This window comes from Marinobacter nauticus ATCC 49840 (assembly GCF_000284615.1).
GTDB classification, from domain to species: Bacteria; Pseudomonadota; Gammaproteobacteria; order Pseudomonadales; family Oleiphilaceae; genus Marinobacter; species Marinobacter nauticus.
The window spans coordinates 3,558,905-3,616,290 of sequence record NC_017067.1; the positions used below are offsets into that span (position 1 = coordinate 3,558,905).

The window sequence follows — 57,386 nt, forward strand, 5'->3', positions numbered from 1 at the left end:
TACGATGGACAAATCCACGCTACAGGCGCGCAAGGCCCAACTGCTCGACGAACTGGCCCGGGACTACGCCAACCTGGCCGGGCAATATGAAGAGCCCGGGCCTTTCGGCCCGCCGCCGGTGCGGCTGAATAATGCACAGCTGGCACTGTTCCGCCAGTACAATCAGCATGTTCCCGCCTTCCGACAGATGCTGAAAGAGCTGAACTACCGCTTCAGCGAGTTTTACCGGGCTGTCGAGGAGCTTTCCAGACAGCCGGCGGACAGTCGCACTGCACAGCTGGAATTACTGTCAAAGCGGTTTGTAGAACACCTTTGAATTACGCTGGGTGTTGTATGAGGCCAGCTTTGGACCCGGCAGATCCTGCACGGCGGTGGGTACGAAACCGCGTTCCCGGAACCAGTGTTCGGTTTGGGTAGTCAGCACAAACAGTTTGTGGACACCCTGGCCCCGGGCCAGCTTTTCAACCATGGCGAGAATCTCGTCACCACGGCCGGCACGGCGGTAGGAGGGGTCGACCGCAAAACAGGACAACTCTCCGGCGCCCTCCTCCGGATAATGGTACAGGGCGGCGCAGCCGACAATGGTGCCGTCCCGCTCCGCCACCACAAACCGGTCAATTTCGGTTTCCAGCATTTCCCGTGAACGACGAACCAGCACGCCCTGCTCTTCCAGGGGCTGAATCAGCTCCAGAATACCCCCGATGTCTTCTACCCGTGCCTGGCGAATCTGTTCGTAGTTATCACCGCTGACCAGGGTGCCGGACCCATCGCGGGTAAACAGCTCCTCCAGCAGAGCGCCGTCTTCTACGTAACTGATGATGTGGGCACGCCGAACGCCTTTGACACAGGCATCGCAGGCGGCCTTGAGCAAGGCCGCATCGTGGCCGGTGACGGCATTGTCGTTCAGGCGTTCGGACGCCTGACGGGCGGACAACTCACGTATCAGGCTGCCATCTTCTTCGAGCAGGCCTTCGTCGTCGATGAAGACAATCAGCTTCTCCGCCTGCAGCGCCGCGGCCACCTGGCTACCAACGTCCTCATAGGAAAGGTTGAAGGCATCACCGGTGGGCGAATAGCCCATTGGCGGCAGCAAAACAATATGCCCCAGCTCCAGCAACTGCTCGATGCCACGGGTATCAACACGGCGGACGCGGCCGGTATAGCCAAAATCAATGCCATCCAGCACGCCAACGGGTTTGGCGGTGACGTAGTTGCCGCTGCTGACCCGAATCCGGGCGTTGTGCATGGGTGAATTCACCAACCCCATGGAAAGCTGGCTTTCCAGGTAGGCCCTGAGCCCGCCAATGGCTTCCATAACCATCGGCAGATGGTTATCGGGGGTGATGCGCAAGCCCCGTGCGAAGGAGGATTCCAGGCCGGCATCATCCAGTCGCGACTGGATCTGGGGGCGGCCACCGAACGCCACCACCAACTTGACGCCAAGGCTGCCGAGCAAAGCGATGTCGTGGATGATGTTGATAAAATTGCGGTGCTCGATGGCATCCCCGGGCATGGTCAGGACGACGGTTCGGCCGCGATGGGCGTTGATGTACGGAGAGGAATGGCGGAATCCGTGCAGCCAGTCGTTTGATTTCAAACCTTTATTCCTTATACCCTGATAATGCTTGCCAAGAATGGAGAATGCCGGGACGGTTTTCCGCCCGCCTTACCGCTAGTCTACTCAAAGACAGAACCTTTTGATCAATCCCTTGAGGATATCCACCGTCGGCTGCAACTGGGACAGTTCAAGAAACTCGTCCGGCTGGTGCGCCTGGTCGATCGAACCAGGCCCCATCACCAGGGTCTCCAACCCCAGCTGCTGCAGCCAGGGTGCCTCCGTGGCAAAAGCAACGGCGTGTGCCGTGTGGCCCGTGAGTTTCTCACAGGCTTTGACCAGAGCGGCGTCGGCCGGGGTTTCAAACGGCGGTACGCCGTCAAACAGGGGGGCAAACGTGAGTTTGAGTTCCCGCCGCTCGGCCAGAGGCTGCATCCGGTCAAGAATCGCCTGGCGCAGGGTCTCCATGTTCATTCCCGGCAGCGGACGCAGGTCGAAGTGCAATTCGCATTGGGCGCAGATGCGATTGGGATTGTCACCACCGTGGATACAGCCCAGGTTCAGGGTGGGCACCTGTACCTCGAAGTTGGGGTTGCGGTACTTTTCCTGCCATTCGCTGCGCAGGGCCAGCAGTTCGCCGAGCGCCTCGTGCATGCCTTCCAGCGCGTTGCGGCCCAGGGCCGGGTTGGAGGAATGGCCCGATTGCCCGTCAAACCGCAACCGCTCCATCATGATGCCCTTGTGCATGCGCACTGGTTTGAGATTGGTGGGCTCGCCGATCACCGCGTAACGGGCTTTCGGTTTGCCAGCTTCTGCCAGTGCCCGGGCGCCATTCATCGAGCTTTCTTCGTCAGCAGTGGCCAGGATAATCAGCGGCTGCTGCAAGGGCTCGCCGGCAAAGGCTCTGGCGGCTTCAATGGCCAGCGGGAAAAAGCCCTTCATGTCGCAGGTGCCCAGGCCGTACCAGCGGTTGTCCTTTTCCGTGAGACTGAACGGATCACTTTGCCAGCGTTTGTCGTCAAACGGTACGGTGTCGGTATGGCCTGAGAGTACCAGTCCACCCGGACCGCTACCCAGAGTGGCGATCAGATTGAACTTGCCGGGCATGCCCGGCACTTCCATGATCTCGACGGTAAACCCCAGGGGTTCGAGCCACTCTGCCAGCAGGCGGACCACACCTTCGTTACTGTGATCCCACTCCGGCGAGGCACTGCTGATGGATGGCAATGAAATCAGCCGGGCCAGCATTTCCCTGATACCCGGCACCCCTGTGCTTGCACTTGCGGTCACTTATTGCCTCCCGTCCCGGCGCTATTCCGGGCGGCCCCGGCGCCAGACTTCAAATTGTGTAATGGCACGAATCAGAATGGGGTACGCCACTTCGCCCCCGGCCACTGTGCGGGCGATTTCCATATCCCGCTCGCCAACGCTGACCAGTCGCCCCTCAACCTGGTTTTCATTCGAGAGCGTAACCTTTACGCGCCGGCCAAGCCAGGTATTGGCGTTCTCAACACTGTCAGGGTACCACTGCTCAAAATCCGGGTCTTCCGGCGGTACCACAGGCTCCATTGCCTGCGCAGGCAATGCTGGTTCCACCCGTTGCATTTCGGTCAGGTACACATCCGGCACGGTGGCACCGTTATAGGATACGCGCAGGCTGGCGCTGTTTTCCGAGTCGGTACGTACGGGCAGCCCGAAGGTTTCCGAGCCGGGTGCAAGCATCATGGTCACCTCACCCCCTTCGGTCAGCCATTGCCGATACAGTGCCAGCAATTGCGGACTGGCTTCCAGGCCCCGAGCCTGCAGCCCTTTCTCCAATGCCGCGACACCCCGCCCAGCCCAGTCGCTGACCTCCAGCCCGGTCTCGCGGGCACAATAGGCAGAGAGGCGGCGCATCAGACCCGCGTCACGAACGGTCAGTTGCAGTGGCCCGGCCCCCATGGAGGCCGGGTCGGCCAGATTGCCCATGGTCAGTCTGGCGTCTGGCCAAACCAGCTCCAGGCTTCCGGTTTCACGGGTATTCAGTTCAAAACGCAGGGCATCGCGGGTCTGCTCCAGCAACATGTCGCCCCGGATATCAGGAATCCCCATACGCATCAAATCCCCACTGCCCAGTTGCTGCCTTGGGTCCGGCGCACAGGACAGATTGGCTAGCGGGGCCTGGGCAGTTTCATCCGGCGCCGCCGTCACCCAGTTCCGGAACATGGTAGGTTCCAGCGTAATGCTGGCGCGCTCAACGGATAGCCGCCAACTGGCCGGCAAGCTGTCCGGGCTCATCAGTGTGGTCAACAGAGCGATTGGAGAGCCGGTTTCCAGTTCAATCAGGTCCATCTGCAATGGCTGAGTAAGCTGGAAGTCCTCCCAGTGCGCCTGCCGGAGGATGACCCGGCCATCCACAGAGGAGCTGATGCTCCCCCGCTCGAGTACACCGGATTCCGATAGTACCGTGCGCGCCTCTGCCAGACGCTGGTCCGTCAGCCACCAGACGCCGGCTTTAAAGCCGGCGAAGGCCACTATTCCTGTGATAACGAGAAATGACAGCAGGCGTTTCATCCGGTAACTCCCGGCCAGAAGTATCAGTTACGGGAAATCAGCGTACCGACACCCTCGTCGGTGAAGATTTCCAGCAGGCAGGCGTGGGCCACACGTCCGTCGATGATGTGGGAGGTGCGCACGCCGTTTTCCACCGCACTCAGGGCACAGCGGATTTTTGGCAACATACCGCCATGGATGGTGCCGTCTTCAATCAGATCGTTCACCTGCTGGGCGGTCAGGCCGGTCAGCACTTTGTCCTCCTTGCTCTTGAGGCCGGAGACATTGGTCAGCAGGATCAGCTTTTCCGCCTTCATGGCTTCTGCCACCTTGCCCGCTACCAGGTCCGCATTGATGTTGTAGGAAGCGCCATCCGGCCCGACACCGATGGGCGCGATAACCGGGATCACGTTGCTGCGGGTCAGCATGTCGATAACATCCACGTTGACGCTTGCCACCTCGCCAACATGGCCAATATCGATGATTTCAGGCCGCTCCAGCTCCGGCGAACGATTGACCACTTCCAGCTTCCGGGCCCGGATCAGATTGGCATCCTTACCGGTCAGGCCCACCGCGGTGCCGCCGTGGGCATTGATCAGGGAAACGATTTCTTTGTTCACCTGGCCGCCGAGCACCATTTCGACCACGTCCATGGTCTCCGCATCGGTAACCCGCATGCCGTTAACAAAGCGGGACTGGATATTCAGGCGTTCCAGCAGCTCTCCGATCTGGGGGCCGCCGCCGTGAACCACGATAGGGTTGATCCCCACCAGCTTCATCAGCACCACGTCCCGGGCGAAACTGCTTTTCAGGTCTTCGTTCTCCATGGCGTTGCCGCCGTATTTGATCACGACCGTCTTGCCGGTAAACCGTTGGATATAGGGCAGGCCCCGGCTCAGTACCGAGGCCACCTGCATTGCTGTTTCACGATCCAGCGCCATGATGTTGTGTTAATCCTTACGACAGTAATGGGTTTCAGAATTCCGCCACCAGGTCTGGTGCCGCTTTCTGCAGTTGCTCCCGGAACACGGATTTGATCCGCTCCAGTGCCTGTTCTGTTTCGGCTTCAAAGCGCAGAACCAGAACCGGCGTGGTATTGGACGCACGGCATAGCCCCCAGCCATCGGCATAATCTACCCGAATGCCATCGATGGTACTGATATTGCCGTCACCAAAATCCGCCTGCTGACCTAGCCGTTCAATGATGGCGAACTTGTCGCTCTCGGTCACCTCGACATTCAGCTCAGGGGTACTGATATCCTCGGGGAAGTCTTCAAAGACTTCATCGGAGTGACGATCCTCAATGCCCAGGATTTCCAGCAGCCGGGCAGCCGAGTAAAGGCCATCGTCAAAGCCGTACCAGCGTTCGCCGAAGAAAACGTGTCCGCTCATTTCGCCCGCCAGCAGGGCGCCGGTTTCCTTCATTTTCGCTTTCATCAGGGAATGGCCGGTTTTCCACATGATCGGGCGCCCTCCAGCTTCCGAGATCACGCTGGCCAGCCGGCGGCTGCACTTCACGTCATAGAGCACATCCGCGCCGGGATTGCGGGACACCACATCCCTGGCAAAGAGCATCAGCAGGCGATCCGGCCAGATGATCTTGCCGGTATTGGTAACCACGCCCAGACGATCACCATCGCCATCAAAGGCCAGCCCGATATCGGCGCCGGTCTCCTTAACCTTGGCAATCAGGTCCTGCAGGTTCGCGGGTTTGCCGGGGTCCGGGTGATGATTCGGGAAATCACCGTCCACTTCACAATACAGTGGCGTGACTTCACAGCCCAGTTCCTCAACCAGCATGGGGCCCAGCTCTCCGGCAATGCCGTTACCGGCATCGACCACCACTTTCAACGGCGCCGCCACAGCAATATCACCGACGATACGGTCCAGATAGGCGCGGCGTACGTCGTCCCGGGATTGCTCACCCTGCCCTCTGGCAAGGTCGGCGGTCTGGATGCGCTGGTACAGCTTCTGGATAGCTTCACCAGACAGGGTCTCTCCGCCCAGCATGATCTTCAGGCCGTTATAGTTGGCTGGATTATGGCTACCGGTCACCATAACGCCAGAACCGGTCTGCAGGTGATGGGTTGCAAAGTACAGCACCGGCGTAGGTATGGCCCCCAGGTGAATGATGTTACAACCGGTCGCCATGATGCCGCGCCCCAGGGCATCAGCCAATTCCGGACTGGAGTGCCGGCCATCGTAGCCAACACAGATATCTGTGACACCACGCTCGGTCGCTTCCGAGCCGATCGCGCGACCAATGACTTCAACCACCTCTGCCGAAAGGGTCTGACCAACGATGCCCCGGATGTCATAGGCGCGGAAGATTTCCGGGTTGATCTGAACCGAAGGCACCTCGGCCTCAGCAACTTCAGGAATGTCCTCGTCGAACAGGGAATCCTCGGAGCCACCAAAGCCGAGCACATCCTCGTCACCATCGAGCATGTCAATGTCCGGCATGTCCTTGTCCTGAAAGAGTGGTTCATCCTCCGCCGTCGCTGCCTTGCGGCGGGCAGGAGCCGCTTTGGGCGCAGCCGACTCCGCGGCCTTGGCCACCCGCTTCTCAACCATCTGGGACAGACGGAACAGCACTTCTCCGGTGGACGCCACCATATCCCAGCGCAGAGCCGGCAGTTTCATCCGCTCGCCTCCGAACACCTTGTGGGCCCACTGAATGAGCGCGGTCACATCCTGACGTATTCCACGCTGAGCGTTGCCAAGAAGCATCCAGACCAGAATCGCCGCCACCAGCGCAGGCACCCCCACCAGAATCGCCAGGAGAATGGTGCTTACCGGCGCCACCGGTGCCGAGGCCGGTTGGTAACGGACGGACCAGTCCGGGTTGATCAGGGTGCGAGACAGCTCAGGGCCGCTGCCGTTACCGGCGCTGGCCACCGTTCGTGAAGCGCCGGACACGGATTGGACCAGTGACAGCTGGCCCCCGAGTTGCGGGTTGCTCACGGCCAGCATTGGCCGTATGTGGGAGGCTTCAAAAACCGCCAGCACGCTACCAACCACGGCATTGCTTGTGGGATGACGCACTGCCGCGGCAAATTGCAGATACCACTGATTGTCGCGGGGGAAGGCGTCCGGCAACAGGTTCTGTCCATTTTCTGCCCGCCGGGCCAGTTCCAGGCCCGCAAATCCCAGCAGGGTATCGCCGTTACCGGTCCGGGGCACTTCCCGGTAAGGGAAGACAAACACCTGAGCGGAACCGGGCAGCGCCGTTTGCAATTGTCCGGCGAGATTGGCCAGATCAGACCGCTCGGCCAGAGCAAGGGCAGCGTAACGCTGGTTCGCCACCGCCCGAACCTGTTCCTGCAGCGCCGTCAGTGACTGATTCAGGCGCCGTTGCGCACTGTCCACTTCCATGGCGCTGGCCGCCTCATAGCGGGCCTCCCCCGCGGGCACCACCACCAGAAAATGGGCCAGCACCACCGCGACCACGCCGGCCACCAGTACCACCAGCGATTGATTCAACCCAACCGATCCGAGTTTCTTTAAACCGGAGCCAGCCGCTTCTTTTGACGTTTTGGACGGTTTCTGTTTCTTTCCGGGTTTCTTCTCCGGCTGCTCATCACCGGAAGACGCGTTGGTTTTTTTCTTGGCGAATTTCATAATGCATCCCGCAGTTATTTTCTTTCCCGGATAGGTCTGTATCCGCTGAGTATAGACGCCGGCCAGTTATCTCGCTGCCAGGTAAAGATGCCCGACTCAGTGGCTCCCAGTGGAGCCAAAGCCACCTTCACCCCGGTCACTGGCATCAAATTCGGTCACAATCTCGAAATCCGCCTGTACCACAGGCACCAGCACCATCTGGGCAATACGTTCGCCCACCTCGATGGTGAATGGCGTCTGGCCCCGGTTCCAGCAGGACACCATCAACTCGCCCTGGTAGTCAGAATCGATCAACCCCACCAGATTTCCGAGCACGATCCCATGCTTGTGTCCGAGTCCGCTCCGGGGCAGGATCATGGCAGCCAACCCCGGGTCAGCAATATGCACAGACAGGCCGGTGGGAATCAGGTGGGTCTCACCCGGCATAACGGTCTTGGCTTCCTTTAATGCCGCCCGGAGATCAAGGCCTGCAGAGCCTTCCGTAGCGTATTCGGGAAACGGAATCGCGGTACCAATACGATCATCCAGAACCCGTACCTCAAACTTTCTTTTACTCATGCCTGTTCAATCCTGTTGCTGTGGTCTGCAATCAACGCCACCAGACGGGCAGCGATCGCCTGTTTGCTGTCCGGCCCGATGGATTCCGAACCCGCAGGCCAGAACACCGTAACCGCATTTCGATCGCTGCTGAAGCCGAGCCCGGGAACGGACACATCGTTGGCGATAATCATGTTGAGTTTCTTGCGCTGCATCTTGTCGGTCGCATAGCGCGCCACGTCCGTGGTCTCAGCGGCAAAGCCAACCGTAAACGGCGCATCGGCCCGGGCCGCGATGGTCGCCAGGGTATCGGGGTTACGGACCAGCGCCAGGCTCATGTTGTCGTTGGTTTTCTTGATTTTCTCGCTGGCGAACACCTCGGGCCGGTAATCTGCCACCGCGGCCGTGGCGATAAAGATATCGCAGCCTTCATCGACCGCCTTGCTGGCGGCTTCCAGCATCTCCTGAGCGGTGCTGACAGGCCGGACATCAACCCCCGCTGGGGCCGACAGACTGACAGGTCCACTGACAAGCACCACCTCGGCTCCGGCGGCAACGGCTGCACCGGCCAGGGCATAGCCCATCTTGCCCGAGCTGTGATTGGTAATGTAGCGCACCGGATCGATCGGCTCCCGGGTTGGCCCGGCCGTGATCACCAACCGTTTGCCAGACAGCGGCCCGGTAGTTTCAACCACACCCTCTCCGTTTACCAGACGAGCCAGACGTTCCGGCTCAAGCATGCGCCCAGGACCGGTATCACCGCAGGCCTGTTCGCCCTGGTCCGGTCCCCAGACAGTAATCTGCGGGTCTTCCGTCAACAGCGCCAGATTCCGCTGGGTACGGAAGTTCTTCCACATGGCCTGGTTCATTGCGGGGGCCAACGCTATCGGCGCTTCGGTGGCGCAACAGACCGTGGTCAACAGGTCATCGGCCAGCCCATGGGCCAGACGGGCCATAAAGTCCGCAGACGCCGGCGCTACCACAACCTGATCGGCCCACTTGGCCAGCTCGATGTGCCCCATGCCAGCCTCGGCTTCCGGGTCAAGCAGCGAGGAGCGCACCGGTTCGCCGCTCAGAGCCTGATAGGTCAGCGGCGCAACAAATGCCTCCGCCCCCCGGGTCATGACAACCCGGACTTCGTGCCCCGCTTTTTTCAGCAGTCGAACCAGCTCCGCACTTTTATAGGCGGCGATACCACCGGTTATTCCCAACAATATTCGCTTGGCGGTCATGCGGGCTCCGTAATCCCGTAAAATGAAAGAGTTATAAGATAGCATGCCGAGCGCAGACGGGCAGCCTGCTAGAACCCCTGTTCGTTTACCAAATGTTACCTTTTGGAGTAACCTTTGTAATTTCGAGAACCCGGTGCAGGACGCACTCCCCGAAACCAGCAAGGAAGCAAACATGCCACCCAGCCATTGGCCCGCCGATGAGCGGCCCCGTGAGCGATTGCTCACTCACGGCCCTGAATCATTGTCAGATGCCGAACTCCTGGCCATTTTCCTGCGTACCGGTACCACCGGCATGCCGGTGATGGCCCTGGCCCGACACCTGATCACCGAATTTTCCGGACTGCGCGGACTGATGACCGCTTCCCGCCGACAATTCTGCGAGGTCAAAGGCCTGGGCACCGCCAAATATGCCCAGGTGCAGGCTGCCATGGAAATGGCGAGGCGAGTGATGGACGAGCCGCTGCGCCAGGGCGATCCGCTGCGCTCACCGGAAGATACCCGGCGCTTTCTCACCAGCCGCCTGGGCACTTATCCTCATGAAGTGTTCGCCGGCCTGTTCCTGGATAACCGTCACCGGGTCATCCAGTACCGGGAACTGTTCCGGGGTACGATAGACGGCGCAGCGGTTTACCCCCGGGAGGTGGTGCGCCAGGCTCTGGAGGACAATGCCGCCGCAGTCATCTTTGCCCACAACCATCCGTCAGGCGTGGCCGAGCCAAGCCAGGCTGACATTTCCCTGACCCGCCGGCTGAAAGAGGCCCTGGGACTGGTCGATATCAGGGTTCTTGACCATATGGTTATCGGCCACGGTGAGGTAATATCCCTTGCTGAACGAGGATTGATGTAGCCCCGTGAAGGATACCGCCCCGAAACTGGCCAAATTCCCAACAATTTTTTGCGTTGGTCGGCCAGTTCTGGTATAAAAGCGTCCCTTTCTGGCGGCGTCTGGCGAGCAGCGTTCTGTTTCAGAAGCGCAAACCGGCAGCAGGTATGGCTCCGGAGCAACCAGAGACGCATTAAAAACGAATTCGTATTGATAGAGACCATTGCTCAGGTCGGAGGCAAGTATGTCCAGAGTTTGTCAGGTTACCGGTAAGCGTCCGGTTACCGGTAACAACGTTTCCCACGCGATGAACCACACTCGTCGTCGTTTTCTGCCGAATCTGCAGAACCACCGTTTCTGGGTTGAGTCCGAGAAGCGTTTCGTGAAGCTGCGCGTTTCCACCAAGGGCATGCGCATCATCGACAAAAAAGGCATTGACGCTGTGCTGGCCGATCTTCGTGCCCGCGGCGAGAAAGTTTAAGGAGCCGCATCATGCGCGAGAAAATCAAGCTGGTATCTTCAGCAGGCACTGGTCACTTCTACACGACCAAAAAGAACAAGCGTAACACCCCGGAAAAAATCGAGATCAAAAAGTACGATCCGGTTGTCCGCAAGCACGTTGCGTACAAGGAAGCCAAGATCAAGTAATTGATCCTGCCTCCACAAAAAGCCCGGCACCTGCCGGGCTTTTTATTGCCTGAACATACCAAATAAAGCTCAGAACGTTTCCAGATAGCCCTTGGGCAACGCCACATCCATGGCAATGGGAAGGTGGTCGGAAACCGGGTAGCTCACCACTTCAGAGCGCCGAATTTCCAGAGAGGGACTGACAAGAATATGGTCAAGCGCCTTTTCCGGGCGCCAGCTCGGGAAGCTGTGCGCGGTGTCGGGCAGCGGAATCAGATCGGTTTCTTTCAGCGGTGTTCGTGTCAGCAACTGCTCTGCATGGGCATTCATGTCCCCCATCAGCACCACATGCCGATAGCTCGCAATCTGCTCGCGGATAAATCCAAGCTGCTTCTGCTGGGCCGACTTGCTGAGAGAGAGATGCATCAGCACCAGTACCAGCGGGTCTTCCTCATCCCCGTAGCGCGCAATGATGGCGCCACGCCCGGGAATCAGTCCCGGCAACTTGTGCTCGGTGACATCCAGCGGGCGGAAACGGCTCAACAGGCCATTACTGTGCTGGGCAATCTGGCCGAGGTTGCGATTTAATTGCTGATACCAGTAAGGAATCCCGGCCGCCTCGGCCAGGTATTGTACCTGATTGATGTAACCACTGCGGAGACTGCCGCCATCACACTCCTGCAGGGCAACCACATCATACTGGCTGAGCAGGGTGGCAATCCGATCCAGGTTTTCGTAGCGCCGGCGATTGGGCAGAAAATGCTGCCAGCTGCGGGTCAGGTAATGGTGATAGGACGAAGTGTTGATACCAACCTGAATATTGAAAGTCAGTAGCCGGATGTGCCGGTGAGCTTCAAACTCCGGCACATGCTCGCTCCCGGAACAAGTGCCCCGGGAGCTTTCCTGGTTTCTGAGTATACCGTTCAGCTGGTTACGGATTCGCTTGTACATTATCAGCCGCTTCTCCGGTCAGCCCATCCAGCGCCCGGCGAACCGCATGGCGCCTTACTCAGACCCGCCGCGCTCTTTTTCCGCCAGATACTCGACCACCTTCAGGGTGTTTTCGTGACTACCCGCCATGGAGGCACTTACCACATACTTGCCATCAACCAGCATAGTCGGTGTACCGGTAATGCGCGCGCCACGAATCTTGGCCTGGGCCTGCTGCACTCTGGCACGCACCCCGAAACTGTTGTAGTTTTCCAGAAACTTCTCGGCGTCCACGCCATACCCGGCAACAAAATCAGCCAGAGCTTCCGGGGTATTGAGGGGACGGCGCTCTCCGGCCAGGGCATCAAACAGCGCGTCATGCACCTTGTCCAGCTCGCCCATGGCCTCAAGGGCATAGAATGCGTAGGCATGCGGCTCCCAGCTGCGGCCCAGTGCCGCTGGCAGCTTCACATAGTTGATGTAGTCCGGAGCCTCCGCTTCCCAGGCTTCAGCCAGCGGCTTGAAGTTGTAGCAGTGCGGACAGCCGTACCAGAAGACTTCCGCCACTTCGACACCGTTATCCGATGCCGTTCTTACCGGATTATCCAGTACCCGGTAATGCTCTCCGGCCACCCAGGGCTGGGCATTGACCAGGGAAGCGGCAGACAACAGTGAAAGCGCCAGAACGGCGGAAGACGTCAGGGTTCTGATCATCGGGAATCTCCGAGCCATCAATGAATTTTAACGAGGATTATGACCCAGGGATGCGAAAAAGTTCCACCGGAGGGCCAAAGGAATGCGTTACCGAACGGTTAGGTATTATGAATACCGGATATCAAAAACCCCGCCGAGGCGGGGTTTTCAGTCGTAACTGACGGCTGTCGATCAGTTCAGGCCGGATACGTAGCTGGCGACCGCCTCAATCTCAGCGTCTGTCAGCTTGGAGGCAACATCCATCATGATGCCGGCATTCGCGCCTCCGGCGCGCTCACCCGCCCGGTAAGCCTTCAACTGCTTGATAACATATTCTGCAGTCTGCCCGCCCAAGGCAGGGTAACCTGCCGGCTCGTTGCCAATGCCGGAGGGGTTATGGCAACCGGAACAGGCCGGCACACCGGAGGCCATATTGCCGCCGCGGTACAGTGCCTGACCCTGCTCAACCAGATCCGGATTGGCCTGACCAACAACCATTTCCTGGCTGTTGAAGTAGGCAGCCAGATCCTGCAAATCCTGATCGGACATGGCATTGAGCAGGCCCGTCATTTCAGGAATGGCACGATCCCCGGATTTGATGTCAACCAGCTGGTTGTACAGGTATTTCTCGCCCAGACCGGACAGTTTCGGATACACAGCCATTACCGGCTTGGCACCACCCTGTCCATGACAGCCCGCACACACTGCTGCGTTCTGTTCACCCGCTGCCGGATCTCCTGCCCCGTGAGCCATCGCTGTAAGGCCAACTCCGAGAACAACTCCTGCGATCAGTCTTTTCATGCTCGCTCCGCTTCTCTCATCTTTGCATCTTGAAAGTATTCTTCGTTGTGCAGCCGGCAGGCACTGGGTCGTCAGGTGCAAAACCGGGGCATACAGCGGCAACGCGAGGCGTCCCGCCGGAAATTGGTGTAGCATTATACATTAATCGCCGATAACTGAAATCCAAAGGAACACCAACCGTCGTGGACCCTGATCTGACTCAAAAAAGCCTCTCGTTCAACAGCGCCCGTTTTCTCATCAGCGCCTCCAAACTGGACGAATGCCCCCCCGACCATGGCGCTGAAGTTGCCTTTGCCGGCCGCTCCAATGCGGGCAAATCCAGCGCCCTGAACGCTATCACCGCCAACGGCAAACTGGCCCGCACCAGTAAAACGCCCGGCCGGACCCGGCTGATCAACTTTTTCAGCCTGAACCGGGAACATGCCCGTCTGGTCGACCTGCCCGGTTACGGCTATGCGAAAGTGTCCCGGGACATGAAAGACGACTGGCAACAGCATCTCGGCCATTACCTGAATGATCGCCGCTGCCTGCGTGGCCTGGTTCTGGTGATGGACATCCGGCACCCGCTCACCGATTTCGACCAGATGATGGTGGAATGGTGTGAACATAACCACCTTCCGCTCATGATTCTGGCCACGAAGGCCGACAAACTGAAGTTTGGTCAGGCAAAAACCGCCATGCTGGGTATCGCGAAAAAGCTGAAGGAATATCAATGTGTGGAGCACCTCATCATGTTCTCTGCCACCTCCAAGCGCGGAGTCGACGAGTGCCGGGAAGCGCTGACCCACTGGCTGGAAGCCTCGGAACAGGCGCCGGTTGAGGCATAAAAAGCCGGCCTGAAGAAGACAGGCCGGTGAAAACGTCAGGGTTTGCGACGTGCTATGTGCCTCTGCAACCACAGAGGCCGAAAACCTGAGAACTCACTCAGGAGACGCAGGGAGTGTCCGGTTCCCAACGTCATTAGCTGTGACTGCGCCGCATTCAAAAAGTTCAATTTCAGATCAAACTTTGACCAGGCCAGCCAGGCTCATGCCTCAACGCCAGAAACACCCTGGGCTTCAGGCAAGGTAGGACGGTATTTTTCTCGCAATGCCAGCACCCGCTCACGATACTCCGGCGTGAGATAGGGCACTTCCAGTGTCAGCACCTGATAGATCCCCTGTTTTAACTCGGTCAGGGACAGACTGGCAGGCTCCTCGGCCGCATGAGCCGTCTTCAGAAACGCCATCCAGTTGGTAATCACCAGCCAGACATTCAGTGACATGGCCGAACGCAGATCCTCCGGCTGAGGCTGGATAATGCCGGCATCCGCCAGCTTTGCGAAAATCCGGTTAATGGCCGCCAGACAGCGATTGGTAAACTCCCGGTAGTCCTGGCGCAGCCGCGGGTCACTGTCGAGCAGGTATTCCAGATCCCGGTGGAAGAAGCGATAGCTCCAGAGGCCGTCAAACACCGACTCAAGATAGAAGGTCATATCCTCCAGGGTGATCGGTCGGTCTTCCGGAATATCCAGGTAGTAGTCCACCAGCTTTTCATATTCCTGGAAAATCTCGTAGATGATGTCGGACTTGTTGCGGAAGTGGTAATACAGATTACCCGGCGATATCGCCAGGTGCGCGGCAATGTGATTGGTGGTGATATTGCGCTCACCCTTGTCATTAAACAGCTCCAGGCTGGATAACAGTATCTTGTCTCTGGTTTTCATCGTCATGCCGGTGTTTGTTGTTATCAGTGTCACGGATGGCCTAAAGAGCCATCCGGCTTTCTTGACTGCCTAGAGTATATACTCTAATAATAGCTTCAAGCGCAAATCGCACAGATTTTGGCCAACGACAATAACCGACTGCCAGCGCCTGTCGCTCCGGGCAGTCAGGGGGAGAAAACCATGGGTGCCACCGTCGTCCAGCTCACCGAGAGCAAGAAGCAGATCCAGCATACGCATCGCGTCTTTGAGGACCAGAAGAAGGCGTTCCGCAACAACCCGATGCCGTCCCTGACCGAGCGCAAAGAGAACCTCAAGCGTCTGAAACGGGCGCTACTGGCCCATCAGGATCGCCTGGTCGAGGCCATCGATCGGGATTTCAGCTGTCGCTCCAAAGACGAATCCCTGATCGCCGAAGTCATGCCGTCTATTCAGGGCATCAATTACACGCTGAAGAATCTTGGCGACTGGATGAAGCCCTCCAAACGCCATGTTTCGGTTCTGTTCCAGCCCGCCAGCAACAAGGTTTACTACCAGCCAAAAGGGGTTGTAGGCGTCATCGTGCCCTGGAATTACCCTCTGTATCTGGCGGTCGGTCCACTGGTCGCTTCCCTGGCGGCTGGCAACCGCACCATGATCAAGATGTCGGAATTCACTCCGCACACGTCGGCCCTGTTCAAGGAGATCATCGAGTTGATGTTCCCGGAGGATCTGGTGTCGGTGATCACTGGCGAGGCCGATGTGGCGGCCGATTTCTCCCAACGGCCTTTCGATCACCTGCTGTTTACCGGTTCTACTTCGGTGGGCAAGCTGGTGATGCGCGCGGCAGCCGAAAATCTGACCCCGGTAACCCTTGAGCTCGGCGGCAAATCCCCGGCCATTGTTTCGCCGGATGTGCCGATGGAAGATGCGGCCCAACGTATCGCCTTCGGCAAAGCCTTCAATGCTGGCCAGACCTGCGTGGCACCGGACTATGTGCTCTGCCCTGCCGACCGGGTGCAGGCGTTCGTGGATGAATTCCGGGCGCGGTTCGCCGAGATGTACCCGAGCCTGCGGGATAACGACGACTACACGGCCATCATCAATGAGCGCCAGTACAATCGTTTGCAGGGCTATCTGGAAGATGCCAGGGCCAAGGGGGCTGAACTGGTGGAGATCAATCCCGCCAACGAGAATATGAAGGACGGTACCCGGAAGATTCCGCTAACGCTGGTGTTGAAGACCACGCCGGACATGAAGGTGATGCAGGACGAGATTTTCGGCCCGATCCTGCCGGTCATCAGTTACGGCAGTCTGGACGAGGCGATCCATTACATCAATGACCGGCCACGGCCGCTGGCGCTGTATTTCTTTGGCTATGACAAGTCCCACCAGCAGCATGTGGTGGACAACACCCATTCTGGCGGCATGTGCATCAATGATGCGCTGATGCACGTGGCCCAGGACGACCTGCCGTTCGGCGGGATTGGTGATTCCGGTATGGGACACTATCACGGTAAGGAAGGCTTCCTGACCTTCTCTCATCACCGGGCGATTTTTACCAAGCAGAAGTTCAACAGCGGCAAATACGTGTATGCGCCCCATGGCACCGCAGCGCATCGGTTGGTGTATAAGCTGTTTATTCGCTGACAAAACACGCCTGCCTGCTTGGCTGGGAGCAAGGCCAGGGTGCAGGGTGTCTCTCCAGGACACGCCGTTAATACGTCCATGTAGGCTTGAGCAAAACATCCCTGTTTTGCACAGTCCTGGAGAGACACCCTGCACCCTGGCCTCCAGACGTTCTAGCAAGCCTGAACAGAATAATAAAAGACAAAGAAGCTTCTACAATGACAAGCCAACACGATACGAAGAATTCCTGTCAGCCGGATGTTAGCCGTCGCAGTTTCCTCAAAACCGGTTTAGGCGGCGCGGTGTTTCTGAGCACCGTCAGCCTCTCTGCCGGGCTAAGCGGCTGCGCTACGGCCCCCGCAGGCCGGGTCAGCGCGGTCGACAGCCGCATGGACGCCCGCTACCAGTTCCAGTTTCTGAGCCGGGATGACATCGCCCTGTTCGAGGCCCTGTTGCCGGCCATGTTTGCCGGAGCTCTGCCGGAGGAACCGAACCAGCGTCGCTTTGCCATTGCCGGCACGATTGAACGGATCGACCAGGGCATTGTGAAGTTCGGCCCGGCGAATCAGCAGGAGCTGCGCAAGCTCTTTGATCTGCTTAACTTCGCTCCCACCCGGATCGCCCTGGCCCGGGTATGGTCAGACTGGCCCTCGGTCAGTACCGCCGATGCCGACGCGTTTCTGCGGCGCTGGCGCGACAGCCGGATCGGACTTTTGAATAACGGCTACATTGCCCTGACCAAGATCGGCAACGTCGCCTTCTATGGGCATGAAGACCACTGGCACCTGTCTGGTTATCCGGGGCCTCCCGCCTGGATGGTGGATGCCTTGCCACAGTTCAAACCTGCCGTTTGAGAAACCCCGGATACCCATCGTATTGAGGAGCGAAGTATGTCCATGAACGATCCCATTGCCCGGGGACTGGCTGCCGGCTGGAATGTGACCGATGCCAGCAAACTGAGCGAAAACCGCACGGTAGAGGCGGACGTTGTGGTTATCGGTACCGGTGCCGGAGGTGGCACAACCGCGGAGATCCTCGCCCGTCAGGGGCTGTCAGTGATTCTGGTGGAAGAGGGTCGACTGTATTATCAGAAAGACTTCAAGATGGACGAGCTGACGTCCTACGCCAATCTGTACCAGGAAGGCATGAGCCGGGTCACCGCCGATGGCGCCATCGCGATTTTGCAGGGCCGCTGTGTCGGCGGCTCCACCACGGTAAACTGGACCAGCAGCTTCCGCACACCGGACGAAACGCTCACCTACTGGAGCCAGGAGCTCGGCCTCGAAGGACTGGCGCCGGACGCCATGGTCCCCTGGTTTGAGGGCCGTGAGCAGCGCCACCACATGGCGCCCTGGGAAACCCCACCCAACCTGAACAACGACATCCTGCGACAGGGCTGCGAAAAGCTCGGCTACTCCTGGCAGGTAATCCCAAGAAACGTCAAAGGCTGCTGGAACAGCGGTTACTGCGGCGTGGGCTGCCCTACCAACGCCAAACAGGGGGCACTACTCACCACCATCCCGGGCGCACTGGATCACAAAGCACAGCTCTTCCACGGTCTGCGGGCAGAACGCCTGGTGATGAGTCAGGACCGGATCGACCACTTGCTCGCCTCCGCCATGGGCCCGGATGGCGTCACCCCATCCGGCATTACGGTCACCCTGAAAGCCCGGCAATTCGTGGTCGCCGCCAGCGCCATTGGCTCCCCCGGCCTGCTGCTTCGCTCGCAGTTGCCCGACCCTTACCAGCGCGTGGGCAAGCGATCGTTCATCCATCCGGTCAACGCCACCGTCGCCCGCATGCCGGCGAAAATCGACCCGTTCTACGGCGCTCCCCAGTCCATCTACTCGGACGAATTCAATTTCAAAGCAGGCACCGACGGCCCGGCAGGTTACAAACTGGAAGTACCGCCCCTGCACCCGGCCATGGCAGCCGGCGTGGTACCCGGCCACGGCCAGCCACAGCGAGACAACCTGGGCCAGCTGCCCTGGATGCAATCGGTCATCGCCCTGCTGCGCGACGGCTTCCACCCGGACAGCCCGGGCGGCACAGTGTCACTCAGAGACGACGGCAGCCCGGTACTGGACTACCCGATCACCGACTACCTCTGGCAAGGCTTGCGCAAGGCCTACCTCACCATGGCCGAAATCCAGTTCGCCGCCGGCGCCGAAGCCGTCCAGGCCATGCACCTGGACTCCGACTGGTACACCAGCTGGAACCAGGCCAGAGACGCCATCAACAACCTGCCCATGAAACCCCACCGTGCCCGCCTGTTCACCGCGCACCAGATGGGCGGCTGCAGCATGGGCACCGACCCGAAAACCTCGGTAGTGAACGGTTTCGGTGAGCATCACCACATCGCCAACCTGAACATCCACGATGCCTCCATCTTCCCCACCAGTATTGGCGCCAATCCGCAGTTGTCGGTGTATGCACTGGCGGCGAGAAACAGCAACCGGTTGGCGCAGAAGCTAAAACAGGCAGGGTAAACGAAGATGGCTATTGACTGCTTCCCTGACGACCAGGAGAAAGCAGCGATGCTTCCGAAAGCGCCGGGGAGGCATGCAGATAGCATGAGAGCGCGAGCCGGGGGTGGCTTTCGGGAGTCTTGAGGGCCATGGACGGCCCGAAAGAAGCGCACAGGGAAGTGCTCGTAGCGTCTCCCGAAAGCCACCCCCGGCTCGTGCGCCTGCCTCCAGCTAACAGCAGCCATCATCAGAAGCCCCGGACTACAGCACGCCATCCGATCCTGCTATCCTACGCCTCACCAACAAAAGGAGCTGTGCATGCCCAAAGTCATCTATCCCGGCACCTTCGACCCCATCACCAACGGCCACACCGACCTCATCGAACGGGCCGGCCGCATGTTCGATGAAATTGTCGTCGCCGTCGCCTACAACCCGAAAAAGCAGCCACTTCTCAATCTTGAAGAACGCTGCGAACTGGTCCGCAAGGCCACCGCACACCTCCCCAACGTCAGCGTCACCGGTTTCAGCAACCTGCTCGCCGACTTCGTGCGCGAACAGAACGCCTCCGTTATCCTGCGGGGACTGCGCGCGGTTTCTGACTTTGAATATGAATTCCAGCTTGCCGACATGAACCGCCGACTGGCGCCGGAAGTTGAGAGCGTGTTCCTGACGCCCGCCAACCACCTCTCTTACATCTCCTCCACCCTGATTCGCGAAATTGCCTCGCTGGGCGGGGACATTTCCGAGTTTGTAGACCCGGCTGTGGCAGAAGCCCTGCAACAGAAGTTCAGCGAATCCTGAGGAAAATCCGACGGGCGTTGATGATCACCGAAGCGCAGCTGATGGCGAAGTACCAGCAGCTGGCGGGTCGTTGAGATTCAGAGCAGCGGAGGCAGGGGGATTTCCACGTCGTTTACGGTGAGTACCAGATCCTCCATCCGGCCATCCATGACCAGGCGCTCACCGTTCTGAACCAGCAGGCCCTGTTTGATCAATGGCGCCACCTGCATACGCACGGCGGGATAGTCTTCCGCAAGGGCAACCGGCATGCTGAAATTCACACTCCCGGTCAGCGCCTGCATGACCATCAACATGTTGTCACGCTGCTGATCGGAGAGCTCCGGGTGGCTGATGTCCAGTGAGCCGGTAACTTCCCCTTCAGGCGTTGCCAGACTGAGCTCCCGGATCCCCATGGAAAATCCTTCGGCAGCAAGACTGCGGAGCGCTTCGTTAAAACGCTGCATCACCGCCATCTGTTGTTCAAACGCGGCCCTCGGGTCGTCTCCGGCGGTCAAAGCCAGTGCCTGCATATCCGCCATGGCGCCACTGAAGTCATTCCAGCTGGCCACATCCAGGTTCTCCAGCGCCACCTCCAGCCGATGCGGCCCAAAGGCCTGATCCGCCAGAGCGGCCGATTCCAGCGACAGGGTAACCTGCGAGTCCAGGCGCTCGCCGTTCTGGCGGGCATCACTGGCGCTTTCAAGCGACATCCCGGCCAAGGTCATTGCGGGAACCTGAGCCCCCTGCAAGGTCAGGTTATCCACGGTCATCACGCCAGCGCCGGTCCAGATATCCCCCACCAGCCATTCCATGCTCTGTTCCATATGGACGTTATCGATCGTCACATCCATTTCCGGATCGCTGAGGCGGATAGCCGGCCAGACCACCAGCAAGTCTGCCGCTTCACCAAGACGCCCAACATCAATCCGCACCAGACCGCCACTGCTCTTGAAGGAGGTTTCCCGCTCCGGGTTATCAATGTCCATCACCGGTGCTGTCAGCTCAAGCGTGGCGCTGCCCCAGAGCCGGGTTTCCAGCGTCAGACTGGGCTCATCGTCCGGAAACCAGTCAGCACCCTCTGGCTGCCACCCCTGGCGCGGGCGAAAATCCATCAGGCTGCCGGTGACGCCATGGGACACCTGGATTTCGATGGCTATGGTGTGAGAATCACCGGTCTCAGGATCTCTCAGGGTCACGGTAGCGGATACCTCGGAACCAAGCACACCACGACGATACTGTTCGGTCTCAAGATTCAGAAAGGGCTGGGCCCGGTTTACTTCCAGTGTTGCTTCACGCCAGTGCTGCTCGGTGACATAGCCCACACCCCAGGGAGCACCGCCAGCCACCAGCAGTACGGCCAGACCGGCCAGCGTCCATTTTTTCAGTTTCAAGGTATCCGTCCTGTGATTATTTCGGTGCCGGCCCACCGGCCTCAGTTGGGTTTGCCGGTCAGACGCTCCAGCAGGACCAGCTGTGATGCCAGTCGCTCTTCGCCTTCCCCGGGCTGATTCTGAATGTAACTGCCATCGGGCTGCAACACCCAGGCCTGGCAATTGTCCGCCAGATAGGTATCCAGATCTTCCCGCAGGCGTGCAATCAGCGCGGGCTCCTCAACCGGGAACGCGGTTTCGACCCGGTGCAGAAGATTGCGCTCCATGCCATCAGCACTGGAACAATACACCTCGGGCCGGCCACTATTACCGAAATAGTACACCCGCGTGTGCTCCAGGAAGCGGCCGATCACCGAGCGCACCCGGATATTGTCCGACAGTCCCGGCACTTCCGGACGCAGGCAGCAGATGCCACGGATGACCAGATCAATCTTGACCCCGGCCTGGGAGGCCCGATACAAGGCCTTGATCATCTGCGGCTCGGTCAGGGCATTGAACTTGAAGATAATCCGCCCCTGCTCACCGTAGCTGGCCTCCCGTTCAATCAGACTGATCAAACGGTTGTGCAGTGTAAATGGCGCGTGAAACAGCTTCTTGATCTTCAGGGCCTTGCCCATGCCGGTCAACTGCTGGAACAGCTTGTTGACGTCGTCGCCGATGGACTCGTCACAGGTCATGAAACTGTAGTCGGTGTACAGGCGTGCGTTCCCGGCGTGGTAGTTACCGGTGCCCAAATGCACGTAGCGCCGCAGGCGGCCTTCTTCCCGACGGACAATCAGGATCATCTTGGCGTGGGTTTTGTACCCGACCACACCGTAAACCACGATCACGCCAGCTTCCTGCAGCCGACTGGCCAGCTCCAAGTTCTCGGCCTCGCTGAAACGGGCTCTCAATTCGATAACCGCCGTCACTTCCTTGCCTCGACGCGCGGCATCGGCCAGGGCCTCGACAATTTCCGAATCGGCACCGGTACGATAGAGCGTCTGGCGAATGGCCAGCACCTGTGGATCTTTGGCTGCCTGGCGCAGCAGATCCACCACCGGGCTGAAGTTTTCATAGGGATGTAACAGCAGCAGGGGCCGTTTGCGAATGGCATCGAACATGGATTCCTTGCTGCGAATCTGGCGCGGAATCGACGGCGAGAAGCTGGAATAGGTCAGGTCTGGGCGGTCCACCAGGCCACCCACCGCCATCAGGCGGGTCAGGTTTACCGGGCCGTGGACCTGGTAGAGATCCCGCTCGGTCAGGCCGAATTCCCGGAGCAGGAACTGCACCAGCTCTTCCGGGCAGTTATCCGCCACCTCAAGGCGAACGCCATCGCCAAACCGACGGCTCAGCAGCTCGCCGCGCAGGGCCGAGGCCAGGTCTTCCAGATCGTCTTCAAGCTCAAGGTCCGCGTTCCGGGTCAGCCGGAACTGATAGCAGCCCTTCACTTCCATCCCCGGGAACAGCTCATCAGCATGGGCGTGAATCATGGACGACAGGAACACCAGGTTGTCACCACCCTCGCACACCTCATCCGGCAAGCGCACCAGGCGCGGCAGGGAGCGAGGCGCGGGCACAATCGCCATCCCGGTCTCACGACCAAAGGCATCCTTGCCGTCCAGCTCAACGATGAAGTTCAGGCTCTTGTTCACCAGGCGGGGGAACGGGTGTGATGGGTCCAGCCCGATCGGGCTGACCACCGGCAGAATTTCCTCGTCAAAGTAATTGCGCACCCACTCGGCCTGGGCCGGTGTCCACTCGCGGCGCCGGACAAAGTGGATGTTCTCCTGCTCCAGCTCCGGAATCAGGACATTATTGAGAATATCGTACTGTTCGTGGATATAGTCGTGGGCAACGCGGCTGATCTCCGCCAGCACCTGTTCCGGCAACATGCCGTCGACACCCACCGTTTCGCGGCCATACTTCATCTGCTGGCGCAGGCCCGCCACCCGGATTTCAAAGAACTCATCCATGTTGCTGCTGAAAATGCAGCAGAAGATCAGACGATTGATCAGAGGATGCGTGGTATCCAGCGCCTGCTTCAACACCCGGTAATTGAACTGCAGCTGGCTCAGTTCGCGGTTGAAGTAGTTCTCGCTGGCATCCAGATTCACTTCCTCACCAACGGGAGGAAGATCCACCGGCGCCGGGACGCTCTGTTCACTGCCTGTCTCTGTCACGGTTTCGCTTGTCATTGCTCTTTATATCCATCGTTGAGGCGGGCTTCGGCCACCAGCCGCTGCCCGCTTATGATCGCTGTCGTTCCCGCATCAGCCTGGCGGCGCGCACGGCGAAATAGGTCAGAATGCCATCGGCACCGGCCCGGCGCATGGCCATCAGGCTCTCCATCATCACCGCATCGCCATCCAGCCAGCCGTTTTGAGCTGCGGCCATGTGCATGGCGTATTCGCCACTGACCTGGTACACAAACGTTGGCACCTGCAGTTCGGTTTTCACCCGGCGCACAATATCCAGATAGGGCATGCCCGGCTTGATCATCACCATATCGGCGCCTTCAGCCAGATCCATGGCCACCTCATGAATGGCCTCATCACTGTTGGCCGGATCCATCTGATAGGTGGCTTTGTTACCCTTGCCAAGGTTGGCAGCCGAGCCGACCGCATCCCGGAACGGACCGTAATAACTGGACGCATACTTGGCAGAGTAGGCCAGAATCCGGGTATTCACATAGCCTGCCCCTTCCAGGGCTTCTCGAATAGCCGCCACCCGACCATCCATCATGTCAGAGGGTGCCACCACATCGGCACCGGCATCCGCGTGGGACAGTGCCTGATTGACCAGCGCTTCAACCGTGACATCGTTCAGCACATAGCCATCGTTGTCGATAATGCCGTCCTGCCCATGGGTGGTGAACGGATCCAGCGCCACATCGGTAATCACCCCCAGCTCCGGATGCGCCTTTTTCAGGGCACGAACCGCCCGCTGGGCCAGGCCATCAGAATCCCACGCGCCGGAGCCGGACAGATTCTTTTTCTCCGCTGGTACCACCGGGAACAGCGCCAAGGCGGGAATACCCAGCTCTACCAGTTCCGCCGCCTGCTCCAACAGCAGATCGACGCTCAGGCGCTCGACACCCGGCATGGAGGGTACGGATTCACGCTGATTCTCGCCTTCAAGCACAAACACCGGGAAAATCAGGTTATCGGGTGACAACTGGTTCTCCCGAACCAGACGACGGGAAAAATCACTGGCACGATTGCGACGCAAACGGGTGAACGGATAGGCTCGACTGGAGTGCGCAAGACGCGGCTTCGACACGGATAACCTCCTGAACATGGATGGCCTTGGAAAGTGATGACATCATACACCCCAGAAGCCGCCCGTTGCAGGCCTGAGCCGAGTGTGCCGTTGACAGATGACAAAGAGATGACAGAAAAACAGAGTTGCCGGGGCAACGGAAGCCGCTGCCCGGCGAGGAAACGCCATCAGAGGGAACGGTTGTTGAACCCGATCTCCACCTTGCGCGGGGTATCAGAACGGAAGGTGGTGTCCACCTCCTGTATCTTTCCGCCGCCTTGCAGGAAGGCCTCAATATCTGCCTGCAACTGGGCCCGAACCCGCGCACGGCCGGCAATGGAATGGTTATCGTCGCTGTCGCTGGTCCAGTTGCTGGACTGCTCCAGATTGCTTTCGTCGAATTCACTCATGGCTTATCTCCATCAACGAAAACAGCTTTACGGGTGGCCAGATGCTCTGGAAGACGCACCCCGTCTCGACTGCCGGCCATCTGACGGCCCGTCTTGGCGTCTTTATAATCTGCTTTCACGACCGACGCTATTTCCTGACAACCACTTTTTTGTAATTTTTTGTAATTGGAGATAACCCATTGTTTTAAAAGATCAGATAACAGCCCTTTAACCGCACACAGAATTGACACAAAGAATGAATATTGATTCAATGCTTGCAAGGAGCCGGCATGGCCTACCGCGAAACTGAAAAAATGCGCCAGCGCAAAGCCGAAGCGCGGAAAAAGATCATTGAATGCACCTGGGAGTGCGTATCCGAAGGCGGCTTCCGCAGCGCACGCATTACCCGCATCGCGGGGCTGGCCGGCGTTGCCACGGGCACTATCTACCGCCACTTCGAGTCACGGGAGGACCTGTTTGCGGAAATCTTTCGCCTGGCCACCCAACGTGAAGTCGACAAGGTCGCCGAAGCACTCGCGGTAGGCGGTAGTGCGGTTGAACGCCTGGACAACGCTCTGCGTCAGTTCGCCCGTCGGGCCCTGAAAGGCCCGATGAAAGCCTGGGCACTGATTGCCGAGCCGGTAGACCCGAAAGTCGAAGAAGAGCGACTGGTATACCGCAAAGCCTACGCCAACCTGTTTGAACAAGCGATCCGGAGCGGCATAACCGAGGGCTGCATACCGGATCAGGATGCCCGCCTCACCAGCACCTGCCTGGTTGGCGCCATCTCGGAATCCCTGGTGGGGCCGCTGTCACCGACCCAGACAGAAACACCACCGGGACACGACAACAACGAAGATGAGCTGGTCGACACCATCGTTTGCTTCTGCCTACGGGGGTTAACCGGCACCAGGAGCTAACCATGAACAGCCCGCAGCGCAAGACCGAGTCCAACGCCGACAGCCACTATCTGTCAGCCACTCACGAGGTCATCAACCAGCCCCGACCGCTGGAAAACTATAACCTCTACGAACAGGACAGCGCGCTCCGGGAAGCCGTATTGCGAGAAGGCGCCGGCCACGCCAGCGAAGACCTCAGCCGCTTCGGCGCCTGGGCCGGCAAGGCCGACACCATCGAGCTGGGCAACCTGGCGAACGCCAACAAACCCAGCTTCCGTACCCACGACCGCTACGGCCACCGGATAGACGAAGTCACCTTCCACCCGGCCTACCACGAACTCATGCGCGTGGCCCTGGAAAACGGCCTGCACAGCTCCCCCTGGACCAACCCGGGCAAAGGCGCCCACGTGGCCCGGGCCGCCAAGTATTACCTGCACTCCCAGGTGGAAGCCGCTCACTGTTGCCCGGTCACCATGACCTTCGCGGCGATCCCATCCATCCAGAACCAGCCAGACCTGGCCAAACTCTGGGCCCCGAAAATCCTGGCCAACGAATACGACAGCCGTAACGTGCCGGACGGCGACAAAACCTCCGTCACCATCGGCATGGCCATGACCGAAAAACAGGGTGGCAGCGACGTGCGCGCCAACACCACCGTGGCCTACCCGACAGGACGGGAAGGTCCCGGCCAGGCCTACGAACTGGTCGGCCACAAATGGTTCGTTTCCGCCCCCATGTGCGACGCCTTCCTGGTACTGGCCCAGACCACCAATGGCCTGTCCTGCTTCCTGATGCCCAGATGGCGCCCGGATGGCAGCAAGAACCCCTGGCAGGTGCAGCAACTCAAGAACAAAATGGGTAACGTTGCCAACGCCTCCAGCGAAGTGGAAATCCGCGGTGCACTGGCATGGATGGTGGGCGAGGAAGGCCGCGGCGTCAGAACCATCATCGAAATGGTCGCCATGACCCGCTTCGACTGCATGATTGGCAGCGCCGCCGGCATGCGCCAGGCCGTGGCCCAGGCGACGCACCACTGCCACAACCGCAGCGCCTTCGGCGCCACCCTCAGCGACCAGCCGCTGATGCAGAATGTCCTGGCCGATCTGATTATCGAAAACGAAGCCGCCCTCGCCTACACCATGCGCGTAGCACGGGCCATGGACAACCAGAACAACGAACACGAACGCCTGCTGGCCCGCCTGGCCACCCCCGTCGGCAAATACTGGATCTGCAAACGCACCCCCAATCACGCCTACGAAGCCATGGAATGCATCGGCGGCAGCGGCGTGATGGAAGACTGCATCATGCCCCGCCTGTTCCGTGAATCGCCGGTCAACGCCATCTGGGAAGGCAGCGGTAATGTCCAGTGCCTGGATACCCTGCGCGCCCTGCAGAAAGAACCAGAAACCCTCGACGCCTTCTTCAAAGAAGCGGCCGAAGCCCGGGGCACCGACCGCCGCTTCGACCAGTATCTGGCACAACTGCAACACGACTTCGCCGACATCAGCGATTTCCAGTACCGGGCCCGCAACCTGGTCGATCGCATGGCCCTGGCCATGCAGGGCTCCCTGTTGCTGCGCTTTGGCGACAAAGACGTCGCCGACGCATTCTGCGCCTCCCGCCTGCAAAGCGGCGGCGGCATGAACTACGGCAACCTGCCCTCCGGCACCAACCCGGCGGCGATTATCAAACGGGGGACGCCTGTAGTAGGCTGAAGACATTCACGGAGGCAAAACGGTTATGCAAACCGGACTCCCCCTATAAGGTTCATGAACATGCGGGGAATGCCTTTCCAAAACCTTGTGGAGCCATGGATGGCGGAACAGAGCACGACCGCCATGGACGGTGGAAGTGCAGATTTTGCAGGAGCAAAAATCTGCCAGGGAAGTATTCACAGCGTGTTTTGGAAAGGCATCACCCGCATGTTCCAACTCCAAGGTTAAGGCCACGATGTCGGACGCCCTTAGAAAACTGCTGAAAGAAGGCAAAACGCCACAACAGCACCAGGATATTACCCCTCACGTAGGCGTCCTCACCCTGCACTTCCAGCTCTACGGCTGCGAAGACCTGAAAGCCAAACGCAAAGCCTTCACCGCCATGAAGGCCATCTGGGGCAGAGAACCCGACCTCGCCGTCGCCGAAACCGCCGACCAGGAAGCCCTCGACTGTGCCACCTGGACCATCGCCGCCCTGGGCGCCAGCGCCCAGCAGATCACCCAGCGCCTTGACCAGGTGGAAAAAGACATCCAGGACCGCATCGACGCCGCCATCCTGGATGTACACCGGGAAATCCTCTAACCCGGACCAGTGGCCCGCCAGGCATGGCGTCATTGCCTGACAGGTCTTATACTACGCAGCCTCAGGGAACCAATGCCCCGCTTGGCGGCTGGCAGACATTTTTCGCAACCGGGCCACGCCCGGCTCCATCCGACGGGTTTCCGGAACCAACCCATCGGATACCACTGAATGTGTGTGGTGCTATGACCGGAAAGAAAAAATCCGCCCAGGCCTCATTAGAGGCAATGTATCGCGTGTTCACGGTGCCCGAAGCGCCGGAGTCGACCCTGAGCCGGATCGACCAGGACATCTCCCGTAACCTGGCCGGATTCCTCCAGGAGCACATCGTCGCCATCGAACGGGACCTGTCCGAAGTCGAGAAAGACTTCTCCGACTACGTCATCCCGGAGAAACCTGTTTTTGTCTCCGAGCAGACCCAGTTCCTGCTCGACAAACTGGTGGCCAACTCCGTTCATACCGCGTCACCCGCGTTCATCGGCCACATGACCTCGGCACTGCCCTACTTCATGCTGCCGCTGTCGAAGATCATGATCGCCCTGAACCAGAACCTGGTGAAAACCGAAACCTCCAAGGCGTTCACGCCCATGGAACGCCAGGTACTGGGCCAGATACACCGGCTGGTGTACCAGGAAGACGGTTCTTTCTATCGTAAATGGATGCACGATCCCCGGCACGCCCTGGGCGCCATGTGTTCCGGCGGCACGGTCGCCAACCTCACCGCCCTGTGGGTGGCTCGCAACCGTGCCTTCCCCGCTGAAGGAAGCTTCCGCGGTCTGCACGAAGAAGGCCTGTTCCGCGCCCTGAAATACTACGGCCATGAAGGCGCCGCCATCGTCGTCTCCAAACGAGGCCACTATTCCCTGCGCAAAGCCGCCGATGTCCTCGGCCTTGGCCGGGATGCCTTGGTGCCGGTGGAAACCGACGAATTCAACCGCATCCAGACCGATGCCCTGCGCGACAAATGTCTGGAGCTGCAGAAGCAGAAGATCAAGATCATGGCCATCTGCGGCGTGGCCGGCACCACCGAAACCGGCAACGTCGACCCGCTGGATGCCATGGCCGATATCGCCCGGGAATTCGGCGCCCACTTCCACGTCGACGCCGCCTGGGGCGGGCCAACCCTGTTCTCCCGCACCCACAAACACCTGCTGCGCGGCATTGAGAAAGCCGACTCGGTCACCTTCGACGCCCACAAACAGCTTTACGTACCCATGGGCGCCGGCCTGGTGGTCTTCAAAGACCCCGGCCTCGCCAGCGCGGTAGAACACCACGCCCAGTACATCATCCGGAAGGGTTCCCGGGACCTCGGCAGCACCACCCTCGAAGGCTCCCGCCCGGGCATGGCCATGCTGATCCACTCAGGCCTGAAAATCCTCGCAAGAGAAGGCTACGAAATTCTCATCGATCAGGGCATCGACAAAGCCAAAACCTTTGCCAACATGATCGATGAACAACCGGATTTTGAACTGGTCACCCGCCCGGAACTGAACATCCTGACCTACCGCTATTGCCCGGAAGATGTACGCCAGGCACTGGCCATGGCCGATGAGCTGCAGGCAGAAAAGATGAACACCTGCCTGAACCGCATCACCAAGTTCATCCAGAAAACCCAACGGGAACGCGGCAAAGCATTCGTCTCCCGAACCCGACTGGAGCCAGCCCGTTACTATCACTTCCCGTGCATTGTGTTCCGGGTGGTTCTGGCCAACCCGTTAACAACGCCGGATATTCTGGAAGACATTCTCAGGGAGCAGAGGGAACTGTCGAAGGAGGATGGGATTGCCGATGAAATCGGCATCCTGCACCAGATGGCTGCGGCGGTTTTGAAGCAGAACCAGAAAGAGGCCAGGCAGGCCTAGTGCTTCCGAAATACAGCTCCGCGGCGTGGGGCGGGGCTTGTGGGAGCCCCAACCTACTCCAAAGCCAGAATCAGTAAAGCGCCTCTTCGTCATCCAGCACCTCGTGCAGGATTTCCAGAAACATCTTGTCGGCCTCACTCCAGTTCTCCGGAATCCTGATCGTGGTATTGGCACTGATCTCACGAGCCATCAGCTCATCGGCATTGGCCTCGCCCTTGTACTTGCGGGCAATCTCCATGGATTTCACGGCAATCGTCGGATCGCTCATCACTTTCTTGATGAACACCCGCAACTCTTCAATCATCCGCGCCTGACGGCTCTCGACAGATGAACTCATGTTGTACTCCCCGAATATGGATAGCGACAGGCCACGCCTGCCGGATGCATTACCTATAGTATGGACAAAGCGCGGGGCCATCACCAGCCCCGCACAACGGTCAGACCATCAGGCCACGCAGGGTAAAGAACAGGAACGCCGCCATAATCGCTGACGCCGGCACGGTAATGATCCAGGCCGCGGCAATCTTCACCAGATGGGAGCGCTTGACCATCTCCTCACGGTATATCTTCTTCAGGCGCTTGCGCTCCGACTTGGACAAAGGCACCTGCTGCTTTTTCTTCTTCGCCTGCTTCAGCAGCTTCTCCATTTCCTCCACAGAGGCATTACGAAAATCATCCAGGAACGGCTTGAGGCGCTCCTGATCGGTCGGGTCATGCTGTTCGATGATTTTGTGCAACTGGGTCGCGTAGTTGGATTTCAGGTACTCACGCAGGAAGCCGACACCGAAAACGCCGCCAATGGCAATGTGGGTGGAACTGACCGGCAGGCCAAGCTGGGAAGCCAGAATCACCGTCAGTGCCGCAGACAGTGCAATACAGAAAGCCCGGGTCTTATCAAGCTCAGTAATCTCGGAACCCACGGTTTTAATCAGGCGCGGGCCGAACAGCATCAGCCCGACCGCCAGCCCCAGGGCACCGACCAGCATCACCCAAAGCGGGATCTTCGCTGAGGTAACCACACCACCACCGGCCTGAATGGCATCATTGATGGCCGCCAAAGGGCCAATGGCATTGGCCACGTCGTTGGCGCCGTGGGCAAAGCTCAGCAGGGCCGCGGCGAAGATCAATGGCCAGGTGAACAGGGTATTCACCCCCTGCGCACTGTTTTCCATGGTCGAGGCTTTGCGGCCCACCAGGGTCCGCATCACGAAAAACACTACCCCCGCCACAATCAGGCCGATCACCGAGGCTTCCACCATATCCACTTTGACGATCTTCTTGACGCCCTTGATCATCAGATAGGTGGCAAAGGCCCAGGCCATAATCGCCACCAGCCAGGGCACAAAGGTACGCGCAGAAGACACCAGATTCTGGCGGTAAAGTACGGTTTTCTTGATTGCGAACAGGAACAACGCCGCCAGGGCACCGCCCAGCACCGGCGAGATCACCCAGCTTGCAGCAATTTTGCCCATCACCGCCCAATCGGCAATGGCCCAGCCCCCGGCCGCAATACCGGCCCCCAGGACACCGCCAACGATTGAGTGGGTGGTTGAAACCGGCGCACCCATCCAGGTGGCCAGGTTCAGCCACAGGGCGCCAGCCAGCAGGGCCGCCGTCATTAACCAGACAAAGGCGCGCGGATCTTCCAGGCTAGTCGGATCAATTATTCCACCCTTGATGGTCGACACGACATCGCCACCGGCGATCAGCGCGCCGGCCGCCTCGAATACCGCGGCAAGAAGAACGGCTGCCCCCAGTGACAAGGCGCCGGAGCCCACCGCCGGACCGACATTGTTGGCCACATCGTTGGCCCCGATATTGATCGCCATGTAGCCCCCGATAACGGCGGCGGCCATCAATAACATGGCGTTAGGCAGGCCCTGGCTGAAGGAGCCAACCACAAGCCAGACACAAAGAAGGAAAAGTACGCTAAGTCCGACCCTGTACCGTTCCGTGGAGGGGCTGGTGAGAAGGTTATCCAGAAAGCTGCTGGAACGGGCCATACCAATTGATTCTCTTGTCTTGTGGACAGAAGGGGTTTCGGCAGTATTCGCCGGGGGCAAACTATAAATTTTTTGCCATCAAATTGAAACAAATCCCGGTTGATGGCCCCCTTCACAATCCTGATAGTTAATGCTGCAATTCAGATGGTTTTTGACGCATAATCCCGGAAAATATGTCAAAAAGAACAACAGTTAATGACGAATACCAGCCAAATCCAGTCCAGCGAGCATGAAGAGCTTCAGATCTCCCGGCTGCTCAATGGTCTGTCAGCCATGGCGGTCCTGTTCCTGGCCGGGATCGGGGCCAAGGCGTGGTATGCCGAGCATCATCTGCACGCATGGGTGCTCTGGGCATTTGTTGTTCCAATTGTCGCCAATATAGGCTGGTACGCCTGGCGCCGGGATCGAACGGTACAGAAAAGGGGCCTGCTGGTCATTGTCGGCCTGCTGTTTACCTACCTGATTGCCTCCGGCGGCGAGGGCAACACGGGCCCACTCTGGTTCTATGTGTTCCCACCGTTGCTGTTCTACCTGACCAGCCTCAAGGGTGGCACCGCCATCCTGCTGTTCTGCTACCTGCTGGCCGTCCTGGTTTTTCAGTTTCCCGATATGCCCGGCGTCAGTGCCGAATACAGCACTGACTTCAAGATCCGTTTCTTCGCCACACTTACCTTTGAGTCGATCTTCTGTTTCGTGCTGGAGGCCGGACGTTTACGGGCCCGCAACAAACTGGTGGCACTGGCTCAGGCCCACGAACACGCTGCCCGCACCGACGAACTGACCGGGCTGGCCAACCGGCGGGACATGCAGGGCCGGCTAAACACCGAATTCTCGCGATTCGAGCGCTCCGGCCACCATTTTTCCGTTGTACTGATCGATCTGGATCTGTTCAAACGCATTAACGATGATTTCGGCCATGATGCCGGCGACGAGGTCTTGCGCCAGTTCGCCGATCTGGTCCGGCAAATGGTCCGCCAGTCGGATGTGGCTGCCCGCTGGGGCGGCGAAGAGTTTCTGCTGCTACTGCCCGACACCACCTTGCTGCAGGCCCTCACACTGGCTGAGCGCCTGCGCGCCGAAGTGGCGGCCACCCGTTTTCACCACCGGGAACAGACCCTGCCGGTCACCATCAGTGCCGGGGTATGCTCGATTTCCAAATCCGGATCGATCAACGAATTACTCAAGCAAGCAGATGTGCAGCTCTACAACGCCAAGGAGAGCGGTCGGAATCGAATTTCACCCCGGGTAAGGAGCCAGGACACCGGGTCCAGCCCTCAGACGCCGGCTTGAGCCGAACCCGCCACGCCATTACTATCTGCTCCCGAATATTCCCACCCCACCAACACAGGCAGTGGTCATGGCAGCAATCCGCATTCTAACCGGCAGCGTTTACGGGGGCGCCCTGCTGACAGCGCGCCGTATCAAGCAGGAACTGGAACCCGAAGGGCATACCGTCACGGTTCTGGAGAATCCAACTCTGGCCGATATCAGCGACAACCACGATGCCTTGCTGGTATGCACCTCCACGACCGGCCAGGGAGAAGTCCCTGCCAACCTGTTACCGTTTTATCTGGATTTGCGCGAACAACTTCCCCAACAACCCGGCCGCCCCTTTGGCGTGATCGTGCTGGGCGACAGCTCCTACGGCGATACCTTTTGCGGTGCCGGAGATCTGATGGAAGAGGCGCTTTATGAAACCGGCGCCCGCAAGGTCGGTGACACTCTGCGGATTGATGCGTTGGAAACTCTGGAGCCGGAGGCCGAGGCCCTGCCCTGGGTACGGAACTGGATTAACGGCATTTGACCAATAATTACACAAGTTACCAAAAGTCTGCCGGTTACGGCTTGAGCCGCCTCAGACGACAGGCCATACTCAGGCCATAACGACAAGAACGGTAACCTGTGATTCTGATGCAACTGGCCCGATCCCTGGCAGCCCTGCTGATTCTTCTGGCGCTTTCGCTTCCCGCTATGGCTGCCAGTGATGGCTATATTCCAGCCATTGAGTATCTGAGACTGGCGCCGGACGACCAACGCAGCCCGCAACAGGCTCTGGAATCCGGCGACTGGCAAATCCTGAACGAACAAACGCCTAATTTTGGTTACACCCGGGACCAGGTCTGGCTGAGGTTCCCCATTACCCGTCCCCAGACCACCAATCTCCTGGAGATCACCTACCCGCACCTCGACCGGATCGATTTCTATCTGTTACGGGACGGCGAAATCCAGCTGAACTACCAGACCGGTGACCGCATGCTGTTCTCGGAGCGCCCGGTGGAGCATCCGCATTTCCTGTTTCCGTTCCAGCTTGAAGCCGGTCACGACTACCGCATCTTGCTGAGAATCGACACCGACGGTGCCATGCAGGTGCCGCTACGGCTGTGGAACAATCGCAGCTTTTTCGAGAAGACCTCCGTAGAAAGCCAGGTTCACGCCCTGTACTACGGCATACTGATTACCGCCATCTGCTTCAACCTGTTTGTATTCCTGGCGCTCAGGGAGTCGATCTACCTCTATTACGTACTCTCGACTCTGGGCTACCTGATCCTGATCGGCACCCTGAACGGTATTACCTACCAGTTTATCTGGCCCGCGCTTCCTGGCCTGCAAAGCAACGCCATGGTCCTGTCCATACCACTGGCCTTGCTTTTCACACTCATGTTCGCCAGATCCTTTCTGAAACTGGAGCAATGCAGCCCCCAACTCGATCGACTCATACTCGGCACTATCCTGCTAAACGGCGCCCTGGCTCTTGCTCTTGCCACAACTGTGATTGACTATGGCACGGGTATCCGACTGGCTGTCGCTCTGGCCATGCCGAGTTGCCTGCTGTTAACGGTTGTCGGACCGATACAGTGGGCCAGAGGCAATCCACAGGCGGTTTACTACACTCTGGCCTGGGGGGCCGTCACTCTGGGCAGTGCCATTACCGCCGCCAATAAGTACGGTCTGATTGCCACCAGCTTCTTCTCTGTGTATGGCATGCAGCTGGGCTCGGCCTTCCAGGCCATACTCCTCAGCCTCGCCCTTGCCATCCGGATATATCACGAACGCCAGGAGAAAGTGCTGGCCCAGGAGGCTGAACTGAAGGCGCTTGAAGCCCGACGCGCGGCCGAACTCCGGCTGATGGACCAGGCCCTGCATCATCCGCTCACCGGTCTGCCTAACCGCAGCAGCTATGAAATGCGCCTGAACGAATTGATCCGGAGCCAGCGCGGCAAACGCTTCGGCGTGGTCATCATTCATCTGGACAACCTGTATGCGGTCACCAAGACTCTGGGCCACCGCAACACCGACCGCATACTGGAACTGGCCTCCAAACACTACAACGCAGTGATCAAGGATGTACCCGGCGCCATCTCCCTGGAGCAGACGGACAACCGAACCTTCTTCCTGGCCAGCCTCGACCCACAAACCTTTGCCTTTGTGGTGGATGCCGACCAGGCGCTGTCGGTGCCCCGCATCGTTCTGCGCAGCATTGAAGAAATCCGCTATCCGGTGGATTTCCTTGGCATGCAGGTTCCTCTGAACCCGCAACTGGGCGTGGCTTTCTACCCGACTCATGGAAACGACGCCAACACCCTGATTCGCCGCGCGGTGATTGCCGAAGGTTCTGACCGCGCCCGAGACCGCGGAATTGCCTACTACAAATCCTCCCGGGATTCCTACAGCGCCGACCGACTGACCCTGGTCTCCGACCTGCGGCACGCCATTGATCACGACGAACTGACGCTGTTCCTGCAACCCAAGCTGTGCCTGCGTACCCGAGCCATTACCGGATTTGAGGCACTGATTCGCTGGCCAGGGCGGGAGCAGCCGGTTCGGCCCGATGAAATCATCGCAGTGGCCGAACAGACCGGCCTAATCAAACCGCTGACGCGCTGGGTACTGAAAGAGGCGCTGGAAATGCGCGGGCGGCTGCTGGAGATCGGCTGGGATGCCGGAATCGCCGTCAACATCTCGCCCAACAATCTACGGGAACCGGATTTTGCCGTGTTCGTGCAACGGTTGATGCAAAGCTACCAGATCCACTCCGGGGCCATCACCTTCGAGGTCACGGAGACCTCCATGATGCAGGACCCCACCAATTCCCTGCGGGCGCTGAATGCGCTTGATGCCGCAGGCATTCCCCTCTCCATTGACGACTTCGGTTCCGGCTATTCATCCCTGTCCTACATCAAGCAATTGCCAGCTGGAGAAATCAAGATCGACCGTTCGCTGATTACCGATATCGCGGAACGGGAGCAGGACAGAGTGATCGTGCGCACCACCATCGATATGTGCCACAGCCTCGGCTACACCGTGGTGGCCGAGGGGGTGGAGGATGAGGAAACCTTGTCACTGCTGCACGACATGGGGTGCGATCTGGTACAGGGCTACTTCCTAACCCGACCGCTACCCTTTAACGAAATGGTTGACTGGCTCGGCAACTACAATCCTCAGGCCTTACGTTCCCGGATCAGTGCTTCCTGAGTGGTGGAGGCCACCAAAACACCATCCCGGGTAAAGAAATTTCCCCGATTGAAGCCCCTGCCCGCCGAGGCACTCGGACTGTCCTTGTCATAAAGTAGCCAGTCATCCATACGGAAATCCCGATGAAACCAGATGGCATGGTCCAGGCTGGCAACCTGCATGTTCTTGCTCATGAAGGTGCGCCCGTGAGGAGTCAGGGACGTTCCCAGAAAGGAGAAGTCAGAGGCATAAGTCAGCAGACACCGATGCAGTACCGGGTCATCCGGTAAAGGTCCGAGGGCCCGAAACCAGTTCTGGCGATGGGGCGGGCGCTTTTCCGGCTTGAATGGATTCATCGGGTCTACCGGACGGATCTCTATGGGCCGGTCACGGGTCAGCATGTCCCGCATTTTCTCCGGCACTTTATCTGCGATCAGCTTGCCCCAGTCCTGCTCCGACTTGAGCGTATCGGGGTCCGGCGCTGTCGGCATGGCAACCTGATGGTCCAATCCGTCTTCTGCGACCTGGAACGACATGGAACCGGTCAGGATTTCCTTGCCGTCCTGACGGGCAATCACCCGGCGCACCGAGAACGTGCCGCCATCCCGAACCCGCTGGACTTCATAATCGATCGGCATGCTGTGATTGCCAGGGCGCAGAAAATAGGCGTGCAGGGAGTGGCAGAGGCGATTTTCGACAGTCCGGCTGGCCGCCATGAGGGCCTGCCCCAGAACCTGCCCCCCGAATACATGCGGAAAGCCCAGATCCTCGCTGTCGCCCTGAAAATGATCGTCTCCGATCGGGGAAAGATCCAGCAACTCCACCAGTTTTCGGGTTACATCCAGCATGCGCGCTCCTGTCTTTTGTTAGCTCACGAACGGGTTTTCTACCCCAGACAGGAAAATTTCGCAACGGCTGAAACTGCCAAAGACGGCAATCGGCTACCAGCCAACCTCACTGGTAGCCGCAGGCTTCAGTCCCGGTGAATAGGAGGGACTTCCTTCGCCAGTGTCTGCTTTTCCAGAGCAAACCGGCCGGTCACCGCGAAGCCAAGCGTGTCGCCGTTCGGGCTCCGGAACAGGGCTTTGACATCAGCCCCGTCCTGTTCCACCTGCCATTCGCCCTCGGCATCCATCGGCGGTGGGCAGACTGCGGTCGGGCAACAGGGTGTTTTTACCATCACCGGCATGGTGCCATAGCTGACTTCCGTGCGCGCACCGGCCAGTGTTTTCGCCAGCGCCCGGGCACAGGCCATCAACGGCAGCACATAAAGCAGAACGCGCCCGTCCACTTCGGCGCAATCACCCAGGGCAAAGACATCCGGTGCGGAGGTTTCCAGAGCCCGGTTCACCTGAATACCCCGGCCGGAACGGATCCCGGCTTCGAGGGCCAGTTCAGTGCGGGGGCGCAGCCCCACTGCAGAGACAACAAGGTCGGCCTGGAGTTGCTCACCATTACCGAGCGTCAGCTCGACACCACTGCCCTGCTTCTCTACCCGCTCAACCACCGTCCCCAAATGAAACCGCACCCCAAGCCTCTCCAGCTCGGCCTGCACGGCACCGGCGGCTGCCTCCGGCAGCAGGCTGGGCATCAGAGATGAGTCCGGGGCGATAACGTCCACTTCGTAGCCACCATTGCGCAGATCATTGGCAAACTCACACCCGATCAGGCCCGCCCCCATAATCGCGACCCGCTTGCCCTCGGCGAGGGCTTTACGGAAGGCACGGTAATCCATCAGGTCGTTGATGGAATGAACCCGGTCTTGCGCGTTACCATCCAGACTCAGGCGGATAACGTCGGCGCCCCAGGCCAGAACCAGCTTGGCATAACGTATGCGCTGGTCGCCCAGCTTGAGCTCATGGGCATCGGTATCAATGCCCGTAACCGTGGACCAGGGACGAATCTCCACCCCCAGCTGCTCGGCCATAGCCTCGGGGTTGGCCTGGGCCAGACCATCCGCGTCCTTGTCTTTGGTAAAGCCGGTCGACAACATAGGCTTGGAATAGCTGACGCCGTCGTCGGCAGTCACCATAATGACCGGGGTTTCCTTATCCAGTTTGCGAAATTCCCGTACCAGTGAGTAACCCGACAAACCGGTACCAACGATCACAATAGGTGTCTGCTCGGTCATGACTCTGTCCTGCCTTTAGCCGATTTCGATCATTTCAAAATCTTCCTTGCCCACACCGCAGTCCGGGCAAACCCAATCCTCGGGCACGTCTTCCCATTTGGTGCCAGGCTCAATACCGTCCTCCGGCCAACCCTCGGCTTCATCGTAAATCAGACCACACACCACACACTGCCACTTCTTCATAACTAGCTCCCACCGATTTGTCTGCGAGGATATTATTGTCGAACAATAGAGCAATCAAGCAGAAAGGTCACAAAATGCGACCGAGTTCCAGCCGACCACCACTCACCCGATTGGCTGCCATCATAACCGCGACACCGGCATTGACCAATGCCACCACCGACAGCCCTGATCGGGGTTTTCTGCCAATAGCCACAATTACAGACCTGCAATACCGCCGCGCCCCTCCCTTCGATCGCCCTACTTCGGTATAATCCGCCGTTTTGGACAGGACCCGATCGTTATGACCGATACCGTCGCTGAAATGAACCAGGTCATGGCAGACGCTGACTGCCTGGTTCCCGAAGAGCAGGTGCATGCCGCCATCGACACCATGGCCAGCGCCATCACCGATCGCCTCAAAGACAGCAACCCATTGTTGTTCTGCGTCATGAACGGCGGCCTGATCCTGACCGGTCAGCTCCTGCCACGACTGAAATTTCCGGTTCAGGCCGAGTATCTGCATGCCACCCGCTACCGTCAGGAGACCACCGGCGGCATTCTGGAATGGAAGCTGCAGCCAGAAGCCGACATGAAAGGCCGCACGGTTCTGATCGTCGACGACATCCTGGACGAGGGTACGACGTTGTGCGCCATTGCAGATTACTGCCTGGCCCATGGTGCCAGCGAGGTCCTGACTGCGGTGCTGGTAGACAAGGAGCACGATCGCAAGGCACGCCCCGGCCTGAAGGCAGACTTTACCGGCCTTTACGTTGAGGATCGATTCCTGTTCGGCTATGGCATGGATTACAAAGGCTATTGGCGCAACGCTCCGGGAATCTATGCCGTTAAAGGACTGTGACCAGCCCCCCGAGCTGAGCATACCTCCCACGTTCTGGTACCGGTCGCTGGCGGCGGCCGGCCTTTACTGTCCTGAGGTTCATGGCGCGGCCCGCTACTGGCTAACGGTAGAGGGATCGTTTACCCGGGCCCTGCAGCAAAAATGTCAGGAGCGCTTTCACGTTGAGATTATCAGGGAGGGTTTTTCGCCCCCAACCCCTGAAGAGGCCAAGCGCCTGAACCTGGCACCGCGCCAGCTCGCCTGGGTACGGGAAGTTCGCCTTTGCGGTGACGGCCGTCCGTGGGTGCTGGCCCGGACAGTGATCCCGCAGAACTGTCTGCATGGCCACGGCCGCCGCCTGCGCAATCTTGGCAACAAGCCCCTGGGTGCCTATCTGTTCAGCAGCCCGGAGTGGCAGCGGGGGCCTCTGGAAACAGGTCTCTGCAAAGTCCGTAGCAACGGCCACCCTCGTCTTGCCCGCAGATCCCTGTTCCACCGGGGTTCCTGCGCCCTTCTGGTGGGGGAATATCTTCTGCCCCGGTTATACCAGTCGCCCAGCCGGGGTTAACCCTACCGCTGCCGCTGGCTATAATCGGATGCACTCTCACGCATCGACACGCGGATACCAGTTCCTATGTTGCAGATCGCCCTGCCCACCCACGTTCATGCCCGCCTCGCTGATTACGCACGCCTGCTGCGCATCGACCGCCCGATCGGCACTTTGTTGCTGCTGTGGCCAACTTACTGGGCACTCTGGCTGGCGGCCGAGGGGGCCCCGTCATTTGCCAATCTGGTGATTTTTACCCTCGGCGTTTTCTTCATGCGGGCGGCAGGCTGTGCTATCAACGATTTTGCCGACAGGGACTGGGATCGCCATGTCAAACGCACCAAGGACCGCCCGCTCACCGCCGGCCGGGTCCGTGCCTGGGAAGCCGTCGCCCTGTTTGCCGGGCTATGCCTGGTGTCGTTTCTGATGGTGGTGCTGTTCACCAACACCCTGACCCTGTATCTGTCATTCGGTGGTGCACTGCTGGCCTTTATCTACCCGTTTATGAAGCGTTACACCCATTTGCCCCAGCTGTTTCTGGGCGCCGCCTTTTCCTGGGCCATTCCCATGGCCTGGGCAGCTGAGGCCAACCAGCTCAGTCAGCTCACCTGGTTGCTGTTTACCGCCAACGTGCTCTGGACGGTCGCCTATGACACCCTCTATGCCATGGTCGACCGGGATGACGACCTGAAGGTCGGCATAAAATCGACAGCCATCCTGTTTGGTGATGCAGATCGGGCGATCATTGCTCTGCTGCAGACCATGGTGGTGGTGATTCTGGTGATGGTGGGCCAGCGGGCGGAACTGGGCTCCTTCTATTATCTCGGCGTTGTGGCCATGGCCACGCTCTTCGTCTACCACCAGTACCTGGCCAGGGAGCGGAACCGGGAAGGATGCTTCAAGGCATTTCTCAATAACAACTGGGCCGGCTTTGCAGTGTTTCTGGGTCTGGCGTTGGATCTGGCGTTCTGACTACCCGCCCATGTCATATACTTGTAACAAAGACGCGTTGTAATGACTCGGCAACATTACAAGGGAGTGTGTTCGCACCTCTGATCAGAGAACTCCCGAGGTCTGACACAGGTTGATGCATATGAGTGGAAAAACTGTCCTGATCGTCGATGACGAAGCGCCTATCCGTGAAATGATTGCGGTCGCGCTCGAAATGGCGGATTACGACTACCTGGAGGCAGCGGATGCCCGTGAAGCCCATGCCCTGATTATCGACAAGCAACCAGACCTGATCCTGCTGGACTGGATGCTGCCGGGCACCAGCGGTGTCGAACTTGCGCGCCGGCTGAAGAAAGAAGAGGCCACCGCCGATATCCCTATCATCATGCTGACCGCCAAGGTGGAAGAGGATAACAAGATTCAGGGCCTGGAAGTCGGTGCCGACGATTACATCACCAAGCCGTTCAGCCCACGTGAGCTGGTAGCCCGCCTGAAAGCGGTTCTGCGTCGTGCCACACCGCCGGGTGTCGACAGCCCCATCGAAGTGGACGGTCTGACCCTGGACCCGATCGGCCATCGTGTGACCACGGTCGACGGTGCCATTAATATGGGCCCGACCGAGTACCGCCTGCTGCAATTCTTTATGACTCACCAGGAACGGGTCTATACTCGGTCTCAACTGCTGGATCAGGTCTGGGGCGGCAACGTGTATGTCGAGGAACGCACCGTCGATGTTCACATCCGCCGCCTGCGCAAGGCGCTGGGAGACAGGTACGATCATCTGATTCAGACCGTGCGGGGAACGGGCTACCGGTTTTCCACCAAAGTGGCCTGATTTACTCCCTGACGACAGCTCCGGACCGCCCCTCATCGTCCGGCGATCACGGCATCAGCGCCGGCAACACGACAAGGCAGTAGTGGATGCAACACAACTGGTCCCGTTACCTGAGACTGATCATCACCGCGCTCGCAGGCACCACACTGGTGGGGTTCTATTTCGGCGAGCCGCTCTACGGGCTGCTGGTGGGACTTGTTGCCTATCTCTGGTGGACCCTGGTCCAGGCCCGGCGCCTTTACCAGTGGCTGGGCAACCCCAGCGCTTCCGACGAAGCGCCCCAGAGCATCGGCTTGTGGGGTGATATCTTCGACAGCCTGCACAAGCTGAACCAGAACCACCTGATGACCCAGGATCGCCTGCGGGCCCGTATCAACCGGGTTCAGGAATCCACCAACGCCATGCGCGACGGCGTTATCATGACCGATGCCCGTGGCGCCATGGAGTGGTGGAACGGCTCGGCCGAATACCTGCTGGGTTTCCGCCGCAGCACCGATCAGGGTCAGTACATCCATAACCTGATCCGCAACCCGGCATTCAAGGCCTATTTCGATACCCGGGATTACCGCGAGCCCCTGGAAATCAACTCACCGGCCAAGCCCCACATCCATCTGCAGATCCAGATCAGCCTGTTCGGCGACGATGACCGACTGATCGTGGCCAAGGATGTCACCCGGCTGTATCAGCTTGAACAAATGCGGCGCGACTTTGTCGGCAACGTTTCCCATGAAATGCGCACACCGCTGACCGTGATCAGTGGCTACCTTGAAACCCTGGTGGATCATGGTGATGAGCTGCCTGCCAAGTGGCGCCGGGCTATCAATACCATGGCGGCACAGGCCTCACGGATGGAGGCCCTGATCACAGATCTGATTCTCTTGTCCCGTATCGAAACCGGCGAGCATACGGTGGATGACACCCTGACCGATGTCGACGCCCTGCTGAACCAGATCTGTCATGATGCCCGGGCCCTGAGCGGCGACAAGGGCCACCAGATCACGGTTCAGATCAGTGACCACCGACTGCTGCAGGGCGATGAAAGCCAGCTACGCAGTGCGTTTTCCAACCTGGTGTTTAATGCGGTGAAATACACACCGGCCGGCGGAGCCATCACAGTTGCCTGGAGCACCAATCGCGACGGCGCCCACCTGTCGGTGAAGGATACCGGCATCGGCATTGACCCGATCCACATCCCCAGGCTGACCGAACGGTTCTATCGCGCCGACCCCAGTCGCCACAAGGACACCGGCGGAACCGGCCTGGGCCTGGCTATCGTCAAGCATGTGCTGATCAATCACGACGGCAACCTGGAAATTCGCAGCAAAGTCGGCGAAGGCAGCGAATTTATCTGCCATTTTCCAAGGGAGCGCCTGGTCGAGAGGATTCCCGAACAGGTTCCGGAGGACTGAGGCGCCCTCAGTTAGCGGTTTGAGGCCCGGAACCTGGCCACAAATCGTGACAGATCCTCCAGCTTCTTCGGGTCTTCATCGACAAAACGGATAGTGACACTGACAAAGTCGGTATCCTGGCGCTTGTCCACAGCCTGCAACTGATGCACGTAACCGTTCAGACGCGCCATCTGGCCATCGCCCATGTCGATATCCACCACCGCCTGATCGAGAATCCCCGGGAATTCCTGATCCCGCTTGGCGATCACCCGCACTTCCGTCAGATTGATATCCTTGACCACCGATTTCAGTGTACTGTCGGAAAACCTCACAGATGCCATACTCATGACACCACGAGTCTGAGGCTTGCCGGTCGCCGCTTTTGCACTACCTGCATTCAGCAGCGGGTTATCAGCAACGGGCTCAGGCTTTGAGGCTTCGGGCCTGGATGCCGGCGCCTCCCGCTTCTGGGTGAGCAAGGCGGCGGACTCCTTGAACGCCTCCGCCGGTCCTTCCAGTGATTTGCCGCTGCGATCCATGGCGTCCTTCAGGCGGCGACCCATCACTTTGATGATTTTCTTACTCAGCCCATCCGGACTGAAAGGCTTGCCCAGGTATTCAGAAACCCCTTCCTTGACCGCCTCAATAACATGATCCTTGTCGCCGCGACTGGTAATCATGATGAACGGCACCTTCTGGTACTGCGGTTGCTGGCGCATCCACTGCAGCAGTTCCAGCCCGGACATCTCCGGCATTTCCCAGTCGCACAGCACCAGGTCAAAACTGGTTCTGGACATCAGGGACTGGGCACGCCGGCCATTCTGGGCATCCGTGGTTTCAATGACGGGAAAGCGCTGTCGCACTGTCCGTTTCACCAGATCTCTCACAAAACTGGCGTCGTCGACCACCAGCGCCTTCAGTATTGCCATAGCGACATCTGCTCCGGATTCCACTCATGCTCCAACTATAGAACATCCCGGTCTTGACGTGACCTAAGTGCTACAAAAAGACGACAAAACCGGCGTTCACCGGGACCATTCCCAACCGAAAAAAACACGTGGCACTGTAGGCTATGGCGGTATTTCCCGACACGGAAAACGCGCTAACATGGCAGCCGATGCCCAAACGATTCTATTGCGAGGATTCCCGTGCCTGACCTGATCTCCCGGACTGCCATTCGCCGTACACTGGTGGCGATTTCCCTGAGCACGCTGGCGCTGGTTGCCAGGGCAGAAACCGAAACAACCGCCACACCGGCGTTTGAGCAATGCAAACAGGCGCTCGGAGAGAAAGCCGTCGCCGCCGGTGTGCGTGAATCCACAGTAAAGTCGGTGATGGCCGGCGTGGTGCACCTCGACAGAGTGATTGAGCTGGACCGAAGACAGCCCGAATTTACCACCACCTTTGCCGACTACCTGAACCGACGGGTTAACGACGCCCGGGTCGGCAAAGGTCGGGAATTATTGGCAGAACACCGTAAACTCCTGGACCGCGTGACCGCGGAAACCGGTGTTCCCGCCCCCTATCTGGCCGCATTCTGGGGTCTGGAAACCAACTATGGCAGCTACTTCGGCAAGATGCAGGTGCCCAGTGCCCTCGCCACCCTGGCTTGCGATGCCCGGCGCAGCAGCTTCTTCACAGAGCAATGGATCGCTGCCCTGCGGATTATTGACGAAGGCGCTATTCCCGCTGATCAGATGGAAGGCTCCTGGGCCGGCGCCATGGGCCATGTGCAGTTCATGCCGACGGTATTCCTGAAACACGCGGTCGACGCCGATGGCGATGGGCGCCGGGATCTCTGGAACAGCCTGCCTGACGCCATGATGTCTGCCGGTCGGTTTCTCGAGTCCATGGGCTGGGATGGCGACTATCGATGGGGGCGGGAGGTGCTGTTACCCGACAACTTTGATTTCAGTCTGGCCGATGGCCGTCGCCTGCCCCTGGCTGACTGGCGCAAGATGGGGATCACCGATGCCTTCGGTAACCGTCTGGCCAACGAACCCATTGAAGCGGCCCTGATCGTGCCCAGCGGCCATCAGGGCCCGGCCTTTCTGGTATACAGTAATTTCCGGGTGATCATGGGCTGGAACCGATCCGAGTTCTACGCCATTGCCGTTGGCCACCTGGCCGACCGGATTGCCGGCGCCGGAAAGCTTCAGAACCCTCCCCCGGAAGACCAGCCCGCGCTGTCAAGAAATCAGGTGCTGGAGCTCCAACAGGCTCTGAATGACAAAGGCTACCCGAGCGGGGAACCCGACGGCATACTGGGCTCCAATACCCGCAAGGCCATTCGCGCGTACCAGAAGGCGGAGGGCCTGGTGGCTGACGGCTTTCCATCAGAACAGGTATTAGCGGCTCTCGGAGTTTACAGCGGCTCCTGAAAGCGTCCAGTTTTTTTACATCTAGAGAAATGCTACGCTATAAGGCATTGTATTTCATAGATAAAAAATACTGGCACGCATTTAGCTACACACCTTGGCAGTGCCTGGCCATTTCCAGGCAATCCTACAACTGCGAGTAGTTAAGGTGTGGACAATGCTTAAAATGATGAAAGGAATCGTAGCGGCGGTAACATTTGGATTCGCCGCAACTGCCTGGGCCTTCCCGGTGGACCTCGAATCGGTTTCAGGAACCTGGAACGCTCCGAGCAATGGCAGCAACGTTACGGGCGTAGGTACTGATACCCTGCGCTGGGGAACCGGCGAGGTTAGCTGCACCGGGCACTTGTGGTGGAAAACCTGCAGCGAGGGCCCGCAGAGTGGCTATGGTTTTCAGGGCCCGAACAGCCTGCCACAGACCATCACATCAGACGATCCGTTTGTGCTGGGAACCTTTACCCATTTCAACAACCGCATTACCGGTGAAAGCATTACCGGCGTGAGCCTCGATGTATTCGCCACGTTCTCCACAACGGCTAGCAACAGCAAGGTAACTGGCCCCTACACCTTTGATTTCATCCATGATGAGACACCGAATGTCGGTCAGGAATGCTGGTGGGTGTTTTGCTGGAGCGTCGAGCAGGACGTTGATGATGTCGTCATTCTCGACAACATGATCGAGAGTTCCGAGTTCCAGTTCGGCTCCAACATCTATTCCCTGTCTCTGCTTGGCTTTGCCAACGGCCTGAATGAAATTGAAACCCAGGAAGGCAAAGCAACCTCTGTGGATCTGCTGGCCAAGCTGAATGTTCGCTCCGTACCGGAACCCGGCACTCTCGCGCTGCTGGGACTCGGTCTGGCTGGTCTGGGCCTGGCGCGCCGCCGCAAGCTCTGAGCAATATCTGCTTCGCCGGCAGTACCTTGTGCTGCCGGCGATTCTGCTACCCTCCCGTGATCTGAATCCCGAATCCGCGCATAATACTGGTATCACCCAGTCACCACGAATCGGGATACTATGGATTCCATCACACAGGCCGCCCTTGGCGCTTCCATTGCGGGGGCTGTTGCCGGCAAAACCCTGGGGCGATCGGCCCTTCTGACCGGCGCATTGCTCGGCACATTACCCGACCTGGATGTGGTCATTGACTATGGCACAGCCGTTGCCAACTTTACCCAGCACCGGGGGTTCAGCCACTCCCTGTTTATTCTGGCACCCTTGTCTCTGCTCATCGCCTGGGGTCTGTGGCGCTGGAAACCGCTCATTTCCTATCAGCGATGGCTGGCACTGGTTGGCCTGATACTGATTACGCATCCATTACTGGATGCCTTTACCACCTACGGCACCCAGCTGTTCTGGCCCATCGGCCCACCCGTAGCGATCAACAGTATCTTTATTATTGATCCGCTCTATACCTTGCCACTACTGGCGGGTTGCCTGGCCTTTCTGTATCGCCCACCGGCGTCGAGAACCGTTGCCGCCGGATTACTTGTTTCCAGCCTTTATCTCGGCTGGACCCTGATTGCACAACAGATCATCACCGATCGGGTGCGACCGGCGCTGGCGAACGCCGGTATGGAACAGGCGGCCCTGATGGTTCAACCCATGCCATTCAACACCGTTCTGTGGCGTGCCACAGCGGTCAGTGCCGGGCAAAGAATCGAAGTAGTGACCGGTTTCCTCGATGCCAGCGACGAGCTGGTACTGGAACGCTTCCCGCGGCAACCAGAGCTTGCCCGCCTTGTCGCCGAGCTGCCAGAGGCCCGGCGGCTGGAATGGTTTACCGGCGGTTTCCTGGACTACCAGCAGAACGGCACTCAGATAACCGCAACGGATATCCGGCTGGGCATACCCGGCGCTCACCCTTTCACCTTCATCCTGGCGGAAACCGCCGAAGACGGACTGCAGCCACTGGCCAGCGATCGCCTGCCCCGCCCGGCGCTGAACCGGGCCGCCCTGCCCCTGTTGTGGAATCGAATGACCGGCCAGGTACCGGTATTGTGCCTGGCCACGCTGTCTGCTCCCAACCACGGGAGCTCCTGCTGATGCGGCTGGATCAATATCTGAGCAACGGTACAGAGCTTTCCCGCAAAGAGGCGAAAAAGGTCGTGTCAGCGGGACGAGTGAAGGTGGATGGCGAAACCTGCCGACAGGCCAATCGCCAGGTGGAGGCCGAACAGTCCGTTCATCTTGATGGAAAACCGGTTAACCCACCCGGCGATATCTACCTGATGATGCATAAACCCGCCGGAGTGCTCAGTGCCACCACCGACAGCAGCCAGCCAACGGCACTCGACCTGCTGCCCCGCGGCCTGGCCAGTCGGGTTCATATCGCCGGGCGGCTGGACAAGGACACCACTGGCTTGCTGTTGCTGACCAGTGATGGCCAATGGTCCCACGCGGTCACATCCCCCCGGCGGGAATGCCGCAAAAGCTATCGGGTCTGGCTGGCTGAGGCTATCCCGGAACAGGCCTGCCGGGCACTTGAGAAGGGAGTCATGCTGAACGGTGAAACCACAGAGACCAGACCCGCCGAAGTTCGTGTACACAACAACCAGCTGATCGACCTGACCATCGGCGAGGGCCGTTACCACCAGGTCAAACGGATGCTGGCGGCGGTTGGCAATCGTGTTGAGGCCCTGCACCGTTTCCGTATCGGCAGCATTGAACTGGATGATAAGCTGGCGCCCGGAGAATTCCGGGCACTGACCTATCAGGAAATCCGCTCAGTAACAGAGTGAAGGCCTCGGCCTAGGCACGCTCGAACCGCTGGGCTGCCAGATTTTTCCGCACTGAACCTGCTTCAAACACCTCGCCGTTCATGGCGATGTAGACCCCCGCCGGTAACAGCGACACCGCGGCCCAGGCAAAGCCGATGTTGAAGATAGCGTCGGTGCGCCGCATCCGCGCGGGCTGCATGGCACCGGTCAACACAATCGTGCGATCGGCTACCGATTTCAGTGCCTCGGCGGTCTGCGCCATGGTATCGGTGCCATGGGTAATCAGGATACGCTGGCAGGCCGAAGCCTTGACCGCTTCCAGAATGGCCTGACGGTCCTCATCGGTCAGTTCCAGGCTGTCCTTCCGCATCAGGGGACGAATCTCGTAGCCGTCGTGGATGTTGGATTCCGTCAACAGTTCCGGTAACAGGCTGTCACCGATTTCAAACTTGCTGTTGGCATCAAAATAGACCTTATCGATGGTGCCACCGGTGGTCAGTATCTCAATCATGGTCTGAACTGTTCCTTTATTGTGAGGACGCTGTGGTGGCCCGAGACTGCTTCGCCTCTGCCGCCATCAGAACTGCATTCTTTTCCTGTGCATAACGCTTCGCGGCCGATGCCACCGAGCCTGGCTGGCCGGTGGCAAGCCAGCGTTTGATTCGGCCGGCATCGCCCATCGGAGACCGGGTACCCAGGGAGTCCAGCAAAACCGTGATTACCGGTGTTCCGTTCATCTCAGAGACCATCACCAGACAACGCCCCGCCTCTGTCAGGTATCCGGTTTTACTCAGGCTCACGCCCCAGCTGTCCCGGTGCACCAACGCATTGGTATTGCCAAACGACAGGCTGTACCGGGGTTTCCGGAATTCGGCCCGGTAGTATCCGGTGGTAGAGGCCTCACGAATCTCAGGATGCTTGAGCGCAGCACGTGCCAGGATCACCAGATCGGCGGCCGTGGACACGTTGTCGGTAGAGAGACCGGTCGGGTCAACAAATCGGGTCTGGAGCATCCCCAGAGCTTTTGCCTTGGCATTCATCGCGGCAACAAAACCGTCGAAGCCACCCGGATAGACACGCGCCAGAGTGTAGGCAGCAAAGTTCTCGGATGACATCAGGGCAATCCGCAGCACATCCCGGCGCCGAAGCTGAGAGCCCACCCGAATGCGGCTCCAGGCGTTCGCGGCAGCCTCGACATGACGCTCCTCGAACGTCAGCCACTCGTCCATATCCTGTCCCGATTCCACCACCACGAGTGCCGTCATCAGCTTGGTGATCGACGCCACCGGTACCGGGCGATCGGCGTGCTTACCGAACAGCAGGCCCTCTTTGCCAACTTCGGCCGCCGCTGCCTGCACCGACGCCAGGTTCGGCGCCCGCTCCGGACTGGCGAGGCTCTGGCCGGACACCGCCAGGAAAAAGACGACAACAGTGACAAACACGGAATAACGCATGGTGAACTACCTGCCTCTCAGGCCTTAACAAGGAATGGGTCAATAGCGCGAACTATATCAGCGCAGACGGGCCGAACGCAGGTCTCATTTTCAATCATGCGTTTTAAACAGCAAATGCAAAAAATCTTAAATTCCTGTAAAATATTAATCAAATCAATTCGTTACATCTCGTTAATCATTGTAACCAGAGTGTAACGGTGCCGCTTTCCAGTTTCAGGATGCGTTCAGGATGGACTCTCCGTCGCTCGGCCAGACTCTCTCCAGGGAAACCCGCTCGGACAGATTACCGGCGTGGCTGCACCAGTCGTTCCCGTTTGTCATCCTTCTCCTGGCCATTACCTACGGACTTGCGACGACCTTCTGGCAGGATCCGCCGACTCTTTCGGTCAGTCCTTCGGTGCAGACCAACAGCGACACAAACGGCCCTCACATCGCAGGCCAGATCGAATATCTGATCCATCCTCTGGGCAAGGTACTGCAAGACAAACTCTGGCAAGCCCAAGCCTGGAGCCGCACGGATACCCGCTATTCCGGAATCGGCTACCCCTACAAGCCCGCAACTTTCCGCCTGACACTTGAGAACCCGGCGTCAGAACCTGCGACCAGCCAGGTGACGGTGCCCGCACCCTACCTGGATCACCTGCAACCTGCCCTGATTCACCCGGACGGAAGCATCGAACACCTACCCGCCATGGGCGACCGATACCCCTTCGATCAACGATTCCTGGCGCTACCGCAGTGGGTCTGGCCGGTCACGCTGCAACCGGGCACCACCACCCTGCTGATGGAAGTGCAGAATCACGGCCCGGTACTGTTGCCGGTCATTCTGTCAGACAGCGCCGAGGCTCTCGGTGCCGGCACCGCCATCACCGCCTGGAAGTCGTTTGTCACCGGTCTGCTGGTGTTTGCACTCTTACTCAACCTGAGTATTGTGGCCAAGCTCCGCCGACCAGGCCTGGCCTGGCTGAGCGTGCTGATGATCAGCGTTATCTACAGTCAGCTGGTGATGGATGGCCTGGGGCTGTGGCTGATCTGGCCGGCAGTGCCAGAGCTCAATGCCCTGCTCAACATCAGTCTGCCGCTGTGTCTGATCGCGCTTTGCGAATTTACCCCGCATTTTCTCCAGCTGGCCCGCACTGAGGCCCGGATACTCCGGGCCTTCAGCCTCCTTGCCGGAGCGCACCTGCTGGCTGCGCCTCTGGGCTTTCAGTTCCTGGGACAACACGCCTTCCTGATGAGCAGCGCCATCGGCGGGCTATTCATTTTTGCCCTGAGCCTACGGCAGCTGAACAGCCATGTTTACGCCCGCTACTATGCCCTGTCGGTGCTGGCAATCGTGATCGGGGCTGTCACCTCATCACTTCGCACCGTTGGCTGGTTGCCCGTGAATGCGTTGACTGACTCTGCTTTTTTCCTGGGCGCCGCAACCGGCTCCCTGATCCTGACCAGTGGTGTGGGTAAATTACTGCTGGAAGAACGCAAGAAACGCATGAGCTCAGACATACGGGTTCAGGAGGAACAGAAACTCCGGGCCAGCATCGAGCGCGATTATGACCGTTTACTGAAAACCCACAGAGTAACCGGCAAGCCCAATCGGCCCATGCTGGAGGAAACCCTGGGCGCTCTGGACTGCCATAAAACCCCCTACACCCTGTGCATGATTCGCCTGGCCCGGTTCAATGAACTGGAACAGGCCCTGGGCTACCGTGCCGCAGAAGAGCTCCTGAAGCAGTATCTCCGACAACTCAACCGGTATCTCAAGCAAACGGTGGGCGATCAACTGGTCATGATCAACGGTTACAGCGTGGCTACCCTGGACACCGTCAACCATGCCTTTGCCCTGTTGCGCCACCCCGACGAGGCGCTGGAGAGACAACGTCTGCAAGCCATCAGCCGCTGGTTGTCCGAGAATTTCCGCGAAGGCCGTTTTTCATTTTCCTGGGCCGCCTCGGTTGGCGTCGCCCACGCCCCGGAACACGGTGCTGAACCGGCCGGCGTACTCGCCTGTGCCGGCTTTGCTTCACTGGATGAGAGCCTGCCGCTGGTGGTTTATGATCCGGCCATTGCCGAATGGCAATACCGCCAGCAAATGCTGATGCTGGATGTGGAACAAGCGCTGCGTTCCGGCGAAATGTGGCTGGAGTACCAGCCCAAGATCAACATCCGCGATGGCCGGATTGGCTCACTGGAAGCCCTGATTCGCTGGCAGCACCCGGAATTCGGCAGGATATCGCCCAGCCAGTGGATTCCCCTGGCCGAGGAAGTGGGGATCATTCACACGGTTACACTCTGGGTGCTGGACCGTGCCTGCAGGGACAGTCACCAGCTCCGTGAACAGTATGGCCGCGATATCACCGTAGCTGTGAACATTTCCGCCAAGGACCTGGCCCACAGCCTGTTCCACGAGGAGGCAGGTGCCATCGTTCGACGACACAAGCTGGAACCGGCCAATGTCAGCCTGGAGATTACTGAAACCGCCATGATGACCGACCCGGATACGGCCCGCAGTACTATCCGGACCCTGAGCGCGATGGGCTTCCGGATTGCACTGGATGACTTCGGGTCCGGCCACTCATCACTTGGCGCCCTGGCACAGTTCGAGCTGGATGAGCTGAAAATCGACCGGAGTTTCCTGGAGGGTGTACTGGATTATCCCTCAAGACAGAAAATTCTGCGTGCGGCCCTGGAGCTGGGCACAGCCCTGGATCTGGATGTGGTGGTCGAAGGCGTGGAAGACGAAACCATCGCACTCTGGCTGCATCAGTTTCCGGGCTTGCAGGGGCAGGGTTATTACTGGGGCCGCCCATTCAGCCTGGAACACAAAACCCGTTAGCTGCCGATAATCACCGTTCCACTGCCAACGGTAACGCCCCCGCAGGATACGGCACTACCGGTTACCGCAGCCGGCTTGCCATTGATCATCACGGTACCGGAACCGGCCGCAATGGCCCGGGGATGGGGCGGGTGCTTGGGCTTTGAATGGGGTTGCAGCGGATCGCCAACCCGGGCAACCGGTTTGCCGTCAACGAGAACATCGGGGGAACCGGCAATCACCGGTGTGGGCGGAAATCCCTGATGGTCCATACCGAGATCGCCCAGCAATACAATGGCCTTACTCATGGATTGATTCCTTTCATCATTGAGTCCAGAACCGCCATCCTATACCGAAATCCGCACGGACCCAAGCCCCGCACCAGCTCAGTGCATGCTAAAAGATGCAGATACGACTGACCTGCATCAAGGGGGCTGCCCGCGGTCCGTTCTACACTTCTTTCACACTCATCAGCCATGGAGGCCGTCATGTCATCGCCAATTGAACAAGCTCCGGCGCCCAACGAGGCAACACCAGGCTCAGCCTTCCAGTGCTGGCAGCAGGGCTATGGCGTTATCCGGCACTCCGAACAGACCTCCGCCAGAGTCCGGGAACTGGCCGGCAAACTGGTCAGCGCCGGGCACCAACCGGATGAAGACACGGTTTACCGGAAGCTGATTGCCCTGGACCGGCTCGCCAGCGCCGGCTTGTGGCTGGTGGTGCATATGACCTATTGCAACCGGGTGGACATTGCCGGCGCACCCCTGGTCGCCCAGGATTTCAAGGCTTCGCCGGAAGGCCATACCGGAGGCGCCCTGAACATGGTGCCTGCCTACGCGGCCTACCTGGCCCTCAACAACCTGACCGGAACAACCCGCAGCTGGCTGATGGGACAAGGGCATTGTGTGGCTGCCGTGGATGCACTCAACGTTCTGACCGGCAATCTGCATCCCGAGCAACGCGCCCGCTACCTGGCGCCTGAGGGACTATCTCGACTGGCATCCGACTTCTACAGCTATCGCCAGAAACCGGACGGCACGATGGCCGCTCCCTTGGGCAGCCACGTAAACCCCCATACCGCCGGGGGCATTATCGAAGGCGGCTACCTTGGGTTTGCAGAGCTGCAGTACGCACATATGCCTCTGCCCGGTGAATCTCTGGTGGCCTTCCTTTCCGACGGCGCCGCCGAAGAACAGCGCGGAAGTGACTGGATACCCCGATGGTGGCGCGCCGAGGACTGCGGACTGGTCTTGCCGGTGATGATTGCCAATGGCCGGCGCATTGAACAACGAACCGAGCTTGGTACCCGTGAGGGCCTGGAACGGTTTGAGCAGCACCTGCAACACCGGGGCTTTGATCCGGTACGATTTGACGGCCGTGATCCCGCGGCCTTCGTCTGTGCCATGTACGACATGGAGCAGGCACTTGCAGCCCATGGCACCGCTGCGCAACAAGGTGAGACCGGCTACCCGGTTCGCATACCCTACGGTATCGCAGAGACCGTGAAAGGCTATGGTTTCTATGGCGCCGGAGAAAACGCAGCTCACAATCTGCCTCTGCCCGGCAATCCTCGTATGGATGCCATATCCCGGGAGCTGTTCAATGAATACGCAACACCGCTCTGGGTAAAACCGCAGGAGCTGAACCTGGCGGTATCCGAGCTGAATGAACACAGCCAACAGGGCCGGCCACTGGAGCGGGATCACCCGCTGGCGCTGCGCCGCCCCGCCGAACCCGCCATTCCGGTTTTGCCCTGGGCTCAGAACAAATGTTCCCCCATGACCGCCGTTGATGAATTCTTCAAGGCGCTGGTCGCGGACAACCCGGAACTCCGGCCCCGGGTCGGCAACCCGGACGAACTCGCCAGCAATCGACTCAAAGGCGTGCTCGACAGCCTCAAGCACCGCGTGAACGACCCGGAGAACGAGGCCGAGTCAGTACACGGCAAGATCATTACGGCACTGAATGAAGAGGCGGTCGTCTCTGCCTGCCTGGCCAACAAGGCAGGATTGAACCTGGTGGCCAGCTACGAAGCCTTCTGCGTGAAAATGCTCGGCGCTATCCGGCAGGAGTTGATCTTCGCCCGCCATCAAAAGGAAGTGGGCCGGCCACCCCAATGGCTGGGACTGCCAGTGATTGCCACCTCGCATACCTGGGAAAACGGCAAGAACGAACAATCCCACCAGGACACCAGCTTCTGTGAGGCTTTGCTGGGAGAAATGAGTGATGTCTCCCGGGTGATTTTCCCGGCTGACTACAACAGCGCACTGGCGGTTCTGCCATCGGTTTACCGGGAGCGGGGCCGCATCAGTTGCCTCGTCATCCCGAAACGGGAGCGCCCGTGCGTGTTCAATGGCAGTGAAGCCGAAGCACTGGCACGACATGGCGCCCTGGTGGTGGACGAGGATACCTCGGCCGGCGAGGAGCCCCTGCTGCTGATTGCCAATGGCGCCTATCAGCTTTCCGAGGCCATACGGGCTTGCGAGCGTCTGCGCGAGACCGGCACACCGTTCCGGCTGGTCTATCTGCAGGAACCCGGGCGCTTCCGTCAACCTCGGGATCCGATGGAAGCCACCTCCTGCCTGACCGAGTTTGAGCGGGAGCGTCTGTTCCCCCATCGCATGCACCGACGGGTTGCCCTGACTCATATGCGGCCGGAAGTGTTTCGCGGACACCTGCACACGCTGTTCCCGCAGCCCGGCCATTCCCGGGTACTGGGCTACATCAATCGGGGTGGTACCCTGAATGAAGCGGGCATGCTGTTCGCCAACCGTTGCTCATGGGGCCATGCCCTGGCGGCCTGCGCCGAGGTGATGGACAAACCTCCCGGAGAATGGCTCTCCAGCGCCGAACTGGCCGCAGTGGAGGGCCGAGGTGATCCGGGAGTGATTACCCGCGGACTGCCTTGACCCGGTTACGTATCGCAGTTTCCAGTTCCAACACCAGCAGAACCACAACACCAGCCACCACGGAAAACGCCAGCTGCTCCAGGCTCAGGGCCGCAGTGGTAAAGGTGTGCTGGAACCACGGCAGGTAGGTGAACAACAGCTGCAATACCACGACCGCTGCGATCGCTGCCAGCACAACGGGGGTGCCGAGCACCCCCCGCAGAGTAATCGAGGCACTGTCGAGATAACGCACCGCAAACAGGTAGAAGACCTCCATCGCCACCAGGGTGTTGACCGCCAGAGTGCTGGCCAGCACCGGGTCCTGATGACGATGCATCACCCAGAACCAGGCCGCGAAGATACCCACCAGAAACAGCAGGGATACAAACGCCACCCGCCAGACCACAAATCCCTGCAGCAAGGACTCGTCCCGTGGTCTGGGAGGTTGCCGCATGACTCCGGGCTCGGGCGGCTCAAACGCCAGGGTCATGGCCAGCAGCACCGAGCTGACCATATTCACCCAGAGAATCTGCAAGGCGGAAATGGGCAGCGTGAGCCCCAGCAACAAGGCGGTGATCAGGCTGACGGATTCCCCCCCGTTAATCGGAAGCATGAAGGCAATGCCCTTACGCAGGTTGGTGTAAACCGTGCGCCCTTCCCGGACAGCCGCAGCAATGCTGGCGAAGTTATCATCCAGCAGCACCACCGATGACGCCTGCCGGGCCGCCTCCGAGCCCTTTACACCCATGGCAATGCCAACATCCGCCCGCTTCAGTGCCGGGGCATCGTTGACGCCATCACCGGTCATGGCCACCACACCATGCAGTGCCTGCAGGGCTTTCACTAACCTGAGTTTGTGCTCGGGGCTGGTGCGGGCAAACACATCCACCTCTCCGGCCAGACTCCGGAGCTGATCTTCATCCAGGTCATCAAGCTCTTTGCCGGTCAGTACCCGGTCGGCATTACGCAGCCCGAGTTTTCGGGCAATGGCACCGGCCGTCAGGGCGTGGTCGCCGGTAATCATCTTCACCCGAATACCGGCATCGTGGCACTCTTTGATAGCGCGGATAGCCTCCTGCCGGGGCGGATCCAGCAAGCCCACCACCCCCAGCAATTCAGCGCCCTGTTCCAGCTCTTCCAGCACCAGTTCCCGGCTGCCTTTCGCCATTGGCCTGCGCGCCAGTGCCAGCACCCTCAGGCCTTCGGAAGCCATTTCCGTAATGATCCGTTCCCAGTGCTCCGTGCTCAGCGGCTCCGTTCCACCGTCGGTGGATACCTGGCGCTCACACATGGCCAGAATCCGTTCCGGAGCGCCTTTGAGATAGGCAATACCGTGGCCGTGATGGTCGTGATGCAATGTGGCCATGAACCGTATGCGGGTATCGAAGGGAATCTCATCCACCCGGGGCCAGGCGGAGGCACTGTTAACATGGTCAAATTCCGCCTTACCGGCAAACACTTTCAGCGCGGCTTCCATGGGGTCACCATGGATAGAAGGCTGCCCGTCTTTGCCAATAATGCTGGCGTCGTTACACAGCGCGGCCGCCCGGGCAAGCTCAGCCAGCACCCCATCGCCGGTGACCGGCTGGCCCTCCCGGCAGACCCTGCCGTCGGTACCATAACCTTCGCCGGTAATCTCATAACGCTCGTCGGCGGTCACAGCCGCGGTCACCATCATTTCGTTACGGGTGAGCGTGCCGGTCTTGTCGGAGCAGATGACCGATACCGCACCCAGGGTTTCGATCACAGGCATCCGGCGAACCACCGCCTTGCGACGGGCCATCTGGCGTACACCAATGGCAAGGGTAATGGTAAGAATGGCCGGCAGGCCTTCCGGAATG

54 protein-coding genes (2 of these 54 running past the window's edge) are annotated in these 57,386 nt (G+C 59.3%); 28 read left to right on the forward strand and 26 right to left on the reverse strand.

Annotated features, from left to right (window positions below):
- Positions 1–316 carry the 3' portion of an aminopeptidase gene (locus tag MARHY_RS16470; protein ID WP_014422826.1) on the forward strand. It extends 755 nt beyond the left edge of the window, so the window shows 316 of its 1,071 coding nt (coding positions 756–1,071); the start codon falls outside the window, past its left edge; the stop codon is at positions 314–316.
- Here the strand turns inward: MARHY_RS16470 and argA are convergent.
- From argA to coaBC, 7 genes are all read right to left on the reverse strand, one after another.
- Positions 290–1,597, reverse strand: a complete 1,308-nt coding sequence (argA, locus tag MARHY_RS16475; RefSeq protein ID WP_014422827.1) for an amino-acid N-acetyltransferase — start codon at positions 1,595–1,597, stop codon at positions 290–292. The genes MARHY_RS16470 and argA overlap by 27 nt on opposite strands.
- A gap of 84 nt (positions 1,598–1,681) precedes the next feature.
- The gene (argE, locus tag MARHY_RS16480; protein ID WP_014422828.1) at positions 1,682–2,845 is read right to left on the reverse strand and encodes an acetylornithine deacetylase; all 1,164 of its coding nucleotides are present in this window, start codon (positions 2,843–2,845) and stop codon (positions 1,682–1,684) included.
- A gap of 21 nt (positions 2,846–2,866) precedes the next feature.
- Entirely contained in the window at positions 2,867–4,108 is a 1,242-nt protein-coding gene (locus MARHY_RS16485) for a hypothetical protein (protein WP_014422829.1), read from the reverse strand.
- A gap of 23 nt (positions 4,109–4,131) precedes the next feature.
- Positions 4,132–5,028 (reverse strand): acetylglutamate kinase, encoded by an 897-nt coding sequence (argB, locus tag MARHY_RS16490; protein WP_014422830.1) that lies wholly within the window; start codon positions 5,026–5,028, stop codon positions 4,132–4,134.
- Between the two features lie 34 nt (positions 5,029–5,062).
- A complete protein-coding gene (locus tag MARHY_RS19055; RefSeq protein WP_014422831.1) occupies positions 5,063–7,708 on the reverse strand; it encodes a phosphomannomutase/phosphoglucomutase in 2,646 nt (881 codons plus the stop codon).
- A gap of 96 nt (positions 7,709–7,804) precedes the next feature.
- Positions 7,805–8,266 (reverse strand): dUTP diphosphatase, encoded by a 462-nt coding sequence (dut, locus tag MARHY_RS16500; RefSeq protein ID WP_014422832.1) that lies wholly within the window; start codon positions 8,264–8,266, stop codon positions 7,805–7,807.
- Positions 8,263–9,477, reverse strand: coding sequence for a bifunctional phosphopantothenoylcysteine decarboxylase/phosphopantothenate--cysteine ligase CoaBC (gene coaBC / locus MARHY_RS16505; protein WP_041655129.1), 1,215 nt, complete (start codon positions 9,475–9,477; stop codon positions 8,263–8,265). Before coaBC ends, dut begins: the two co-directional genes overlap by 4 nt.
- A 172-nt stretch (positions 9,478–9,649) precedes the next feature.
- Here coaBC and radC point away from each other — a divergent pair, with 172 nt between their 5' ends.
- The 3 genes from radC (at position 9,650) to rpmG (ending at position 10,948) form a co-directional block, all read left to right on the forward strand.
- Positions 9,650–10,324: a RadC family protein gene (gene radC / locus MARHY_RS16510; protein ID WP_014422834.1), complete on the forward strand. Its 675-nt coding sequence runs from the start codon at positions 9,650–9,652 to the stop codon at positions 10,322–10,324.
- Between the two features lie 220 nt (positions 10,325–10,544).
- Complete coding sequence (gene rpmB, locus MARHY_RS16515) at positions 10,545–10,781, forward strand: 50S ribosomal protein L28 (protein ID WP_011786975.1); 237 nt, start codon at positions 10,545–10,547, stop codon at positions 10,779–10,781.
- A gap of 11 nt (positions 10,782–10,792) precedes the next feature.
- A complete protein-coding gene (gene rpmG / locus MARHY_RS16520) occupies positions 10,793–10,948 on the forward strand; it encodes a 50S ribosomal protein L33 (protein WP_008173465.1) in 156 nt (51 codons plus the stop codon).
- Between the two features lie 69 nt (positions 10,949–11,017).
- On the opposite strand, the gene MARHY_RS16525 is transcribed toward rpmG, so the two are convergent.
- The 3 genes from MARHY_RS16525 to MARHY_RS16535 all read right to left on the reverse strand — a co-directional run bounded on the left by MARHY_RS16525 (position 11,018) and on the right by MARHY_RS16535 (position 13,351).
- On the reverse strand, positions 11,018–11,878 hold the full coding sequence (locus tag MARHY_RS16525; protein WP_011786976.1) for an endonuclease/exonuclease/phosphatase family protein: 861 nt from the start codon (positions 11,876–11,878) through the stop codon (positions 11,018–11,020).
- 54 nt (positions 11,879–11,932) lie between these two features.
- On the reverse strand, positions 11,933–12,571 hold the full coding sequence (locus tag MARHY_RS16530; RefSeq protein WP_041655132.1) for a thiol:disulfide interchange protein DsbA/DsbL: 639 nt from the start codon (positions 12,569–12,571) through the stop codon (positions 11,933–11,935).
- 171 nt (positions 12,572–12,742) lie between these two features.
- The gene (locus MARHY_RS16535) at positions 12,743–13,351 is read right to left on the reverse strand and encodes a c-type cytochrome (RefSeq protein ID WP_011786978.1); all 609 of its coding nucleotides are present in this window, start codon (positions 13,349–13,351) and stop codon (positions 12,743–12,745) included.
- 182 nt (positions 13,352–13,533) lie between these two features.
- Here MARHY_RS16535 and yihA point away from each other — a divergent pair, with 182 nt between their 5' ends.
- Positions 13,534–14,178, forward strand: a complete 645-nt coding sequence (yihA, locus tag MARHY_RS16540; RefSeq protein ID WP_011786979.1) for a ribosome biogenesis GTP-binding protein YihA/YsxC — start codon at positions 13,534–13,536, stop codon at positions 14,176–14,178.
- Positions 14,179–14,378: 200 nt separating this feature from the next.
- On the opposite strand, the gene MARHY_RS16545 is transcribed toward yihA, so the two are convergent.
- Positions 14,379–15,056, reverse strand: coding sequence for a TetR/AcrR family transcriptional regulator (locus tag MARHY_RS16545; RefSeq protein ID WP_041655135.1), 678 nt, complete (start codon positions 15,054–15,056; stop codon positions 14,379–14,381).
- A 180-nt stretch (positions 15,057–15,236) separates the two neighbouring features.
- Here MARHY_RS16545 and MARHY_RS16550 point away from each other — a divergent pair, with 180 nt between their 5' ends.
- From MARHY_RS16550 to coaD, 4 genes are all read left to right on the forward strand, one after another.
- Positions 15,237–16,682 (forward strand): coniferyl aldehyde dehydrogenase, encoded by a 1,446-nt coding sequence (locus MARHY_RS16550; RefSeq protein ID WP_041655138.1) that lies wholly within the window; start codon positions 15,237–15,239, stop codon positions 16,680–16,682.
- A 197-nt stretch (positions 16,683–16,879) separates the two neighbouring features.
- Positions 16,880–17,515 (forward strand): hypothetical protein, encoded by a 636-nt coding sequence (locus tag MARHY_RS16555; RefSeq protein ID WP_014422843.1) that lies wholly within the window; start codon positions 16,880–16,882, stop codon positions 17,513–17,515.
- Positions 17,516–17,551: 36 nt separating this feature from the next.
- Entirely contained in the window at positions 17,552–19,150 is a 1,599-nt protein-coding gene (locus MARHY_RS16560) for a GMC family oxidoreductase (protein ID WP_014422844.1), read from the forward strand.
- A 297-nt stretch (positions 19,151–19,447) separates the two neighbouring features.
- Complete coding sequence (gene coaD / locus MARHY_RS16565) at positions 19,448–19,930, forward strand: pantetheine-phosphate adenylyltransferase (RefSeq protein ID WP_014422845.1); 483 nt, start codon at positions 19,448–19,450, stop codon at positions 19,928–19,930.
- Between the two features lie 77 nt (positions 19,931–20,007).
- Here coaD and MARHY_RS16570 read toward each other — a convergent pair whose 3' ends face one another.
- The 5 genes from MARHY_RS16570 to MARHY_RS16590 all read right to left on the reverse strand — a co-directional run bounded on the left by MARHY_RS16570 (position 20,008) and on the right by MARHY_RS16590 (position 25,213).
- Positions 20,008–21,300 (reverse strand): DUF945 family protein, encoded by a 1,293-nt coding sequence (locus tag MARHY_RS16570; RefSeq protein ID WP_014422846.1) that lies wholly within the window; start codon positions 21,298–21,300, stop codon positions 20,008–20,010.
- Positions 21,301–21,341: 41 nt separating this feature from the next.
- The gene (gene ppk1 / locus MARHY_RS16575; RefSeq protein ID WP_014422847.1) at positions 21,342–23,480 is read right to left on the reverse strand and encodes a polyphosphate kinase 1; all 2,139 of its coding nucleotides are present in this window, start codon (positions 23,478–23,480) and stop codon (positions 21,342–21,344) included.
- A 52-nt stretch (positions 23,481–23,532) separates the two neighbouring features.
- Complete coding sequence (hemB, locus tag MARHY_RS16580) at positions 23,533–24,564, reverse strand: porphobilinogen synthase (RefSeq protein WP_041655140.1); 1,032 nt, start codon at positions 24,562–24,564, stop codon at positions 23,533–23,535.
- A 167-nt stretch (positions 24,565–24,731) separates the two neighbouring features.
- On the reverse strand, positions 24,732–24,953 hold the full coding sequence (locus MARHY_RS16585) for a hypothetical protein (protein WP_011786988.1): 222 nt from the start codon (positions 24,951–24,953) through the stop codon (positions 24,732–24,734).
- A complete protein-coding gene (locus tag MARHY_RS16590; protein WP_036149906.1) occupies positions 24,950–25,213 on the reverse strand; it encodes a hypothetical protein in 264 nt (87 codons plus the stop codon). The genes MARHY_RS16585 and MARHY_RS16590 overlap by 4 nt, the downstream gene beginning before the upstream one ends.
- 9 nt (positions 25,214–25,222) lie before the next feature.
- Here MARHY_RS16590 and MARHY_RS16595 point away from each other — a divergent pair, with 9 nt between their 5' ends.
- The 5 genes from MARHY_RS16595 (at position 25,223) to panP (ending at position 29,988) form a co-directional block, all read left to right on the forward strand.
- On the forward strand, positions 25,223–25,852 hold the full coding sequence (locus tag MARHY_RS16595; RefSeq protein ID WP_023009492.1) for a TetR/AcrR family transcriptional regulator: 630 nt from the start codon (positions 25,223–25,225) through the stop codon (positions 25,850–25,852).
- Positions 25,853–25,854: 2 nt separating this feature from the next.
- The gene (locus tag MARHY_RS16600) at positions 25,855–27,546 is read left to right on the forward strand and encodes an isovaleryl-CoA dehydrogenase (protein ID WP_041655143.1); all 1,692 of its coding nucleotides are present in this window, start codon (positions 25,855–25,857) and stop codon (positions 27,544–27,546) included.
- Positions 27,547–27,645: 99 nt separating this feature from the next.
- The gene (locus MARHY_RS19020) at positions 27,646–27,774 is read left to right on the forward strand and encodes a hypothetical protein (RefSeq protein ID WP_268743542.1); all 129 of its coding nucleotides are present in this window, start codon (positions 27,646–27,648) and stop codon (positions 27,772–27,774) included.
- Between the two features lie 7 nt (positions 27,775–27,781).
- Positions 27,782–28,129 (forward strand): DUF503 domain-containing protein, encoded by a 348-nt coding sequence (locus tag MARHY_RS16605; protein WP_014422853.1) that lies wholly within the window; start codon positions 27,782–27,784, stop codon positions 28,127–28,129.
- Between the two features lie 182 nt (positions 28,130–28,311).
- On the forward strand, positions 28,312–29,988 hold the full coding sequence (panP, locus tag MARHY_RS16610; protein ID WP_014422854.1) for a pyridoxal-dependent aspartate 1-decarboxylase PanP: 1,677 nt from the start codon (positions 28,312–28,314) through the stop codon (positions 29,986–29,988).
- 70 nt (positions 29,989–30,058) lie between these two features.
- Here panP and MARHY_RS16615 read toward each other — a convergent pair whose 3' ends face one another.
- Together MARHY_RS16615 and MARHY_RS16620 are read right to left on the reverse strand one after the other, a co-directional pair.
- Positions 30,059–30,325, reverse strand: coding sequence for a hypothetical protein (locus MARHY_RS16615; RefSeq protein ID WP_014422855.1), 267 nt, complete (start codon positions 30,323–30,325; stop codon positions 30,059–30,061).
- Between the two features lie 100 nt (positions 30,326–30,425).
- Positions 30,426–31,991, reverse strand: a complete 1,566-nt coding sequence (locus MARHY_RS16620; protein ID WP_011786995.1) for an inorganic phosphate transporter — start codon at positions 31,989–31,991, stop codon at positions 30,426–30,428.
- Positions 31,992–32,186: 195 nt separating this feature from the next.
- On the opposite strand from MARHY_RS16620, the gene MARHY_RS16625 reads away from it, so the two are divergent.
- The 3 genes from MARHY_RS16625 to MARHY_RS16635 all read left to right on the forward strand — a co-directional run bounded on the left by MARHY_RS16625 (position 32,187) and on the right by MARHY_RS16635 (position 36,464).
- Positions 32,187–33,281, forward strand: coding sequence for a GGDEF domain-containing protein (locus MARHY_RS16625; RefSeq protein ID WP_011786996.1), 1,095 nt, complete (start codon positions 32,187–32,189; stop codon positions 33,279–33,281).
- Positions 33,282–33,348: 67 nt separating this feature from the next.
- A complete protein-coding gene (locus MARHY_RS16630; RefSeq protein WP_011786997.1) occupies positions 33,349–33,795 on the forward strand; it encodes a flavodoxin in 447 nt (148 codons plus the stop codon).
- Positions 33,796–33,902: 107 nt separating this feature from the next.
- Positions 33,903–36,464 carry an EAL domain-containing protein gene (locus MARHY_RS16635; protein ID WP_041655656.1) on the forward strand — a complete coding sequence of 854 codons (2,562 nt, stop codon included), beginning with the start codon at positions 33,903–33,905 and terminating at the stop codon, positions 36,462–36,464.
- Here MARHY_RS16635 and tesB read toward each other — a convergent pair.
- From tesB to MARHY_RS16650, 3 genes are all read right to left on the reverse strand, one after another.
- Positions 36,431–37,291, reverse strand: coding sequence for an acyl-CoA thioesterase II (tesB, locus tag MARHY_RS16640; RefSeq protein WP_014422859.1), 861 nt, complete (start codon positions 37,289–37,291; stop codon positions 36,431–36,433). The two genes, MARHY_RS16635 and tesB, sit on opposite strands and share 34 nt — an antisense overlap.
- A 125-nt stretch (positions 37,292–37,416) precedes the next feature.
- A complete protein-coding gene (locus MARHY_RS16645; protein WP_014422860.1) occupies positions 37,417–38,574 on the reverse strand; it encodes an NAD(P)/FAD-dependent oxidoreductase in 1,158 nt (385 codons plus the stop codon).
- Positions 38,575–38,589: 15 nt separating this feature from the next.
- A complete protein-coding gene (locus MARHY_RS16650; protein ID WP_008173532.1) occupies positions 38,590–38,757 on the reverse strand; it encodes a rubredoxin in 168 nt (55 codons plus the stop codon).
- A gap of 280 nt (positions 38,758–39,037) precedes the next feature.
- On the opposite strand from MARHY_RS16650, the gene MARHY_RS16655 reads away from it, so the two are divergent.
- From MARHY_RS16655 to phoR, 5 genes are all read left to right on the forward strand, one after another.
- Positions 39,038–39,595 carry a hypoxanthine-guanine phosphoribosyltransferase gene (locus MARHY_RS16655; RefSeq protein ID WP_011787001.1) on the forward strand — a complete coding sequence of 186 codons (558 nt, stop codon included), beginning with the start codon at positions 39,038–39,040 and terminating at the stop codon, positions 39,593–39,595.
- Complete coding sequence (locus MARHY_RS16660) at positions 39,576–40,142, forward strand: chorismate--pyruvate lyase family protein (RefSeq protein ID WP_014422862.1); 567 nt, start codon at positions 39,576–39,578, stop codon at positions 40,140–40,142. Before MARHY_RS16655 ends, MARHY_RS16660 begins: the two co-directional genes overlap by 20 nt.
- Before the next feature lie 66 nt (positions 40,143–40,208).
- Positions 40,209–41,093: a 4-hydroxybenzoate octaprenyltransferase gene (gene ubiA / locus MARHY_RS16665; RefSeq protein WP_014422863.1), complete on the forward strand. Its 885-nt coding sequence runs from the start codon at positions 40,209–40,211 to the stop codon at positions 41,091–41,093.
- Between the two features lie 121 nt (positions 41,094–41,214).
- Positions 41,215–41,907 (forward strand): phosphate regulon transcriptional regulator PhoB, encoded by a 693-nt coding sequence (gene phoB / locus MARHY_RS16670; protein WP_011787004.1) that lies wholly within the window; start codon positions 41,215–41,217, stop codon positions 41,905–41,907.
- 86 nt (positions 41,908–41,993) lie between these two features.
- On the forward strand, positions 41,994–43,316 hold the full coding sequence (phoR, locus tag MARHY_RS16675; protein ID WP_014422865.1) for a phosphate regulon sensor histidine kinase PhoR: 1,323 nt from the start codon (positions 41,994–41,996) through the stop codon (positions 43,314–43,316).
- Positions 43,317–43,327: 11 nt separating this feature from the next.
- Here phoR and MARHY_RS16680 read toward each other — a convergent pair whose 3' ends face one another.
- Positions 43,328–44,224: a response regulator gene (locus tag MARHY_RS16680; protein ID WP_011787006.1), complete on the reverse strand. Its 897-nt coding sequence runs from the start codon at positions 44,222–44,224 to the stop codon at positions 43,328–43,330.
- Between the two features lie 219 nt (positions 44,225–44,443).
- On the opposite strand from MARHY_RS16680, the gene MARHY_RS16685 reads away from it, so the two are divergent.
- The 4 genes from MARHY_RS16685 (at position 44,444) to MARHY_RS16700 (ending at position 48,412) form a co-directional block, all read left to right on the forward strand.
- The gene (locus MARHY_RS16685) at positions 44,444–45,676 is read left to right on the forward strand and encodes a lytic murein transglycosylase (protein WP_014422867.1); all 1,233 of its coding nucleotides are present in this window, start codon (positions 44,444–44,446) and stop codon (positions 45,674–45,676) included.
- A gap of 154 nt (positions 45,677–45,830) precedes the next feature.
- Positions 45,831–46,568 carry a THxN family PEP-CTERM protein gene (locus MARHY_RS16690; RefSeq protein WP_014422868.1) on the forward strand — a complete coding sequence of 246 codons (738 nt, stop codon included), beginning with the start codon at positions 45,831–45,833 and terminating at the stop codon, positions 46,566–46,568.
- 120 nt (positions 46,569–46,688) lie between these two features.
- Positions 46,689–47,717, forward strand: a complete 1,029-nt coding sequence (locus MARHY_RS16695) for a metal-dependent hydrolase (RefSeq protein ID WP_014422870.1) — start codon at positions 46,689–46,691, stop codon at positions 47,715–47,717.
- Positions 47,717–48,412, forward strand: coding sequence for a pseudouridine synthase (locus tag MARHY_RS16700; RefSeq protein WP_011787010.1), 696 nt, complete (start codon positions 47,717–47,719; stop codon positions 48,410–48,412). The genes MARHY_RS16695 and MARHY_RS16700 overlap by 1 nt, the downstream gene beginning before the upstream one ends.
- 10 nt (positions 48,413–48,422) lie before the next feature.
- On the opposite strand, the gene MARHY_RS16705 is transcribed toward MARHY_RS16700, so the two are convergent.
- Together MARHY_RS16705 and pbpG are read right to left on the reverse strand one after the other, a co-directional pair.
- A complete protein-coding gene (locus MARHY_RS16705) occupies positions 48,423–48,902 on the reverse strand; it encodes an asparaginase domain-containing protein (protein WP_011787011.1) in 480 nt (159 codons plus the stop codon).
- A 16-nt stretch (positions 48,903–48,918) separates the two neighbouring features.
- Positions 48,919–49,845 carry a D-alanyl-D-alanine endopeptidase gene (gene pbpG / locus MARHY_RS16710; RefSeq protein WP_011787012.1) on the reverse strand — a complete coding sequence of 309 codons (927 nt, stop codon included), beginning with the start codon at positions 49,843–49,845 and terminating at the stop codon, positions 48,919–48,921.
- A 229-nt stretch (positions 49,846–50,074) separates the two neighbouring features.
- Here pbpG and MARHY_RS16715 point away from each other — a divergent pair, with 229 nt between their 5' ends.
- Positions 50,075–52,678: an EAL domain-containing protein gene (locus MARHY_RS16715; protein WP_014422871.1), complete on the forward strand. Its 2,604-nt coding sequence runs from the start codon at positions 50,075–50,077 to the stop codon at positions 52,676–52,678.
- Here MARHY_RS16715 and MARHY_RS16720 read toward each other — a convergent pair.
- Positions 52,675–52,965, reverse strand: coding sequence for a type VI secretion system PAAR protein (locus MARHY_RS16720; RefSeq protein WP_014422872.1), 291 nt, complete (start codon positions 52,963–52,965; stop codon positions 52,675–52,677). The genes MARHY_RS16715 and MARHY_RS16720 overlap by 4 nt on opposite strands.
- 180 nt (positions 52,966–53,145) lie before the next feature.
- Here MARHY_RS16720 and MARHY_RS16725 point away from each other — a divergent pair, with 180 nt between their 5' ends.
- A complete protein-coding gene (locus tag MARHY_RS16725; RefSeq protein ID WP_014422873.1) occupies positions 53,146–55,566 on the forward strand; it encodes a phosphoketolase family protein in 2,421 nt (806 codons plus the stop codon).
- Here MARHY_RS16725 and MARHY_RS16730 read toward each other — a convergent pair.
- On the reverse strand, positions 55,547–57,386 hold the 3' portion of the coding sequence (locus tag MARHY_RS16730) for a cation-translocating P-type ATPase (RefSeq protein ID WP_014422874.1). 893 nt of this gene lie beyond the right edge of the window; 1,840 of the gene's 2,733 nt are visible here — the last part of the coding sequence; the start codon falls outside the window, past its right edge — the gene reads right to left on this strand; the stop codon is at positions 55,547–55,549. The genes MARHY_RS16725 and MARHY_RS16730 overlap by 20 nt on opposite strands.

Coding starts and splice junctions, on each gene's coding strand:
- MARHY_RS16660 (WP_014422862.1), top strand. CDS start 39,576: ATGCCGTTAAAGGACTGTGACCAGCCCCCCGAGCTGAGCATACCTCCC.
- MARHY_RS16550 (WP_041655138.1), top strand. CDS start 15,237: ATGGGTGCCACCGTCGTCCAGCTCACCGAGAGCAAGAAGCAGATCCAG.
- phoB (WP_011787004.1), top strand. CDS start 41,215: ATGAGTGGAAAAACTGTCCTGATCGTCGATGACGAAGCGCCTATCCGT.
- MARHY_RS16650 (WP_008173532.1), bottom strand. CDS start 38,757: ATGAAGAAGTGGCAGTGTGTGGTGTGTGGTCTGATTTACGATGAAGCC.
- MARHY_RS16705 (WP_011787011.1), bottom strand. CDS start 48,902: ATGATTGAGATACTGACCACCGGTGGCACCATCGATAAGGTCTATTTT.
- MARHY_RS19020 (WP_268743542.1), top strand. CDS start 27,646: ATGGCGGAACAGAGCACGACCGCCATGGACGGTGGAAGTGCAGATTTT.
- MARHY_RS16545 (WP_041655135.1), bottom strand. CDS start 15,056: ATGAAAACCAGAGACAAGATACTGTTATCCAGCCTGGAGCTGTTTAAT.
- MARHY_RS16625 (WP_011786996.1), top strand. CDS start 32,187: ATGACGAATACCAGCCAAATCCAGTCCAGCGAGCATGAAGAGCTTCAG.
- MARHY_RS16605 (WP_014422853.1), top strand. CDS start 27,782: ATGTCGGACGCCCTTAGAAAACTGCTGAAAGAAGGCAAAACGCCACAA.
- MARHY_RS16525 (WP_011786976.1), bottom strand. CDS start 11,878: ATGTACAAGCGAATCCGTAACCAGCTGAACGGTATACTCAGAAACCAG.
- MARHY_RS16530 (WP_041655132.1), bottom strand. CDS start 12,571: ATGATCAGAACCCTGACGTCTTCCGCCGTTCTGGCGCTTTCACTGTTG.
- tesB (WP_014422859.1), bottom strand. CDS start 37,291: ATGCTGGATGTAACCCGAAAACTGGTGGAGTTGCTGGATCTTTCCCCG.
- MARHY_RS16720 (WP_014422872.1), bottom strand. CDS start 52,965: ATGAGTAAGGCCATTGTATTGCTGGGCGATCTCGGTATGGACCATCAG.
- MARHY_RS16695 (WP_014422870.1), top strand. CDS start 46,689: ATGGATTCCATCACACAGGCCGCCCTTGGCGCTTCCATTGCGGGGGCT.
- ppk1 (WP_014422847.1), bottom strand. CDS start 23,480: ATGACAAGCGAAACCGTGACAGAGACAGGCAGTGAACAGAGCGTCCCG.
- MARHY_RS16485 (WP_014422829.1), bottom strand. CDS start 4,108: ATGAAACGCCTGCTGTCATTTCTCGTTATCACAGGAATAGTGGCCTTC.
- MARHY_RS16630 (WP_011786997.1), top strand. CDS start 33,349: ATGGCAGCAATCCGCATTCTAACCGGCAGCGTTTACGGGGGCGCCCTG.
- MARHY_RS16725 (WP_014422873.1), top strand. CDS start 53,146: ATGTCATCGCCAATTGAACAAGCTCCGGCGCCCAACGAGGCAACACCA.
- radC (WP_014422834.1), top strand. CDS start 9,650: ATGCCACCCAGCCATTGGCCCGCCGATGAGCGGCCCCGTGAGCGATTG.
- MARHY_RS16700 (WP_011787010.1), top strand. CDS start 47,717: ATGCGGCTGGATCAATATCTGAGCAACGGTACAGAGCTTTCCCGCAAA.
- MARHY_RS16680 (WP_011787006.1), bottom strand. CDS start 44,224: ATGGCAATACTGAAGGCGCTGGTGGTCGACGACGCCAGTTTTGTGAGA.
- coaBC (WP_041655129.1), bottom strand. CDS start 9,477: ATGACCGCCAAGCGAATATTGTTGGGAATAACCGGTGGTATCGCCGCC.
- MARHY_RS16615 (WP_014422855.1), bottom strand. CDS start 30,325: ATGAGTTCATCTGTCGAGAGCCGTCAGGCGCGGATGATTGAAGAGTTG.
- MARHY_RS16645 (WP_014422860.1), bottom strand. CDS start 38,574: ATGACCGAGCAGACACCTATTGTGATCGTTGGTACCGGTTTGTCGGGT.
- MARHY_RS16635 (WP_041655656.1), top strand. CDS start 33,903: ATGCAACTGGCCCGATCCCTGGCAGCCCTGCTGATTCTTCTGGCGCTT.
- MARHY_RS19055 (WP_014422831.1), bottom strand. CDS start 7,708: ATGAAATTCGCCAAGAAAAAAACCAACGCGTCTTCCGGTGATGAGCAG.
- MARHY_RS16535 (WP_011786978.1), bottom strand. CDS start 13,351: ATGAAAAGACTGATCGCAGGAGTTGTTCTCGGAGTTGGCCTTACAGCG.
- MARHY_RS16560 (WP_014422844.1), top strand. CDS start 17,552: ATGTCCATGAACGATCCCATTGCCCGGGGACTGGCTGCCGGCTGGAAT.
- MARHY_RS16715 (WP_014422871.1), top strand. CDS start 50,075: ATGGACTCTCCGTCGCTCGGCCAGACTCTCTCCAGGGAAACCCGCTCG.
- MARHY_RS16595 (WP_023009492.1), top strand. CDS start 25,223: ATGGCCTACCGCGAAACTGAAAAAATGCGCCAGCGCAAAGCCGAAGCG.
- MARHY_RS16655 (WP_011787001.1), top strand. CDS start 39,038: ATGACCGATACCGTCGCTGAAATGAACCAGGTCATGGCAGACGCTGAC.
- pbpG (WP_011787012.1), bottom strand. CDS start 49,845: ATGCGTTATTCCGTGTTTGTCACTGTTGTCGTCTTTTTCCTGGCGGTG.
- dut (WP_014422832.1), bottom strand. CDS start 8,266: ATGAGTAAAAGAAAGTTTGAGGTACGGGTTCTGGATGATCGTATTGGT.
- ubiA (WP_014422863.1), top strand. CDS start 40,209: ATGTTGCAGATCGCCCTGCCCACCCACGTTCATGCCCGCCTCGCTGAT.
- coaD (WP_014422845.1), top strand. CDS start 19,448: ATGCCCAAAGTCATCTATCCCGGCACCTTCGACCCCATCACCAACGGC.
- rpmB (WP_011786975.1), top strand. CDS start 10,545: ATGTCCAGAGTTTGTCAGGTTACCGGTAAGCGTCCGGTTACCGGTAAC.
- panP (WP_014422854.1), top strand. CDS start 28,312: ATGACCGGAAAGAAAAAATCCGCCCAGGCCTCATTAGAGGCAATGTAT.
- argB (WP_014422830.1), bottom strand. CDS start 5,028: ATGGCGCTGGATCGTGAAACAGCAATGCAGGTGGCCTCGGTACTGAGC.
- MARHY_RS16620 (WP_011786995.1), bottom strand. CDS start 31,991: ATGGCCCGTTCCAGCAGCTTTCTGGATAACCTTCTCACCAGCCCCTCC.
- MARHY_RS16690 (WP_014422868.1), top strand. CDS start 45,831: ATGCTTAAAATGATGAAAGGAATCGTAGCGGCGGTAACATTTGGATTC.
- MARHY_RS16555 (WP_014422843.1), top strand. CDS start 16,880: ATGACAAGCCAACACGATACGAAGAATTCCTGTCAGCCGGATGTTAGC.
- MARHY_RS16585 (WP_011786988.1), bottom strand. CDS start 24,953: ATGAGTGAATTCGACGAAAGCAATCTGGAGCAGTCCAGCAACTGGACC.
- MARHY_RS16600 (WP_041655143.1), top strand. CDS start 25,855: ATGAACAGCCCGCAGCGCAAGACCGAGTCCAACGCCGACAGCCACTAT.
- phoR (WP_014422865.1), top strand. CDS start 41,994: ATGCAACACAACTGGTCCCGTTACCTGAGACTGATCATCACCGCGCTC.
- rpmG (WP_008173465.1), top strand. CDS start 10,793: ATGCGCGAGAAAATCAAGCTGGTATCTTCAGCAGGCACTGGTCACTTC.